This is a genomic window from Deltaproteobacteria bacterium (assembly GCA_016183235.1).
Taxonomy (GTDB): Bacteria; UBA10199; UBA10199; order DSSB01; family JACPFA01; genus JACPFA01.
This window is the reverse complement of sequence record JACPFA010000043.1, coordinates 1-57,671: the sequence shown is the minus strand read 5'-3', so window position 1 is coordinate 57,671 and position 57,671 is coordinate 1. Positions and strand designations below refer to the sequence as shown.

The following is a 57,671-nucleotide window of genomic DNA, read 5'->3' as shown; positions in this document are numbered from 1 at the left end:
ACCCCCGATTCATTGCTGCCAGCAAGGATATCACTTTCTGAAAAGACAATCAGAGACTTGATTTCTTTGTTCATGATGGTCGTTCCCAAACGGTCCCATCCGGTGCCATTCCATTTCCAGACAGCCCCTTTATCAGCACCTTCGCTGGATCCAGATTTTCCTTTTGTGCCTACATAAGTCGTTCCGTTATAAAGGGCGACGCTCTTGAGTTCTCGCAGCGGAGTGGTCAAAGGAACACCATCGGCGTCATAGGTTGTTTCCGAGAGATTTCCCAAATCTTGCCAGGTGCTACCATTGAACTGGCGGACGCGATGGTCTTTACCAATGGTCACAAGCTCATTGGGCGAGGTAGCTGCCAATTTTTCAAGTTCGGCTGTATAGTCACCCAGTATTTCCCATGAATATCCTTCAGGAAGAACGATGGTTGTTGTGCCAACACGGTTAAGCATTTGTCCATCGAGCCGGTAGATCCCATCATTGTTGGTGCCGGCATAAAGAACACCATCTAAAGAAGCCAGTGACAGAATTTCTGTTTGAATACTCTCGGTATTTAAGAGGGCCCAGGTAGCATTGTTTAATTGATAGATATCGCTTTCTTTTTGAGCCGAGGTTCCTTTGGTTCCTACATATATTCCCGTTTCGTCAGCGTATAATGCATCGACATCAGATGAAATGTCATTGCCAACTTGAGTGACACTGGAGTCTTCGATTTTTAAAATACGTGCGCCCAGGGGTGGGCCGTCTAACGGAGTTTTAGCGACAAGATAAACGGTGCCATCGGGGAGCACGGCCATGTTTTTTGGGTCAAGGGAGTTTTCGTTGTTTTCGGTTGATCCAAGGTCAATGACCGTCCAGGGGCCATTTTTGTTTGGATCAAACTGGCGCTGAATGACCGTTTCGGCTTGGGCCCACCCCGACACCCACAAGGTGCTGAGGGCAGCAAAAAAAACATGCGATGGTTTCACAGTGTGTCTCCTTCTTGAGTTTGCTTTTTTTTCTTGGTTTGTTGTTTCCACGACAACATGCCAAAGACACCCATCTTTGGCATATCGGAATCTCCGTCGTTGTCGCGGTCCCAACTCATGTTGAAAAGATTATCTACCATGAGATCTGCCGAAAACCCTTTTCCCAGTTCTCGCGACAAGCGAAGCCGGGCAAGGTAGAGGGGAGCCATTGGCGAGTCTGCTTTTTCTGTACCCGAAAGGGCATCGATCCGTTTTCGCGACGAAATAAAACTAAAAGAGAAATCGGCTTTTACATTAAGCTTGGGGATTTTGGTGTTGATCAAGAGATTGGCACTGTGGGTTGGCGTTTCGTTAAGGGGTGCACGGGTGTCCCTGTTGAGAGTCCAGAGATAAGAGTAATTGGCTCTTATTCCTAGGTGTTTGAGAGGTTGAAATTTTACATCTACCTCTGAACCAGCGGTAAAAGCCCTGCCAATATTAATTTTTGTTTCTAAAGGTAGCCCCGTTCCCAGGTAATCATCGATGATGCCGGTGTCGATTTTGTCATAATGTTGGTTAAAAAATCCGGTGATCGAATAACCAAGGATATCCGAAAGACGGTGATCAAAAATCAATTGATACTGTCGGGATCGTTCTGGCTTTAAGTTAGAATTGCCGGCTGTGTACTTAGTGCCGTTGATGTCTAGCTCAGGGACTGACGAACGGGTTCGTTGTTCAAAACTTGGCAGCTTGTAACCAAAACCTACATTGAGCCGTAAATCCATATTGGGAGTGAGGCCAAGTTTAAGCCCGGCAGCAGGTGTGATAGCTGTTGGTCAGTTGATCGTTTTTTCAACTCGAAGGCCGGCGCTTGCACTGAGGTGTTTGAAGGTGATTTCATCTTGAAACCCGCCGGCGAAAAAGAATTCATTTTTATTGTAAATTTTTTCCGGTTTATCAGAGGCAGAATCTGATATTAGAATGTCTTGCTCGTCGAAGCGGCGCACGCGGCCATTATTGTTAGAATTTCTTTTTTGCCATCGAGTTTCCCACCATGTGGTCAGTTTATTTTTTTTACCCAAAGGCCTTTCATAAAGGAGCCGTGTAGAAAGGAGCGTGTCAACGATATCGTCGTTTTGGGTTGATTGTTCACGAAAGATAAAACGGCCAGAATCACGACTGACAAAATTTTTCTCACGTATTTTATTTAATTGAGATGAATAGCCGCGCAAACTAAATTCGCCACGACCTCCCCAAAGGTTAGTTTTTTCTAAAATGGCAGTGCCTTCAATGTCTTGTTTGTTATCGTGGCCCGATTCTGTGCCCTCTTCAACAAACTTGTTAAATTCTCGCCGCACCGACAAATTTCGGTTTAGGTAGCGGAACGAAAAACGGGCCTTAGTTTTATTTTTGATGTCCCAATGAAAATCGGCCCGCATCTCGCCAGTGCGTTGTGGCTTGCGGTCCGACTTCAAACTCTTCTGTCTTAAATCACGGTCGAGATCAAAAATATCGGTAAACCCATCTGAAAAGTCATAGCGTCCGCCGAGCCGCACCCTGAATTTTTTGGAAAGGGGACCTTCAATAAAAGCCCTTGAACGGAAGGTGTTTAATTGCCCATAACCTGCTGAGACCCCCATGCCAAAATGATCTTTGGGGATTTTCAAAATAATATTTACTACTCCTCCAATGGCGTCAGACCCATACAGGAGGGCCTGAGGCCCCCGGATAATTTCAATTTTTTCTATTTCATCGGCATTGATGGTAGAAAGATCAAACTTGCCCTCAGCGGATTGAGATGTCGTGCGTTGGCCATCAATCAGCACAAGAGTATAATCTGGGTTGAACCCGCGAATCTGAATGCTTTCAAAACGATCGCCACTGTCGCCTGGGCCGGTTGGGGTTACGCCAGGGCTTAAGATGATGGCATCCGCAGCTGTCTTGGCCCCCAGCTCTTTGATCTCATCAGCCGTCAGTATAGATTTGGGCATCACGGATTCTGGGTCGAGCGTGTGCACCGATTTTTGTTTTTTGGAAGTTTCTACCATGATTTCAGGAAGCACAAAGGAGGTGCCTTGGTCCTTTTTCTGGGAGTAAGCCGGTTGGGTCTCGATCAATAGTGACATAAAGACAAACGCTATTAAAACAAGAGTTGAGTGGCAAATATTGCAAGTGAAAGTCATTTTCATTTAAAAGCCAGTTGACGGGTACCAACTGCGCTGAGTTCTGTCAAGGGATTATCTATCTACTTGGTACTGATCGGGGGGTAACAAAAATAGCAGATTTGCGACACAGAGTCGTTATTTTATCGACAGTTGGTGTTTCTCAGGGTGTTCTAAAAACTTCTTAATATAGTGAAGAAATTGCTCAATATCTTGGAGGTGGTTTTTTAGAATATCATATAAACGTTCAGGTTTAATATCAGCATAATGATGCACCAAAATATTACGCATGCCAGCCATGGGGATCAAAGCCTGTTTAGAAAATTCTTCCGGAACAATCTTTAATTCCCCCATCTTTGTAGCGATTTCTTTATATTCAGTGGCACGGCCTCCGGGTAGACGTGACAAAATGTGAGAAGAAATATGAAAGATGCCTTCTAAAGCTAATCGCAAATGGTGCTGTGCCAAATCAAAAGAATCTTCTGAAGCAAAGTCGTTAAAAGGTTGTTTGCTAAGGCTTGTTAATTTTTTTATATTTTTTCGAATGCCATCAATCCTGGGTAAAACCGCTTCACGTTCCAAGGGTGGTGGTGTCATAAACTCTCCAAAATTGTTTTATCAAATTCATCTAGCAACGGGCGATAGTCGCAATAAAGCAAGTCTGTCTCAACTTCAAAATTAATTCTGGCCCTAGGATTAACATCATAAATAACTTGGCCATAGCGAATAACGTGAAAGCGCAATTCCAGGCCAACATCTCTTAAATACACAATGTCGATGATGTCATTTTCTAAGGTGCGAGGGGAAATTTCTGCAAGCAGATTATATAATGCAAAATAAACATCATCGCCTTTGCTATGGCCTTTGTTTGGCATGAGGATTGCGTAATCGTAATCAGAAGCAGCGGTGTGGGTTTGAAGCGCCCTAGATCCAAATAAATAGATAGCCTGCACCCCTAGCTTGGAGAGCATTTGCTTATGTTTAGTTGTTAGGATTTCAGGAGATGCTTTCATTATTTTTTAAAATTATCATGGAGTTAACCAAGTTACAAGTAAGTGTTTTGATGGGGGAGCAACAAAAGTAGGGGATTAGCGACATAGGGTTGTCACTTAATCCTGGGGGGATTGTGTCAGGTCCGGTCAGGTATTTACAAGATCCACAATTAGCCCAAGCCTTGCGGTTGCGAGGTAGTGAGCTGTTGCGCTTTGGCGATGAGCAACAGAGGACCATTGGTGCATCGTTATTACAATGGGTCGAAGAGCAAGGGGGGTATGAAGCTGCATTAGCAGCCAGTGAATTATGTAAGGGAGGTGCTGAGAGTAAACGCGGGTGTGGCAGCGTAGAGCGAGTGGTGGGTGGGGCCACCCAGGTGATGCAGAATCTAGATTTGGGTGATGTGGCGTTATTGGCGGGGGTAGGGTTATTGGGACAAATGACCCGGAATAGGGTGATGGGGTGGATGGGGAGACGAGTTGAGAGTTGGTGGAATCGAGGCAAGCCTGCGACACTATTGGCCAAGGGTGCAGGGGTTACGACCGAAGTAATGGGTATCACCGGGATAGGGGTGGCGCAGAAGATAAAAGCAGGCCAGCCGGTTTATGTGGGCGAAGAATTTTTTCATACCGGGATAGGTTGGTTGGGATTACGGTTGGGGATGGAGGGATTGGGTGTTGTGCCCAAGGTACTTCATCAATGGGGAAGGTATGAAGTGCCGAGGCTAGCCGGGGCCATGACGTTCAGCCGGGTGACGAGTGCCTTTGTGGGAGGCACGGTGGGGATGGTCGCAGTAGGACAAGATGTTTATCAAGCGGCCACCACGCAAGCGCAATTTATGGTCGGGATGAGGGGTGTGCGTGAGTTTGTGCCGGCTTATAATTATGTGGCGACACGCTTACATACCCACGGGCGTTTTCTTGCCGCACGTCTTGACTTGAGAAAATATTTTCCACCCAATGATGGTTTTCGTTTATCAAATAATTTTGCTTGGGCAACGGCAACTGTAGGTGAAGTTTCTAACTTTCGATCACGTCCTATTTTGCTTGAAGGGACTCCGCGACCTAATGCAGGTGAACCTGAGCCATCACCTGCTTGGCCTGAAAAGGTTAAAGCCGAATGGTTGAAATGGTTAGGTGCAAGGACAACGGTCGACAGAACAACAGCCCAAGAGACCTTAGTCAGAGAATATCCTTTAAGGATAAAAGGGAAAACAGCCGCCATTGCTGAAATGGTGGCAATGGTCGATACAAAAATAAACACCAACCATCAATTTGCTGTAATTACTATCCGAGGGAGCAGGAAAACTTTTAAAAAGATTTTAACAAAAGCTGCTGTGAAACTTTTATTTAAGCGTCATCAAAATTTGCAAGAAGTATGTTTTGTTTTTGTTGATGGTTCGGCCATTCTTTTTACTAAGATTCGCGACAATATCGCAAAATATCCTATGAAACCTAACGAAGCCGGTGAGGTCATAGCCGATTTTAGTGAGCAAGGTGTTCGTGTTCTAAGAATGACTTTTGAAACAGCCGCTTGGATTCCGCCTGAAAATTTAAAACCGTTTCCGGACTTGTTAACTGAATTGCGTAAAAGGCAAGGGCTTACATTAGGAGAGGTGAGAGAGCGCCTGCGTATAGAGGATGGAATAGAAATTACAGAAGCTAGATTGGAAAAATATGAAGTGTTAACCGATTGGGCGGCTCCTGATTTTAAGGTTTTACAAAGTCTGGCTAAAATTTATAGAGTTGATGTTCGCTATTTGATTGAATCTTCGAATCGCATTAAGCATGGGCAAACAATAAGTGCAAAACAATGGAAAACAGCCTATTTCCCCATTTATTTTGAAGGGGAAAATGATGTTGCACGAGTGCGTTTTTATAAACAACAAGATCCTAAAGCAGAAAGTCTTGGCGCATGGGCCTACCGATATCGAAAAAATCCGGATCATTATTATACTCGATCGGAGTTTGCAAAGGCCTTAAATATAGATGAAAACACACTGAGTGAGCTTGAATTAAATAAGAGGAAGCCTATTCGGTCAACCTTGCTGGCTTTGTCAAAAGTTACCGGCGAGCCCGTGGCCAATTTAATTGATCGGATGAATCATACTTATCATCAGGCTTTGTTGCCAACCCTAGAACTACTTTTCCCTCAACAGAGTGTTTATATTGATAGCGTCGATGAAGAGGCTAAGCTTGCCCAATATGTGAAAAATCCCGGGAGCATGGGCCATGTAGCATTTGCCTATCGCAAAGCAGATTATAATCTACCTCGGGCTACAGATTTAAAACATTTAGTAGGGCGGGGCAGAGATTGCCAATGGAGCTATCTTGAGTCAGGTGAAATAAAAGTACTTATGGAAAATGTAGGTTTTTGGGGGAATGTATTTCAACGAGCCGGGCTCCCTGTTGAGTTGTTAAAATCAATCTATGCAGCAAAGGGTCATGTTGCGAATACGTTCTCTTTTGATTTGGCCTATGCAGTGGGTGATGCCAGCTTTTCAGATGTTGCGAAAAGCTCTGGGATGGGCCGCAATACCATAAGTCATATCGTAGGGGGAGCAGTTACCGATCTAGAAATCCTTGTGAAATTAAGACGAGCCTTGCCTCATCTGCCTATCAACAGGATGGTGCAAGGGCAGCATCCTGAGGCAGGGAAACTTTTTCCTAATTTATTGACATCGGATGGCTATTTAGACGTACCCGAGGGATGGGCTGAGCGTTTGGCGGCATTGAAAGTGGGGGAATTATTCTTTGCCAGACGTATGGCAATGAAAAAGAATGCCAAAGAAGTTGGCCTTGTCTTGGGGATTTCAGGCAATCAAGTCATAAACATTGAGCTAGGAGTTTCAGGCTTTCAAGAAGACTTGTTGTTAGTTAGAGTGGGCCAATGGTTGTGGCCTGATCCGGCTGAGCAACGGCTTATGTTACCGCTCCTGTATTTGGCTTGTCGTCCTGAGTTGCTCAAACTCTACCCTGTTAAAACACTCACGGATCTAAAACCTCATGTTGCACCTTTGGATCCTGTAACATTATGGTCGCCGGTTGAGAGTGTGAAAAAAGAACTAAAGGCAGCTATGCAGAAGGAAAGAATAGCATCGGCTACGGAATTGGCCAAAAGTTTGGGTTATGAAGGCAACGAAGCTCAGTTGGCTACTGTTGGAAAAAGGCTTTTGAAAGTATCTGACCCTTTATACATTGAAGACATTCGGCGTATCCATCAACGCTTCCCTTGGCTTTCTTATCGCCGCATGTATGAAACTTTTTTTAGCTCAAGATTAGCTTATTTTTTAGGTCGAGGTGCAACGGGGCATTTTAATTATTCTCTTCCAGAAGGAAACAATTTTGATCGTTTAAAAATTCAGGTGCTGAATATCATCGATCACGCAGCCGATCTACATTTTGATTCCCATCTAGCGGCCGGCCGTGCAGCAAATATCAAGGTAACAAGACAGGGTGAAAAATTGAGCCAAGCGCTCAAGCGTGAATATGGCGAAGTAGATATTGACCATATGGCGCAAGTTTTGAAATTAGATTTTGAACAAAGAAGGCTTTTATATATTTATTTAAACGAGGCAGCCCTTAAACCTATGTTAGAAGAGGCCAACCCGAGGTGACTTAACCTAAGATTTATTTCAATAGGCAGGCTTTGGCGCTTATTTTTGCGATTTACCGATAAGTAAAATTTCTAGGCCGGGGATATCTTTAAAATCTTTCAAATTGTGCGTGATAAGGCTGATATTATGTTGCACACATTGACTTGCCATCCATAGATCTTGAATTCGAAATTCATGCCCACGCCCGGTCTTTTTTAAGGCGGCGGCCAATGTCCCAAAGATAATGCCCGTGGCTTCATCAATGCGCAAGATAGGTTTGTTCATCAGTCGGTGAACAGCAGCGAGCCTTTTTTGTTTGAGGTCAGGTTGTTGGGTGATTTCTGCCCCAAATTTTAGTTCGGCTAAAGTAATAGGCGATATGAAGACAGGCTCATTTTTAGTATGATCGGCAATATCAGCAGGAGCAAGAGCCCCCCGCTCAACATCTACCCAAATACAGGTGTCGATTAAATATCCCATGGATTGTGCAATGAATTTAGGTTCTGTTTAGGCCTTTTTTCAAGCCACCCGGGGGCCGCTTTTTCAGGGAGCGTGCGATATAGGTCCGATAAAGCTTCTAGGGCTGTCATTCGGGCGGGGCCAGGGATGATACAAGCGATACGTTGTTTGTTTCGAGTCACAACCACTTCTTCACCTTTTGATTCGACCCAATCGAGCACTTGACGCAGCTGTCTACCTAATTTTGTTGAAGTTATTTCACGCATTGGAGGCCCTCTTTCTAGTTAAACAAATTTAATCATATTTTACATATAATATCAGATTATTCAAGTTAATATGTATAGGCAACAAAAAGAGTGAATTTGCGACATAGGGTAGTCATTTAATCCTGGGGGGAAGATGGTAAGTCCGGTCAGGTATTCACAAGATCCACAATTAGTGCAGGCCTTGCGGTTGCGAGGTGCTGAGCTGTTGCGCTTTGGCGATGAGCAACAGAAGGCCATTGGTGCATCGTTATTACAATGGGTCGAAGAGCAAGGGGGGTATGAAGCTGCATTAGCAGCCAGTGAATTATGTAAGGGAGGTGCTGAGAGTAAACGCGGGTGTGGCAGTGTAGAGCGAGTGGTGGGTGGGTCCACGCAGGTGATGCAGAATCTAGATTTGGGTGATGTGGCGTTATTGGCAGGGGTAGGGTTGGTGGGGCAAATGACCCGGAATAGGGTGATGGGGTGGATGGGGAGACGAGTTGAGAGTTGGTGGAATCGAGGCAAGCCTGCTACACTATTGGCCAAGGGTGCAGGGGTTACGACCGAAGTAATGGGTATCACCGGGATAGGGGTGGCGCATAAGGTAAAAGCGGGACAACCGGTTAATGTAGGGGAAGAGTTTTTTCACACTGGGATAGGGTGGTTGGGATTACGATTAGGCATGGGTGCTAGTGGGGTTTTACCAAAAGCGATTCATCAATGGGGAAGGCATGATAGCCTGAGGCTAGCCGGGGCAATGGGGTTTACTCGGGTGACGAGCGCGTTTGTGGGGGGCACGGTGGGGATGGTGGCAGTAGGGCAAGATGTTTATCAAGCGGCCACCACACAAGCGCAATTTATGGTGGGGATGCGGGGTGTGTACGAATTTATTCCCGCCTATGGGAATGTGGCTACACGCTTACATACCCAAGGAAAATTTTTAGCGAGTGTTTTAGATGCAAATCGTTATCGGGAATGGTTAAAAACTTTTCAATTTCCTGATTTTTCTTCCACAGGAATGAAACCATTACTTGTCGAAGCAGGCTCGGGCAGGGGGCTAAGCGAAAAGGGTGGTTTTCGAGCCTATTCAGAAGGTGATATTAGAGTAGGGAAAAAGACCGTTTATCCCCAAAGGGCTTTAGAGTGGGCAGAAAAATACGATGAAGTGTTTCTGGCGCCTTTTCGAGATATGCCGGTTAGCAAAGCAGGAATGCCTGATTTCAGATTGTATTTACAACCGGTATCGGAAAAGTTTGACAAAATTGTTATTGTAAACCCTGCCGATCTAACCAACTCCATGAAACATATTTTAGAGGCGATCGCTAACTTAGATCATCAACAACCTAAATTACATTTAATGGTTCAAGATGCGAGTGGTGCTAGGCAGGCCATTTGTGAATTTAGCTTTTCAAGACTTGCTTCAGGCGAATTTCAATTGGTGAATCATCTCCTTTATGTAGCGCCTGAGGCCAGAGGAAGAGGTTTGGGTTTTTGGATGGAAAAAATGTCGTTAGGGGCAGCACTGGAGTTGGCTGCGCAAAATAATGCAGCCCTGGTTGTGGTTCGAGAGGAAGTAAGAAATCGAAATTTGGCTATACGATTAGCTCGTTCAAATTATGAAGCTGTTTCTTATGATCCAGAAGGGACATCTCATAGTTATGTTATCAAATTATTTCCGACACAGCAGGCCGATGGGGCAGCAAGATTGGCCTATGCAAAAGAAGAAGATTTTAAAGCAGCGATGGAAGAACTGAATAGTTGGAAATTGTTTGCTCCTCCCACAGGGGTTAAACCAACTGTTGATGATTATGGAGCAGGCGAATGGACTAAGTACGCAACCCCCGATGTGATTTTTGAAACAACAAACCCAACAAACTTTTTTAGAGAAGCGTTTCCTTTATTTTTCAGATGGAACCATTTTGGTGCCATGATAGTTAGGATTCAAGAACGAGGTGAGGAGTTGGGTTATGGTTTGTTCAAAGTCTTTCAGCGTCATCCATATCCTAACAGAATCACTCTTTATAATATTTACATTTATAAAAAAGCACGAGGCCAAGGTCGCTTTAATCAAGTTGCTAAACCTCTATTAGCCACAGCCATGGCGGCTTGGAAAGGGCAAGGGCATTTTGAATTGGTGTTTCTGGGTGTAGTTAATTCAGGGCTTCGCAATCGTTTTGTACGAGCTGGTTTAGAGAAAGTTGAGGAGGTTCCCTACACGGATGATGAATTTGATATCCCAAGGCCACGTGAATCGGCTTCTTATAAACTTAAAATTCCCTTAGCCAACTAAGCAATAAATGGAGTGAATTTGTGATGTTTAGTCCAAATTATGATTTATGGCATGCCGCCAAGGCCTCCACAGTTTGGCAAAAAATACATAAGATTGCCGCTTAGCAATTTCTGGCCTATATTATAATGGTCGGGCAAAACTGGACCACAAAACAGGCATTGGATAGACTACAAAATCCCGTGAGAGTCATCTTTTCTTTTTTATTCACCATCCTTTATTGGTTTTTCTCTCTTGTACAACTCGTTGTTCTTTCCCTCCTTTCTCCGAAGAAGATCCGACTTAATGTTTATGTGGCAAAAATGTTAGATGCTGCCATAACCGCAAAGTACGGAAATTCAACAGTTGCAGCTCGTGCGTTGCAAGTTAAGTTTCGTGGTGAAAAAGGCACATTAGGAGAAGCAATGGTAAAAGCGGATTATAGTGATAGAAGAATAGCTTATTTTGCAAAAGATTTAGGGCTTAGCCCGGAACAACGGCGCTTGATGTTCGTTTATTTTTCACGCGAAGAATTGGCGCCCCTTATTTCCCCTTAAAATTGGGTGGGCGTTTTTCTTTGAGGGCCGAGATGCCTTCGAGGAGGTCTTGTGAGGCAAAAGATTTGGCTTGGCCTTCAGATTCGTAATCAAATAATTCTTCTAGCGTGGAATGAGGCGCTCGCAAGAGACCTTGTTTAATGATTTTAATAGCCAGCGGTGAATTTTCGGCAATACTTTGAGCGAGGTTCATGCTTTGAGCCTCTAGGCCGTCGAGTGAACACACGTGATTCACCAGGCCGATGGTATGGGCCTCTTCGGCGGTAATAATTTTGCCGGTAAAAAGTAATTCGGCGGCATGGCCAATGCCTACCAATTGCACCAGGTGATACAAACAACCCATCCCACTGGAGAGCCCAATTTTGGCAAAGTTGACCCCAAGTTTAGCCCCGTGACTTGCAACTCGCAAATCACAAGCCATGGCAATGCATAGCCCTGCACCAATCGCAGCGCCGTTGATAATAGCAATCGTTGGCATGGGGAGGTTTTTGAGGATGAGAAACTTAGAATAAAATTCGATCATCTCTTTTTTGTTAGTGGGGATGTCTTTTTGGGTATGCGAAATAATAAAATCAAGATTACCACCTGAAGAAAAAGCCTTGCCTTTGCCGGTAAACAATACACAACGAAGATCAGAACGCGTTTGTAGTTGGCGGATACGCGCACTCAGTTCATCACCCATCTCAGGAGTCATAGCGTTTAATTGGGATTCGTTGTTAAAGGTAATTTTAGCAATAGGGCCAATTTCTTCGTAAAGAACCAAAGACACAACATCTCCTAATTATTTGAAAAATCTTTTGGAGGGGCAAAGGTGTTTTATGAGAACCCGCGCCCGGTCGGCCTAGTCGGGCCCCTGTCATTGCGAGGAGTCTGCGACGAAGCAATCTCCTCGGTTTAACCGGTGAGATTGCTTCGCCCGTTGGGCTCGCAATGACAGATGCCCTCCGGAGCCTGTCCTGAGGCGCATGCGTTGGATCCGCCCTCCTGCGCTACAGGTTCTCATAAAACACCTTTGCCCCTCCAAAAGATTTTTCAGTTGATGGAACTTTCCATCAATGTCATATCACATGCCATGGAAGTTTTGCCTTCAAGACTTGACCCAAATGGCCCCGAGTTTCAAGCGAATTTTGCTGCCCTCCAAAAACAAGTGCAAGATTTTAAATTGCTTACCCAACAAATTAAAGCAGGTGGTGATCAAGATTCGCAGGCCAAGCACAAGGCTCGTGGCAAAATGTTGGCGCGAGAACGAATTGAAGCATTATTAGATCCTAGCAGCCCTTTTTTAGAATTCTCTACTTTGGCAGCCTATGGGGTTTACGATAACCAAGCCCCGGGCGCAGGCATTGTAACCGGTATCGGTTATGTGCATGGCCGCGAAGTGGTGGTGGTGGCCAACGATGCAACGGTGAAGGGTGGCACTTATTTTCCGCTCACGGTTAAGAAACACCTACGTGCCCAAGAGATCGCCTTAGAAAATCACTTGCCTTGTGTGTATTTGGTTGATTCGGGTGGGGCTTATTTGCCTTTGCAAGCCGAAGTATTTCCCGACAAAGAGCATTTTGGCAGAATTTTTTATAATCAGGCTAACATGAGTGCATTAGGTATTCCGCAGATTGCGGTGGTGATGGGGAGTTGCACCGCCGGTGGTGCCTATGTGCCAGCCATGTCCGATGAAACGGTCATTGTCAAAAACAATGGCACCATTTTTCTGGGTGGGCCGCCACTGGTGAAGGCAGCAACCGGTGAAGTGGTGACCGCCGAAGAATTGGGCGGGGCCTTGGTGCATTGTCAAAAATCAGGCGTTACCGATCACTTTGCTGAAGACGATCATCATGCTTTAAGTATCACCCGTAATATTTTGCAAAATCTTAATCGTGCTCCTAAATCTTTTTTGTCTTGCGATGGGGTAGAAGACCCACTGTATCCCGTTGAAGAAATTTATGGAGTCGTTTCTAAAGATGCCAAGACCCCCTTTGAAGTGCGTGAAGTCATTGCACGCTTAGTCGATGGCAGCCGGTTTCATGAGTTCAAAGCTCGTTATGGGGCAACGTTAGTTTGTGGGTTTGCACGTATCATGGGATATCCGGTGGGGATTTTAGCGAATAATGGTATTTTATTTTCCGAATCGGCCTTGAAGGGTGCGCATTTTATCGAGCTGTGTTGTCAACGCAGAATTCCATTATTATTTTTGCAGAACATCACCGGTTTTATGGTGGGGAAAAATTACGAAAACCAGGGCATTGCCAAAGACGGGGCCAAACTTGTGACTGCCGTTGCAACGGCGCGAGTGCCTAAATTTACGGTGATCATCGGTGGTTCTTATGGGGCTGGCAACTATGGCATGTGTGGCCGGGCCTATGGGCCGCGCCAACTTTGGATGTGGCCCAATGCCAAAATCAGCGTTATGGGGGGTGAGCAGGCGGCTAGCGTATTAGTGACTGTTACAGGCGACAACTCGATCCGAAAACCTATTTTAGAAAAATATGAGCAAGAGGGTAGTGCTTATTATTCGACTGCGAGGGTTTGGGATGATGGGATGATTGACCCTCTTGATACGCGCAAGGTAGTGGCGTTGGGAGTTAGCGCGGCCTTGAATGCGCCAATTTCTGATACACAATTTGGATTGTTCAGGATGTGAAAATATGTTCCACGCCTTTCTGAAATCGGCAGATGCTTTCCGGGGTCATTGCGGGGGGCCAGTAGGTACCTTCTGTCATTGCGAGGCCAGTCGGCTCCTTCGGCAAGCCTCAGGATAAACTCCGCAATCTCACCGGTTGGGCAGAAGAGATTGCTTCACCCCGCTGGGTTCGCAATGACAGAGAGATCATGAAAGGCCCGCAATGACCCCTCCAAGCATCAGCCGATTTCAGGAAGGCTTATCTCCAAATTTAAGGCAATCAAACATATGGTCCAATATATTTTAGTAAATCAGCAAAATTCTGTTGCGCAAGTTACGCTTAATCGTCCTGACGTTCATAATGCCCTCAATGAGGGTATGGTTAAAGAATTGCGGGATACTTTTTTAAAGTTAGGCAGTGATCGTGAAATTCGAGTGGTGGTTTTGCAGGGGGCGGGCAAATCTTTTTGTGCGGGGGCTGATCTGCAATACATGCAACAGGTGCAGGGTTTTTCGATGCAGCAACATGAGGCAAGTGGAAGATTGTTGTTTGAAATGTTGTTGGCCATTTACCAATGCCCGAAGCCGGTGATTGCAAAGGTGCATGGCGCGGCTATGGGAGGGGGCTTAGGTTTGATGGCAGCCAGTGATTATTGTTTGGCAAGCGAAGGGATTGTTTTTGCGTTTAGTGAAGTGAGTCTGGGGTTAATCCCTGCGGTGATTTCACCCTTTGTGCTGCGGAAACTCGGGCTTAAAAATACCAAAAGTTTATTTTTTACTGGTGAGAAATTTGAGGTGCAACATGCTTTGAAAATTGGGTTTGTCGATCAGGTGGTTACTGCTGACCAACTCGACACCGCAATTGACCAAAAGATTGAAGATCTCAAAAAAGCCTCTCCTCAAGCCATCGCACGCTGTAAACATTTATTGCATGAAATCAGTTCTGCATCGCTTACTGAAGCCATGGGGCCTACCATCCGCGCAATTGCCCAGGCTCGGGTGAGTGAAGAGGGGCAAGAAGGCATGAAGGCCTTTTTAGAAAAACGCAAACCCAACTGGGCTAAGGAATGAAAAAAATCTTAATCGCCAATCGGGGAGAGATTGCCCTTCGCATTATTCACGCGGCTAAAGAGTTGGGCCTTAAAACCGTTATGGTTTATGCCGATGGCGATCAAAACTCCTTGCCGGTTAAAATGGCTGATGAAGCTTATGCCCTTGAGGGCGCCGATGCAGCCCAAACCTATTTGAACATTCCTAAACTCATGGCCCTCATTAAAAAGTCTGGTAGCGATGCCGTGCACCCTGGTTATGGATTTTTGTCCGAGAATGCTGATTTTGCCAAGGCGGTTGAAAAAGCCGGTTGCAAATTTATTGGGCCAACTTTTCAGGTCATCGCCAGCATGGGCAATAAATTGCAAGCCCGCCAATTGGCCGAAAAATGTGGAGTGCCCGTGGTGCCAGGTTGGGAAGAAAAACCAACCGGTGCTAAGTTTCAGCAGTGGGTCAAAAAAGTAGGGCTGCCTCTGTTAATTAAGGCGGTTTCAGGGGGTGGTGGCCGTGGGATGCGTAGGGTGCACGATGAAAAAAGCTTAGCCGAAGAATTGGCTTCAGCCAGTCGCGAAGCAGGTGCTGCTTTCGGCGATGCCAGTCTTTATATAGAAAAATTATTATCAACCCCACGGCATATTGAGGTGCAAATTTTAGCCGACGAACATGGCCATATTGTTCATTTGGGTGAGCGCGAATGCTCGTTGCAGCGCCGGCATCAAAAAGTGATTGAAGAATGCCCCTCGCCTTCAATCAGCGATGCTTTACGTCAAAAACTTTTTGCCGCTAGCATAACCTTGGCCAAGGCCGTGAATTATACCAACGCTGGCACCCTAGAATTTATGGTTGATGATCAAGACAATTTTTATTTTTTAGAAATGAACACGCGTTTGCAAGTCGAACACCCGGTTACCGAGGCGGTGACAGGTATTGATTTAGTCAAAGCTCAAATTCTCATCGCCGGTGGGCATCACCTGCCTTTCAAGCAAGCAGATATTCAATTCAGAGGCCATGCCATTGAGGCTCGGGTTTATGCCGAAGATCCCGATCAAGATTTCATGCCATCCATTGGGAAAATTGGTGTATTGCAAGAGCCTAAGGTGCCAGGTCTTCGTATCGATAGTTTTTTGGAAGTAGGGTTTGAATTGCCACCTTATTTTGACCCCATGCTTTCGAAAGTGGTTGCTTATGGGATTAATCGCAAAGAGGCATTGGGTAAACTTAATTATGCCTTATCAAACTATGTGATCTTAGGCGTAAAACAAAACCTCAATTTTTTAATGGATTTGCTTCAATATCAGCCGGTGCGAAAAGGCCATTATCACAACCAAAGCATTCACGAATTTTTACAAGATCGTGCTGGGTCGGCCGTGGTTGTGCCTGAAGCAGTGATGCAATTGATTCAAAAACGATCTACAAAATCGACTGCCTTGCTGAGTAACGTCATGGGTGTTACCGATTCGTGGTTGTCAGCTTTAAAAGATTTTAGGAACGTATGACTCAAAGCGCTTATTATCTCTGGGAAGGAGATCAATTTTTTGATGTGTGGTGGCAGGGGCGCCACTGGCGCGTTCCTAAACCCAGGGCACAAGTGCGCCTCGCTCATGGCCATGCCCCCAGCGCTGGATTAGAAGCCCCGTTACCCGGCAAGGTGCAAAAGATATTTGTCAAAGCAGGTGATAGGGTCAAAGCAGGGGCCGTGTTGTTGGTGATGGAAGCCATGAAGATGGAATATAAAATCACCGCGCCCCAAGCCGGGGTAGTAGAAAAATTGCCTTTTCAAGTTGGAGACCAAGTTGCCATGGGGGAAATGCTAGTAATCCTTGAGTGACTTAAGGATACTTTTTTTTGAGCCTTATGCAACCATGTCTCAAAAAACAGGTATCCCTATCACTCAAGGATTACCAGACAAGGATTACCAGATAGGAAACATTTTATGGTGTCTTTACCTAAAAAAATTGAATTGACCGAAGTGGGGCCGCGAGATGGGTTGCAGAATGAAGCTAGCCTCATTCCTACGGAGTTGAAGATTCAATACATTGAGGCCTTGCTAGCCGCAGGGGTGCGTAAAATGGAGGTTAGCAGTTTTGTCAGCCCACGTGCCATCCCTCAGTTGGCCGATGGTGCAGAAGTTTTTACAAAGATCACTAAACCCAAAGACGCTTGGCTATTTGCACTGGTTCCCAATCTCAAGGGCCTAGAACGCGCGCTAGCCGCAGGGGTGCAAGACATTGCGGTTTTCATGGCAGCCAGTGAAACGTTTAATAAAAAAAATATCAATATGGGAGTTAAAGAATCACTTGAAGTTATTGGGCAGGTGGTTTGCCAAGCCAAGGGCAAGGTGCGCAAAGTTCGTGGTTATATTTCCACTGCCTGGGTTTGCCCTTATGAAGGCAATATTCAGCCCAAAAAAGTGTTGCCCCTGCTTCAAACTTTGCTAGATTTAGGGATTGAAGAGATTGCTTTGGGCGAAACCATTGGTGCTGCCGCACCACTAGAAATACAAAAATTATTAGAACAAGTGCTTAAAGTTACCACGGTCGATCATTTGGCATTACATTTTCACGACACCCGCGGAACCGCGCTGGCCAACGTTTGGGCCGCCTTAGAAATGGGATTTTATAAGTTTGATGCCTCATCCGGCGGGCTAGGGGGCTGCCCTTATGCCCGTGGAGCCGCAGGTAATTTAGCCACCGAAGATTTGCTTTACGCACTGCATCGCATGGGCATGACCACAGGGATTGATTTAGAAAAATTGAGCCAAGCCTCGCTTTTGATAGCACAGGCTTTAGGAAAAACTTTACCTAGCCGGTATTTATTAGCTAGGTGGTGATAAAAAAGTAGCCTTGGCTCGTTTTGTATGATATTTTGGAATTACTACTAAAATAATAGTAAATCCAAAATGAAACGAAACATCATCAACCAATTAGAATCACTACCTTTTTTTTCAAAAAGCAGCATTGCTACCCTTCAAAGTATTCAAACACGAGCCCTCTATCAGAATCTACAAAGATGGGTGAATACAGGTTATCTCGTTCGTTTGAAAAATGGCCTCTATGTAACCAAGACCTTTGTTGATCGGTTTCTTCACGATGCATCATATCTAGAACTGGTGGCGAACAAATTGGTTATGCCATCCTATTTGAGTTTAGAATATGTGCTCCAAAAAAATAATTTATTAACCGAGGCTACCTTTACAATCACTTCAGTTACACTAAAGACAACGCGTCACTATCGAAACAACTTGGGTTCTTTTGTTTATCACCATTTTAATCAAAAATTTTATTTTGGCTTTAAGCAACGGCCTTACGGCCATCATATCATTTATGAAGCAATTTTAGCTAAAGCGCTTTTTGATTTTCTTTATCTGCGACTAGCCGGTTTGGATCCGCAAGATGTTTCGAGCCTTGAGGGATTGCGGATCAATTGGTCACAACTAGATCGGCCATCTTTTGATGAGTTATGTCAAATGATCTTAAGAAGTGGCATTAAAAAAATGATTCGCATGATTCCATCATTAAAGAGGATTTATTGATAATGGGAACGCTGATCAATGACCTTGAGTACGTCATCCAAGAAGGTAAACGTTTAAACCTTCGTTCTGATGTTCTCAAAATTAAGCTCAAAGAGAAATTACAATTATATGTGTTGGATTTCATTTACAACAGTATGAAGTATAATCATTTAGTTTTTTATGGAGGGACCTGTTTAAGAATTTGTTTTGGTATTAACCGAATGTCGGAAGACGTTGATTTTGAAACCACCACTTTGTTTGACAAAAAACAATTTGCAAATCAGATCAAGGAATATTTTGTCAAAAATGTTCAATATCCTTCGATCAGTGCACATACTCCAGGAAGTGGAATTGGCCGTATTGAATTAAGATTTCCCGTGCTTTATCAGCTTGGTTTGTCTGCTCATGAACAGGAAACTTTAATCATTAAGGTAGAAGTGAATCAAATTAAAGAGACCTATCCTACAGAATGGAAAACAGTTGCTCAAGATCGCTTTAGTTTTGTTATTCGACATTATGACTTACCAACCCTCATGTCTGGTAAAATGCTTGCTTGCTTGGAACGCATTTGGGAAAAAAGAGGGGTTAAGGTCAAGGGCCGCGATTATTATGATCTGATGTGGTATATGCAGAAAGGGGTGATTCCCAACATTCTTCGATTAAGGCACGCAAAGCACCCTTATACGATCAAAGATGCTTTTGAACAGCTTGTCCAAAAAGTAGATAAAATTAAAAACCATGATCTACTTGTTGATTTAGAAGCTTTATTTGAAAATATAGAATTTTCTAAAAAATGGGTTGAATCATTTAAAGAACGATTTAAAGATCTGTATCGGCAATATCAGATATCATCTTTTGATGATAATGATACGGTAAAATTTAAAATACGCTCAGGAAAAGATTTTGATTCGGACAATTCCTTTATACGGATTAGTTTTCAAAATACAGGGGGTCGAACCTTAGCGTATAGGTTTTCTTTTTCAGAGGAATGGATGAAGGATGAAGGTGCTAAACTAGGGACGGATTTCGAATTAAAATTAAAGGACATCTGTCATTCAAAAGTTAAAGAATATTACGAAACATATGTCAAACCTAACTATAAGAATATTATTCCAACCGAATATTTGGCAAAAGCACTTTTGACACCGTCACCCAAACATTATGATGAAAAAAAAGAACAGCGGATAACTCTTGAAGGATTCAAGGCCGTGTCTTTAGGGGATTTATTAATTGAACGGCATTTTCTCCTGGAATAGCCCCATCTTTTCAACAACTTATTTGCGTACAGACCGATAAAAGGCTGTTATGAACGATTGCTTAAGGGGTATTGGCGTTCATTCACCGCCCTGTCAAAACTTCAATGGTTTCGGTAAATTAATCGAAACCGCCCGCAACAGTGACCCTGAGATGGCCGGGCGAAAGATCATGGAACTTGTGTATCGGTTCGTGGATGCTGGCCGCGATCAAGATGCCCTGGAGGTTCTTCCCATCCTCATCGACCCTACGGTTTTGCCAGAATTACCAGGGATTTTACGGTACGAGGCCACTCAGGTTTACAATGCTTTAACTCACCAAGGTGATTTTAGTTCTGCTGATGTGCGGATTTTTGCGAGAGATCTTGGCAACACAATCACTTGGCCCAACCTGCTATTATTTTCAGGCATGGGTTTGGCTGGTGCTGGGGCGCGGATTGGGGGCACTCGCGGTTTGCCAGGACTTTACCGTGCCGGTATTTTGCCCCAATTACCGGCGTGGGGCGAGCGATTGCTCATTGCTATCCCCGAAGTTCATGCCGAAGCAGCGGTGCTAACCTTGGCCGGCCCCGACCATGGGCCATTATCGCAAGGGTATTGGAGCAATGTTGGCTATCTTTCTGTTCTGAAAGGGGTCCAAGGTGTATGGGGGCGAGGGGCGGTAACTCTTCATGCCAGCGACGCAATAACGGGCCAGGCCACAAAGCGCGTAGCTTGGCAGCCTTTCACCAAACCGCTTGCTCAATATGGCGGCACCTATTCCGGAGTATTAACTGCTAATCAAGTTTTTGGTGCACTACCACCAGGGGCCAATCCTTACACTTACGCCCTCACCGAAACCGTTAAATTTACCGTTCAAGGTAAAGCCACGCACGAAGCCATGGGAATGGTGCCAGGTCTACAACGTGGGTTAAGCATTAAGCAATATGTTGCCGATTGGAATTTACGTTATTCAAAAAGCCCATGGAAAAATTTCCCTAATTTTCCTGGTTTTCAGCCCGTAGGCCCGCAGTTGGCGTTAGCGGGCGCTTATCCGTCGGGGCAATTTAAACCAACGGCCAAACCTTGGGAAAAGTTTGTGTCTTTTTCCAAGGCCTTGAAGGGGGATTTAGGAGGCGCAGTTGATCCTTGGCAAAAATTAGCAGAAATCCCCATCCCTCCCTTTAAAGCCCCCTCTGAAGAAGCAAGAGAACATCCCGCAAAAGTCGCTCGTTTTCTCGATGCCCACTTGAAATTTCTTTGTTGGAAACTAGGCATACCCATGGAGGCAGGCATGCCCATGGCCAATTTGCTCACGGCCTTAAGTAGGATGCGAAAGAATAACCCCCTCGCTTTTGAAGCATGGCTTTACAATTTTAATCAGCATATCAAAGATGTGCGTGGCGATCGATTGCCCCGTGAATTAAGACAAACTTTAAGTGACATTTTAGCAGCGGGACCCGAAGTGATTGAACCATTCTTAAACCATGTTGCTAGCTCAGGTGATCTACGTGGTTGGCTCACTAATTACCATAACAACCCTAATTCATGGCGCCCAACTTCAATGGCCACTGCCTTAAGCCCCGACTTTGCCCGCTATTCCGATCCCGTTATTCCCCAAGATTTAGGGACCATCAACCCTGCTCATGCCAACCCCTTTACCTTGCGACAACGTTTGATAGACGTGTTTGTTGGCTTAGATCCTTTGGTAAATAATTTAACCACAAGACAATTAAGGAGAGGGGAAGTTGATTTTAAAACCATCGATGCTTACGTTAATCAACTTTTTGAATTATATCCCCACATGGCGCGCTTATACCTGCGCGGTGGTAATCGTGAAGAGATTATTGATGAAGCCTTGAACCGCCGGGCCCAAGTTTTGCGCATTGATTCAAACGCTGAATTTACCATCGGTAAAATTCTTTTTCCGATGACGCAGTATAATCAAGTTGATCCTTCGCATCAATTAGGCAGTGAGGTTTTTGCCTTTAGTCGCGATTATTTTAGGGCCCAATTACGTGCCCGCTTGCTACCCGTGATGCAGACTCGTTTGACCGGCATGGCCACATCCAATCCAAATTATGGGCGTTTGCAAGAGCAAATCGATTTGCTCAATCGAGGGGCCTTAGGGTTGGTAACACCTGATGGTCGAGTGACCTTATTTGTGATGATGGATGTAGGAATGGCAGAGGCGGAGCCTATCATGAGAGAAGTGGTAGATGCCTATCCTCATGCCTTGTCAGGGCATCTTCGCTCCAAAGGTCATGATTTAAGCCAAGGTGAATGGCCCAATTTTCTTCCACCGACACGTTTAGAAACCGTGTCTCAAGCCAGTATTGCAGCATTAGGTGATGCGGCTCCCCATGTATTACATCAAAGGCTAACCGCTAGCGCCGAACATATCGAAAAGTCGGGTATACGAGGGTTACATACCGATCCTATTGCTGATGCTGATATAGCACCCTATTTAGCCAAACAAATTCCCCCCGGGAGAAATTTAACCCCAACGCAAGTGCATAATGATCTTTATAACTTTGATCGTAGGTCGCATAAAGTCGATGTGTTGATACGTGGTTTAGCCGTAGTAGGCGATCCCCATCCTTTAGCCCGAAGCCTTATGGTCATGGGTGGCGACATGCCTACTGTGTTGGAGGTTTATGATCCTTTGATGGGGGCCTTGCCCACTTCAGCCTCGGTTGGTTTGCAAACTTATTTGGGCCTCTTTGGTCGCCCTAATCATGATTTAACCGGCATTATGGGCAACAACTACGCCGCAGCCCTGCCTCGTTTACGTGGATGGTTAGCAGAGGCCAAAACCTTAAAATCACGAGGGCTCAACGAAAATGGTTATACGCCAGAGCAAGTTATTGAGGGAATTCAATTGGCCTTTAAAAATGCCCACCGAATGTCGCGAGTGGCCCGTCGTATTTATGAAAATCCTCGTTTGTCGATGATCGTCGATGATGAATTTGCTCCCATGGCGGTAGAAGACTTTGTGGCCAGGGAAACCAAGCAAGCCTCAGCGAAAGGTCAACCGCCGCGGTTTAACGTTTATATTTTTGATGTTAATGACATGTCGGCCTATCTTAACTCACGGCACAATCAGAGTTTAGTCGATGTGGGTGCTTTTAGAATTAGTGAGGTTTTTTTAGATGGTTTGATGGGGGCGCAATACTTGGCCATCAAAGAAGGTGATAGCCCTGATAAATTTAAGCGTACTGAAATCGCCCAACGTTTTGTGATGATTAAAGAGGGTGACGAATATATTATCATCACTTCAGAATTTAATTTAGAGAACCAAAGAGATCCTTTGATAAAGAATCCCCAAGAATATAGGCCAGGGTCTTCGATCAACGATCGTTTTCTTTATGAACTCTACACTCATTTTGATGCACATTACGAAGCCGAACTTTATCCTGAACAATTCAAATTGCCAGAAGGTCGCCGTTTTGCCCATTTTGTTTCACAACCTGATGGTAGTTTAGCCGCAGAATTTTCACCCTTACCTAAATTGGAAGGCACCTCTCCTCAAACCACCCGCTTATCTTTTGGCACAGCCTATGTGCGAGGGTTAACTGGTGATCAAGTGCTGAGCCACCTAGACCATATCAAACATCTGGGCTTCGAGGCGATTGATGCCCCCAAACAAGAGGTGGTGCAACGGAGAATGGGATTAGTAAGGGCAGGGGAATCTGTATCCTTATATGATCCTAATCTTAATAAATGGGCCATTCCACCCATTGAGTTACGGCCCGAAGAGGTGGTGTCACCCACCCCGTCTGCCGCAACAACAGAAGCAAAATAGGACACTCAGAGTAAAAATGCTACTCATGTCATTGCGAGCGAGCCCCAAAGGCGAGCGTGGCAATCTTCCATCTTATTCTTCAATTCATCTGCAGATCGAGTCACGTCTTGCCGAATCGGGCAGAGGCTCTCTCAACCTTAAGCATTGGGGTTTCGAGTAGCCTCTTCCCGCTTCTGCAAGACTTCGCACAAATATTTTCATTTTATGATTTCTCCTGGCACCTTCTTTGCAAAAGACCTCCTCAAAACACTTTTACTTTTAGGAGGTCTTTTTTATGGCACCCAAAATAATCCCTGTTACAACAAACAATAATATCATTCCCCCGGCCGAAATTCCCCCACCACCATTAGAGGTAAGCAATGCCAATGTTTTTATCAAACCCTCTAAGCGAACCTTAAAGACATTAGAAGCAGGTAAAAATCCTCCGGTTGTGACGAAAAAACCAAAACCAACAGAAAACTTAAGCGCCATCGTTAAAAGAACTAAGGTCAAACCTAAAAGTGGGAGAATGGTCGCTTTGGCTACTAATTCTATTTATGAGATTTCAAAGGCCTTTAATCAAGATCGCACCCAAGGTACCATCACCGCGACTCCGCGGGCTTTATTTACAGAATTACTCGGTTGGAGTGGGGCCTTTGTGGGTTCAGCATTTTCGCTGGTGGCAACGCGCAACCCGCAAATAGCAGAATTATCAGCCCTATCAGGCTATGCCATGGGTTCCAATTTAGGTTCGACTTTTTTTGAAGACCAAGCGGCTTTTCATGAATCAGCTTTCAACAATATCCAGCCGGGCTGGGAGTTTTTTGGTGAACAAATGAAACGCGCCGCCATTGTAGGTGTATTAGGCCCCTTTATGGGCGCCATCGCTGGCCCCGGCGTTTATCAACGGTTGAATAAATAATTTTTTTGTATTACGGGAAGGAATGTTTAAAAGCGTTAGCCGTGAAATTAAGGTTATCTTCGAACGTGACCCTGCGGCTCGATCGATATGGGAAGTTTTTTTATGCTACCCTGGCTTTCACGCCATTATGGCCCATCGTTTGACTCACCGTTTGTGGAATTGGGGTTTACGGTTGCTGGCTCGTTGGTTATCACATGTAGTTCGTTTTTTTACCGGCATTGAAATTCATCCGGGTGCTAAAATTGGCACAGGGTTTTTTATTGATCATGGCATGGGTGTGATTATTGGTGAGACGAGTGAAATTGGCAACAATGTCACCCTTTATCAAGGGGTCACCTTAGGCGGGGTGAGTTGGAAAAAAGAAAAACGCCATCCAACTTTAGAAGATAATGTGGTGGTAGGGGCGGGGGCAGTATTATTAGGGCCGGTGCGGATTGGGCATGATTCTAGGGTCGGGGCCTGCTCGGTGGTGGTGCACGATGTGCCGCCTCATTCAACGGTAGTGGGGGTTCCCGGGCGAGTGGTTTATAATCCTGAGAATGTAGTAGGTGAACATTATGACCTGGCGCATGATCAATTGCCCGATATTGAAATGAAGGCCATTGAAGAGTTAAAAGCGGAACTCAAGGCTATTGAAGAAAAACTTATTAAATTGAAAAATCTTTAAAGAGAATGGGGCGACTTTGGAGGTGACTTAGCTTTGCCGACCCGGCGCTCCATCGGCGACCCTAATGGAGCCAGCCGTTGCGGAATCCTTCCGCGTTCCCCCGCCAAAGGCGGGGGCCGCGGCTTTCCACAACGGCTAGCTCTCATTGGGGGCCCCGCCGCTTCCGCGATGGGTCGGCAAAGCTAAGTCACCTCCAAAGTCGCCCCATTCTCTTTAAAGATTTTTATAATTATGAAAATTTATCTCGACAATAATGCTACGACGCCCGTTGATCCTATCTTAAAACAACGCTTACCCCAATGGCTAGACGACTTTGGCAATGCGAGTAGTGTGCATTGGGCGGGGCGTATTTCCAAAAATATTTTAGAAGAATGTCGTGAAGGGGTGGCGCAAGGCTTAAAGGTTTTGCCGGAAGAAATTGTCTTTAACAGTGGTGCTACCGAGGGCATTAATACCATCTTTCGGGGTTTGTTTTTGCATCCCGAGCAAAAGCGCAATCATCTGGTGGTTTCTCCCCTCGAGCATGCTGCGGTGTTGGCCAATGCCAAACATTTAGAAGAAGCCGGTTTTCCGGTTAGTTATTTACCAGTCGATACTTTAGGTAGAATCGATGCAGCTGCTTTAACCGAGTTGGTGAATGAGCGCACTCAACTCGTTGCCATCATGCATGCCAATAATGAGATTGGGAATATTAATGACATTCAAGTTTTAAGTGCCATTGCCAAAAATAAGGGGGCGTATTTTTTTTCTGATACTGCACAAAGCATAGGAAAAATTCCCCTCCAGCTTGATGGCTCGGTAGATTTTATCGTGGCGAGTTCTCATAAACTTCACGGCCTGAAAGGTGTAGGCTTTCTCTATGTAAGGAAGGGTAACCGCTTGCCTAGTTTGTTGCTAGGTGGGAGGCAAGAAGCTGATCATAGGGCTGGCACTGTAAATACATTAGGAATTAAGTGCTTATACGAATCTTTTAAAGTATCACTTGAAAATATTAAAAAACACCACACTCATGCCTTAAAATTAAAACAAACCTTAATTTCAGGGCTTAAAACTATAAAAGGCGTGCGTTTTTTTGGAGATCTTGAAAAGAGTCTGCCTCATACCTTAAATTTTGGTCTGCCTCCCTTAGAAGGTCCAACCTTCGTGATGAATCTTGATTTGGAAGGAATAGCTGCTAGTTCAGGGGCTGCTTGTGAATCCGGCTCCATGGAACCTTCTCATGTTTTATTAGCCATGGGTTATCCTATGGAAATAGCCAAGAGTTCGGTGCGCCTGAGTTGGAGCCGGTTTAATACCATAGAAGAAATGGAATATACGGTGCAAAAAATTAAAAGCATTGTGGATCGTTTATGAAAAAAGTTGTGGTTGGCATGAGTGGTGGGGTGGATAGCTCGGTGGCGGCCTTATTGTTGCAACAGCAAGGTTACGAAGTCATTGGCGCCATGATGAAATTATCAGACCCTTTACCCAGCGAAACAGTTAAACGAGCGACCTGCTGCTCTTTAGAAGATGCCTCCGATGCCAGAAGGGTTTGTGCGCAGCTCAATATTCCCTTTTATGTTTTCAATACCAAAGCAGAATTTCAAAAAGAGGTGATTGCCAGCTTTGTCGAAGAATATTTAAACGGCAAGACTCCCAACCCTTGCGTGCGTTGCAACGACAAGATTAAATTTGAATATTTTTATAAGAAGGCACGCGAATTAGGGGCTGATTTTATTGCCACCGGTCATTATGTGCGAAAAATCTGGGATGAAACCCAAAAGGGTTGGAAATTATTAAAGGCGCTCGACTTACAAAAAGACCAATCCTATTTTTTATTTACGATCACGCAAGAAGAATTGGCCCACACTCTCTTTCCCATTGGTCATTTAACTAAGGCTGAGGTGAGAGCCATTGCCGAGCAGCATGGTTTGAAAACTAGCAACAAAGCAGAAAGCCAAGAAATTTGTTTTGTTCCCAATCAAGAACATGGCTCCTTTATTGATCGTTATCAAGGTGAGCATAAAAGTACGAAAGGCTTTTTTGTCGACGAATCGGGCAAACCATTGGGCGAGCATCAAGGCATTCATTATTATACGGTAGGGCAGCGCCGAGGCACCCATGTTGCAGCAGGCGAAAAACTTTATGTAAAATTGATTGATGTGTCTTCAAAAAATATTATACTAGCTAAAGACGAAAGTTTGTATACAAACTATTTAACCGCAACCGATGTGCGATGGCTCAAGGCTTGCGCTTCAGGTAGTACTGTAACGGCAAAGATTCGTTATGGGCACGAAGGAAGTAGAGCTCAATTAGAGTTTCAATCGCCAGAACAGTTGCGGGTTGTTTTTGATAAGCCACAACGAGCCATCACCGCTGGACAGGTGGTGGTTTTTTATCAAGGGGAAGAATTAGTGGGTGGGGGATGGATAATTTAAAGGAGCAATCTTTGGGTAAAGTAACCCGAGAAGAAAAAAAGACGTTAAAACAATTTGAAAAAAAATTGGGTTATCGTTTTAAAAATAAAGAATTATTAAAAAAAGCCCTCACGCATAAATCGTTTGCCAACGAAAATAAGTGGCCATCGACCGAGCACAATGAGCGCTTTGAATTTTTGGGAGATGCGGTTTTAGAGTTAGTCATCTCCCATTTACTCATGGAACGATTCCCCGATAGTTCTGAGGGTAAATTAAGTAAAATTAGGGCCTCCATTGTGAACGAAAAGACCTTAGCCACGGTGGCCCAAGATTTGGCGATTGGGCAATACCTTTATTTTGGTAAAGGTGAAGAGGTGGGCGGCGGGCGTACCAAGAGCAGCATTTTGTCCGATGGAGTGGAGGCGGTATTTGGGGCTATTTATTTAGACCGTGGGTTTAAAAAAGCCTTCAAGGCATTATCAAAAATTGCCGAAAATATTTTTTCTCAAATGGATGGGGAAGATTTTTATAAAGATTATAAAACCCATTTACAAGAAACCGCTCAACTTTGTTATAAGGCCATCCCCCGTTATAAATTGGTAGGCGAAGTAGGGCCCGACCACGACAAAGAATTTGAGATCAATATTTTGCTGAACAACGAAATCTTTGGGGTTGGTAAAGGGAAGAGCAAAAAAGAAGCCGAGCAAAATGCGGCTAAACAAGCCCTAGAGAAGATCGCTGAATCGAGCACAGGCAACCAACCTTGAAGCCTTACATCATTCCTATCTTTATTCCTTTTCAAGGGTGCCCCTTTCATTGTGTATATTGTCAACAAGAAGATATTACAGCAACGCCAGCGCAGTTGCCTTCGGTCGATCAAATTTCTGAAAAAATTCAAACTTATTTAGCCACTCGGCATCCTGGCAAATATTCTCATGTTGAGGTGGCTTTTTATGGAGGCACGTTTACTGGCCTGCCTTCTCAAGATATTGAAAACATGTTATCAGCCGTACATCCTTATATAGAAAGGGGTCAGGTCAATCGTATCCGCGCCTCTACCAAGCCCGATTATATCTCGCCTGAAGTTTTAGATTTTATTTCACCCTATGGGCTCAATACTATCGAATTAGGCGTGCAATCATTCGATGATGGCGTGCTAAAACAAGTAGGTCGTGGTTATACCGCAGCGCAAGTGACCACCGCGGTGCAAATTTTAAGAAACAGAGGGTTTAAAATTGGTTTGCAATTAATGCCCGGTTTGCCCGGTGCCGATGCGGACGAGGCTTTATTATCCGTGGAAAAGGCGATTCAATTGCAACCTGATTTTGTGCGCATTTATCCCACCTTAGTTTTAAAAAATACCGCGTTAGCCAGACTTTATCAAAAGGGGCTTTATCAACCTTGGTCTTTGGAGCAAGCCATTCAAACTTGTCGAAAGATCCAAACCAAATTTGCGGCGGCCAATATTCCCATTATCAAAATGGGCCTAGAATTTTCCTCCAACGAACGCGAGGGCATCCTAGCCGGCCCCTATCATCCCAATTTTCGCCAATGGATTATGGAGAATAAACTGTTAACCCAGGGACCTTTTTAAAATGATCATCATAGGTTACCAGGCGTGCGCCAACTTCAAAAGCAGAAGCAGCAATCCAAACATCATTCGTTGGTATTGGGGTTCCTTGTTTTCGAAGGGTTTGCACAATATGACCATAATGTTCAGCAATGGAAGGGTCAATGGGTAGGTTATAGATTCCTGGCAAAGTTAAAAATTGGGCTAATTCTTCATAATTTTGTTGAGTTTTATTTCCCATCAGAAATCCAGCGTAGAGCTCACCCAACACGATGGAAGATAAGTAAATCTCGTCGGCTTGTTCTAAAAATTTAGTAAGAGAGGTATGGTTTCTTTTGAAAGCAACATAGGCATTGGTATCAAGACAAACTTTCATTTCCAGATTTCCTCGTCGATTGCCTCAAAGGATTGGGTGTTTTTAAGGAATTGATTGGCTTCTTTATGATTCCAGGTTCCCGCAAGTGCAGACAGGTCCCTTTTTTTGCTAGACCCGGCTTCAGTCCCTAGTGCTTTTTCTAACAGGCCGATTACTGTTTTATTGAGACTTTTCCCAGTATGTTTGGTCAAGATTTTAAGATTAGTTTGAACAGCCTTTGGAATTTGTCTTAAAGTTAGCTGATTCATTATATGACTCCAATAATGTCACTTTATGAATCTAAATTAATAGATTTTAAAACATAAGTCAATACAGATTACTCACGAGAGTGTAATGCTTCAGTGACGGGTGGAAAAAGTGTTGTGTCATTCCCGCGAAGGCGGGAATCCAGTCTTTTTTCAAGTATTTCTGGATCCCCGCCTTCGCGAGGATGACAGCGAACCACCCGTCACTGAGGCATTACACGAGAGTAGGACATCCTTGTCAATGCTGTCTTGGTTGTGTAATAACCAGTGAATGTTTAAATCAGGTTTTATTGCTATTGTCGGTCGGCCCAATGTGGGTAAATCGACCTTACTAAACGCTATGGTTCAAGAGCCGGTGTCGATCGTGACGCATAAACCTCAAACGACGCGGCATAAAATTATGGGGGTGCGGCATCTTAAAGACGCACAATTGGTGTTTTTAGATACGCCGGGGATTCATACGAGTCAAAAAGCCATGAATGTCACCATGGTGAAAACCGCTTATAGTGGTATTGAAGATGCTGATGTGGTGTTGCATCTCATCGAACCTCGTTTGCCCATCTCGGAGGAAGATCAAAAAATTGTAAGCTCGGTTGAAAAACATCAAAAGATTCACCTGGTGTGTATCAATAAAATTGATCGGGTTAAAAAAGATGAGTTATTGCCGCTGATCGAACAAGTGCATCAGGTTTGGCACCCTAAAGAGGTTTTTCCTTTGTCGGCCTTGCGTCGTGATGGAGTTGAAACCTTGCTTGAATTAATTGTTAGGGATCTACCTGAAGGGCCGGCTTATTTTCCCGCGGAACAAATCACTGATCGTGATCTGCAATTTCGCATTGGTGAAATTGTTCGTGAAAAGGCCTTTTTATATTTACACCAAGAGATCCCTTATTCTTTAACTGTTGAAATTGAGCGAGTCGAGCCGGGGCCAAAGTCGTTGCATATCCACGGGTTGATTGTTGTAGAAAAAGAAAGCCAAAAGGCTATGGTGATTGGTAAAAATGGGCTTAGCCTCAAACGCATCGGTACTTTGGCAAGAAAAGATTTAGAAAAATTACTGGGTCGTAAAATTTATTTAGAGTTGTATGTTAAGGTCGTTAAAAACTGGGCGAGCGATCCGCATAGAATCAAGGAATATGGAATAAGCTGATTATGGCCATTGGTATTGAAAGCCTAACTCCCATGATGAAACAGTATTGGGAGATTAAACAAGCCAACCAAGATGCCCTCTTGTTTTTTCGCTTAGGGGATTTTTACGAGATGTTCTTTGAAGATGCCGTGGTGGCAAGTAAGATCCTCAACATTGCATTGACCAGCCGAAATAAAAATTCAGAGGAAAGTGTGCCACTGTGTGGGGTGCCTTTTCATAGCGCTAATAATTACATTGCCAAATTAGTCAAGCATGGTTGCCGGGTGGCTATTTGTGAACAAGTTGAAGACCCCAAATTAGCCAAAGGTATTGTTAAGCGCGAAGTGGTTCGGGTGGTGAGCCCGGGGCTTTTTGATGATCTTGAAAACTTAAAAACTCAAGAACCTAATTATTTAGTTGCCATTGGAAAAAAAGATAACACCTACGCCCTAGCTGCGGTTGATATTCTTTCGGGCGAGTTAATCTTTGGAAATTTTGAAAGCCATGACGACTTGACCACTGAGTTAGTCAAACTAGCCCCGCGCGAACTAATCACCGTGGGCCTCGAAGAAAAAGAACAGAGGTCCATTTTATTATTTTTCCCCACTTGCCGTTTAGAAGCAAGATCTAGTGGTTATGAAGCCAACTTTGATTTAAGCATAGGGTTAGCCTACGAGTTGTTGCAACAAATTGGCGATGAAGCATGGCTTTTCAAAATCTTGCTCGAATATGCTTCACAGGTAGGGGTGGATGAACTCCAGCATTTAGGGCCTGCGCATCGTTTAACCAGCCATGAATTTATGGCTATCGATGAGCGAACTGTTCAACATTTAGAGTTGCTGCAATCTCAAACCGGAAAAGAAACCAGCACCTTGTTTTGGGTGCTCAATCTTACCGCCACTCCCATGGGCGCGCGCCTGTTGCGTAAATGGATTTTATTTCCTTTGTTAGATTTAAAATCAATTGAGTTGCGCCAACAGGGCATTGCTGAATGTCTAGAAGATTGGGAGCAGACGCAAAACTTTATTGCAACCGCGAGTTTGTTGGGGGATCTAGAGCGCATCACCGGTCGTATTGCCTTAGGCAATGCCCATCCCCGCGACCTTGCTCAATTGCGTGATAGCCTACATCAAGTCGAAGCGCTGCGAGTTCAATTAGACAAACCCTATAAAAGTGAATTGTTGCAAAAAATTACTGCACAACTCCCCCAATTTTCAGCCTTACTCCCTAAACTCGAACAAGCCTTAGTTGATTCGCCCCCTATTAGTTTTAAAACTGGGGGTGTTTTCCAAAAAAATTATTCGGCCAAGCTCGATGAATTGCATGCTTTGAGTTCTGATAGCAAACAGATCTTAGCCCACATCGAACAACAAGAACGGCAACGTACGGGAATCAACACTTTGAAAATAAAATACAATCAGGTGTTTGGTTATTACCTTGAGGTAACACACACTCATCAACATAAAGTGCCAGCCGATTATATTCGCAAGCAAACTTTGGCCAACGCTGAGCGCTACATCACTGAAGAACTCAAAACCCTCGAAGATAAAATTTTAGGTGCTGAAGAAAAAATGCAGCGTTTAGAAGAAGCCCTTTTTATTGCCTTAAGAGAAGAGGTTCGCCAATATGTGCCTTCTTTTAAATTAGCTGCCCAAAGTTTAGCCCACCTTGATGTTATGGTTAGTTTAGCGAGGGCAGCTAAACTTTATCATTATGTTTGCCCGCAATTAACGCATGATTTATCCATTATCTTAAAAGACAGCCGCCACCCAGTATTAGAAAGGGTGCTACCTGCTGAAAAATTTATCCCCAACGATTTTGAATTAAATGGTGAAAGTGAGCGGATGTTTTTAATCACCGGCCCTAATATGGCCGGCAAATCAACCCTCATGCGACAGTTAGCCCTTTGTGTGTTGATGGCGCAGATGGGTTCTTTTATTCCGGCCACTTATGCCAAAATTGGTATTACCGATCGCATCATGAGCCGGCTTGGGGCGAGTGATGATTTGGCCGGGGGCATGTCGACATTTATGGTTGAAATGGTAGAAACAGCCCATATTTTAAAGCAAACTTCTAAACAGAGCCTTGTCTTATTAGATGAAATTGGTCGTGGCACTTCGACCTATGACGGCTTGGCGATTGCTTGGGCCGTCGCAGAGTATTTGGCCACTCAAACCCAATGTCGCACCTTATTTGCCACTCATTATCACGAACTCACTGAATTAGAATCGCTGGTGGTTGGGATTGTCAATTATCAAGTGGCGGTTAAAGAATGGAATGGGGAGATTTTATTTTTAAGAAAATTACTGCGTGGTTCTTGCAGCCGTAGTTACGGATTAGAAGTGGCGAGGTTGGCAGGCATCCCTGAGGCCGTGTTGCTCAAAGCCAGAGCCAAGTTGCAGGCTTTAGAGATTATTCGAGAACAAGAACTCCCGCCTAAATCTCAATTTGAACTTTTTAACAATTCCCGTCATCCCGGACTTGCCTGCCCCGGACACCGATCCGGGGACCCGGGATCCACGATGGCAACCAATCTTCAATTTATTGCAGAAATAAAAAAATTAGATTTAAATGAACTTACTCCTATGCAGGCCTTGACGTATTTATATGAACTGAAGAATAAATTATGATGATCTGTCATATATGGATCCCGCATCAAGTGCGGGATGACGGCATTATGTCATCCCGCACTTGATGCGGGATCCAGTATTGATATGAGTTTTGTAAATGCTCGATTGCTGCTGGCAATTGATAATATGAACTACCAAATACCTCTCTTATACCAAGAATACATCAAGCCCTTTAAAATCGGGGGTGAACCCTTAGTTGCGGTCAAAGATTATTTGCAAATGAGTCGCCAAACTCTGTTTGACTTGATGGAACAAGATTGGCCTGCGCTTAAGCAAGTTCAATTTTATAGCTATTGTATCGATCAAATCATTCGGGGGCTTTATGCGCGGGCTTGTCAAAAATTATTTCATAACGAAAAGTTAAAAATTAGTTTGTTGGCGCAGGGGGGTTATGGCCGTTTAGAAATGAATCTCTATTCTGATGTTGATATTCTTTTTTTCTATGGTGAAAAAAGTGAGGCCAAGGTTAAACTCTTAAGCAGCGAACTGTTGTACCCCTTGTGGGATGCAGGTCTTACGGTGGGTCATGCCACTCGCAACCTCAAAGATTGTCGCGACATCATTCGCCAAGATCAACAAGCTTTTAGTAGCATGCTTGATGCTCGTTATTTAGATGGCGATATGGTTTTGGCCGAAAAGTTTCTTTCTTTTATGGGTAATATTTTTAGTTCACGAAAAATTTTGCGCGATTTTCTTGATCATAAGGTTGAAGAGAAAAAAGATCGCATTAATAAGTTTGGCAACTCTGTTTATTTAAGCGAGCCTAATGTGAAAGAAAGTGAAGGGGGCTTGAGAGATTGGCATCTTATTCGTTACACGCTGATTGCTTATCTTAAATCAGGCCAAATCGATGATTGGGTATTTGCAGGTTTGCTCACGAATGAAGAAGCCGACATTATTGCCCGGGCCTTAGAATTTTTATGGCATACCCGGAATGTATTGCATTGGGTGTCCGGGCGTTGCACCGACAAGTTGCTATTTCAGTATCAAGAGGCGGTGGCGCAAAAAATGGGGTTCGTGGGTTCTGAAGCTAGGCATGCGGTCGAACAGTTCATGCAAACCTATTATCAGCATGCGGCCAATCTGAATAAAATTTCTGCGGAGGTATTACGCCGGGTAGGCAAAGGTAAACGCCGGATTGTGCAAAAGTTGCGCGCCAAATTTCGCCCCCGCATCGACGAAAACTTTTTAGAAGAAGAGCATAAAATTGTTGTTCAAAATTATGCTGCCTTAGAAAAAACCCCTATCCTTATTTTAAAAGCCTTTTACCATTTTCAAAATTTACAAACCCCTTTAGATGGTGGTTTGTTATATTGGATTCGCACCCATCTGCATTTAATCAATGATACTTATCGCCAAGATATTGAAGTTAATACCCTATTGCGTAAGATCTTTTTTAATCTGAGTTTTTTGGGTGAAACTTTAAAGGTTATGCACGAATGTGGTTTTTTTGGGGCCTTGCTGCCTGAATTTGGGGAAATTTCATTTCAGGCTCAACACGATGTGTATCACTTTTTTACTGTCGATACGCATCTGATTTTGGCTGTCGATGAATTGTCAAAACTGTGGGGCGATGGCTACGATGAAGAATTTCCTCAATACAAAGAAATATTACAAAAAGTGGACCGTCCTGATTTGCTTGTCCTTGGCGTCTTGTTTCACGATATTGGCAAAGGGAAGGGGGGTAATCATTCGAACCGAGGGGCTGATATTGCGGTAAAAGCGATGACTCGTATGGGCTATCCCCCTGAAGATCAACAGGTCGTCGATTTCTTAGTTCGTTCCCACTTAATCATGTCTCATCTTTCGCAACGCCGTGACCTTGAAGATACCGGCATGGTTGAAAATTTTGCCAGCACCTTAGGTAGTAGCACCAATCTTGATTTGCTATTGCTATTGACCTGGGCAGATATTCGGGCGGTGGGGCCAGAAGTTTGGACGGCGTGGAAAGGTTCACTTTTAGAAAATCTTTATTTCAAAACCAAAGCTGCCCTTAAAGAGGGCGAACGTAACAAACGGCACTTTCGCGCTGTGGCAGAGGCTCGCAAACAAGAAATTTTGGAAGTTTGCCAAGGCGAAAATTCACAAGCTGAATATTCTTTTTTTAACTCCCTACCCAGGCGTTATTACATGGTGCACAAACCCACCACCATTCAACAGCATTTAGAACTTATTCGTAGTTTGGGGGAACAACTTTTTACCTTGCGGGTGCAACAAGATGAAAAACAGGGGGTGACACGATTATTTTTGTTCACTTACCAAAATTTTCAAGTCATGTCTCGTGTGACCGGGGTGCTGGCCTCGTGTGGAATTAATATTTTATCTTTAGTTAGCTACTCGGGTTCTTCGGGAGGGGTATTATTACTCTTAAGGGTGACTGACCCTAAGGGGCTGGCCTTAAGATCCGAAAAAATATGGGAACGTTTTCAAGAGCGCCTTCAATCGGTATTGTTGGGCAAGGTGAGAGTTGCTGAATTGTTCGCTGCCACCAAGGTTTCTCCACTGATGCAAAAAGTGGTGCGGCAATTGCCTCCTAAAATTAATATCGACAATGATCTTTCAGCTTATTACACCGTTATTGAAATCTTTGCGAACGATCGAGTAGGGTTGCTTTACGAAATCATTTCTTCTTTAGAAAAGTTAGGCGTTTATATCGATATCTCAAAAATTTCCACCGAGGTTGATCAAGCAGCTGACATTTTTTATGTAAAAGATATTTTTGGTGGAAAGATTACGGAGGCCAGCAAAATCAAATCAATTCGCCATAGCCTGCAAGCCGTCTTAGAACCAGAAAAAATCCCCCAAAGTAGTCATGCCTGAACCATGTCATCCCCGCACACCTAAAAATTTTTACTGAAGTCGGCAGAGGCTTCCAGGGGTCCGTGTCGTCCGGCGGTTACGGCCGCCGGACGCACTCAAAGTCTCAGCTTTCACGGCTATATAGCCATAGTGGTGAAAGCTTCCGACAAACCCCTTCCAGCCTCAGCCAACTTCAGTAAAAATTTTCATATTTCTGCAAATATTTGAAGAGATATAAAAAGAGAACAAAGTGACTTTGAAGGTGAGGTAGTTTCGCCGACCCATCGCGGAATCGGCGGGGCCCCCACGCGGGCTAGCCGGCATGGAAAGCCGAGGCCCCCGCCTCTGGCGGGGGAACGCGGAAGGCTTCCGTGCTGGCTAGCCCCGTGAGGGTCGCCGATGGAGCGCCGGGTCGGCGAAACTACCTCACCTTCAAAGTCACTTTGTTCTCTTTTTAGGTACGGCAATGTGTAAATGAATTGAAGATTAGCTTCTCCCTACCTCGAAAAGACGTGGCTAAAAATTGTATAGCATCCTTGTGTAGATTTGCATTTATCGGTAGAGTGATTACATGTCTTATTCCGAAATTGTTACCTATGGATTTTTAATCTTGCTTCCGGTGGGGTTTATTATTTTTTTGATGGTCCGAGATAGGCGCTATTTGAAAAAGTCTACTCGCCAGTCGATGCGTAAAGAATTGATGAGCGAGATTAACGCGGAGCGTCAAAATGCCTATGAACGTAAGAAAAAGTTTGAGCAAGAATTGCGTAAATACCAATAGACCTCTTGCATAACCTATTACGGGGTCAAGCAAGCTCTCACCTCTAACCGAGGAGATTGCCGCGCCCGTTGGGCTCGCAATGACACCATGTATTATAAATATTGGTAGACGAAAGGCTTAATTTTTGCCAAGAAAAACTATAGATGTCGCCCAAAATTAAAATCTGCAAAGAAGAAGGCTGTTCTAATCAACAAACCACCCGCGGTTATTGTCGCCTCCACTACTTGAAAAATTGGAGAAAGATCCGCGAGGCTAAGCAAAAGAAATCCGCTAAAGACTTGAATCGTTTCATCGATAGCGTTATGCGCAAAAATCCCGATAAGGGGATTGTGGGTCTTAAAGAAGAATTAAAAGATGAGGCGCAGCTGGAACAAACGGTCGAAAATTATCTTTACGAAGATGACCTTAATAGCGCCTTAGAAGGTTTAGGCTATAAAAATGATATCGACTTCATTATCGATAACATCAAGATCGATGAAAACTTCTAGCCTTGTCTGTCATTGCGAGGCAAGCCCGCCGAAGCAATCTCACCGGTTAGACAGAGTAGATTGCTTCGCCCTGCTAGGCTCGCAATGACACAATCTCCCTATGCATCCCAATTCCAAATATTATTATATCAAAAGTTATGGTTGCCAAATGAGCGACTTAGACAGCTTGCAAATGGCAAGGCTTTTGCAGGGGGAGGGCTATCAATCCACCACTGATCCCGAATGTGCCCAAGTGATTTTGATTAATACCTGTAGTGTGCGAGAAAAACCCGTGCAAAAACTTTATAGCGACATCGGGCGAATGCGCAGCCTGAAATTACAAAATCCCGAAATGATCTTGGGCGTCACCGGTTGTCAGGCCCAGGCCGATGGGAAAAAACTTCTGAGTCATTTTGGTTATCTTGATCTAGTGCTGGGCCCTGATCAACTGAAAAAATTACCTGAATTACTGCGTGAACTTCTGCTTAAGCGTCGGCAGGCCCTCGAAGTTAAATTTGAATCGAAAGAAGATTATCAATTTTTACATCTAGTTCCACAAGAAGGCGAATCAGAAACAAAGGCCTTTGTTTCAATCATGAAGGGTTGTGATAATTTTTGTTCGTTTTGTATTGTTCCCTATGTTCGGGGGCGTGAAGTCTCGCGAGACTCTTATGATATTATTCAAGAGACCAAGCATCTGGTTCAATTAGGGGTTCAAGAAGTAACGTTGCTCGGCCAAAATGTTAATTCATATGGAAATAAGCGAGGTGATTCTGTTAATTTTTCAAAGCTCTTAAGTATGATTGCCGATCAAACCCAACTCAAACGTTTGCGCTTTACCACTTCTCATCCCAAAGATTTATCCGATGCCTTGATTGAGCAATTTAAGGTCAATCCCATTTTGGCTCCGCATTTGCATCTTCCCTTGCAATCGGCTTCCGATGCGGTTTTGGCCAGAATGTATCGCGGCTATACTTTAAAAGAATACCTTGATAAATTAAACCGGTTACGCGATGCCAACCCTGATGTGGCAGTAACCACCGATATCATTGTAGGTTTTCCCGGGGAGACAGCGGCAGATTTTGAGTTGACAATGCAGCTCATCACTGAGGTAGAATACGACTCGATTTATGGTTTTGTCTATTCGCCGCGTCCTAAGACAACCGCCGCTCAATATTTTGCCGATGATGTGACTCAAGAAATAAAGGCGGCACGTCTACAACAGGTGTTAGATTTACAACAAAGCATCACGGCCCGCAAAAATTTAGCCCGGGTGGGAAAGATCGAAGAAGTTTTGGTTGAAGGGCCTTCAAAATTAGGCGAAACCGTTCAAGGCCGAAGCCCTCATAACCGCATTGTCCATTTTCAAGGGGGGCCTGAATGGGTCGGCAAATTTGTTTCGGTTAAAATTACCGGGGCACAAAACAACTCTTTAAGGGGTGAGCCTATAACTTATGGAAGATAACAATCTTATTCTTGTTGAAATGAAAGTCACGGGGCTAACGATTGATCCTTTTACCAATATGCCCATTATTATTCTCAAGGATCTCGAAGAAAAAACGGCGTTGCCCATTTGGATTGGTTTAATCGAAGCGAGTTCGATTGCCACCGAGCTTGAAAATATTCAATTGGCTAGGCCCATGACTCATGATTTAATGAAATCCATCCTTCAAGCCTTGGGGGTAATGGTGACTAAGGTCGAAATTAATGAATTGGCCGACAATACTTTTTACTCTAGGATTTTTCTCGTGTCGGGCATTAAAGAATTTATCATGGATAGCCGCCCCAGCGATGCCATTGCCTTAGCCCTCCGCACCAAAGCGCCTATTTATGTAGATAAGCGAGTGATCGATAAATCTAGGCGCATCGATCTTTCCAAGGCCGATGGTGAAAAAACTCAAAATCAAAAATGGACAGAAATTTTAGAAAACTTGTCTTTAGAAGATTTTGGGAAATACAAAATGTAGGTGGACCTGTCATTGCGAGAGATTGCTTCGGCCGGCTGGCCTCGCAATGACATCTGTTCTGTCATTGCGAGGAGTTTTGCGACGAAGCAATCTAATCTGCTAAAATTTCTTCCCGCCCTAGCTTACGCCATACTTCTGTTTTATTTGTCTTCAGGGGTTCGAACCACCCCAGCTCAAATTAACGACAAAATTTTGCACATTATGGCCTATGGTGGGTTGGGGTTTTTAGTCGCCTATGGAATCCAAGGCACTAGCAATTTTAAAGCCCTCGCTATCATTTTCATTGCGGGCCTCTTGAGTACATTGTATGGCGTGGGCGACGAGATTCATCAGTACTTTGTGCCGGGCCGGTTTTATTCTTATGGCGATATGATCGCCGATGCGATTGGGTCTTTTTTAGGGGCCATGGCTTTTTTAATTTTGCTGCAATGGGTGAAAAAATTTAATGGGCGTCATGCCATTTCAAAATAAAGTCCCACAAATTTCATCGGAGGTATTTATTGCTAATAATGCCACGGTGCTTGGCGACGTTAGCCTGGGGTGTGGCAGCAGTGTGTGGTTTGGTGCGGTGATTCGAGGCGATGTGCATTCGATTCAGGTTGGTGAATTAACTAATATCCAAGATCACTGTGTGTGTCACGTCACTCACGGTCAGTGGCCGGTTGTTATTGAATCGGGAGTTACCGTTGGGCATAGTTGCATAATCCACGGTTGTCATATCAAAAAGGGCGCCTTGATTGGGATGGGATCGGTGTTGCTCGATGGTTGTGTGATTGGTGAAAGTGCCATGATTGGGGCCCGTTCCTTGGTGACTGAAGGAACGGTTATTCCTCCTCGGGTATTAGCCTTGGGGTCGCCTTGCAAGGTCGTTCGAGATTTAACCGAATTAGAAATTCAATTTTTAGAGGCTTCGGCCCATCATTATTATGAATTAGCGCAGAGTTATTTGAAATCGGTAAGTAGGAACCTGTGAGACTTACGAGGTCGGCAGCTGTAGTGGAGCCATCGCGGAAGCGGCAGCGGGGCCCCTCTGTCATTGCGAACCCAACGGGGTGAGGCAATCCCTTCTGTCTAACCGGTGAGATTGCCACGCCCGTTGGGCTCGCAATGACAGAAAGTCCATGTTAGCAACTTTAAATGATTTAGTACGATCAGGGACTGTGGAGTTGAGGGGGATAAAGTTAATTAAAATCAACATGTTATAAGTAATTGTCCCATGGTTTCACCTGCTCCGCGTTTCAACTTTAAGTTTGATAATGAAAAGGCCTACCAGCCCGCTTATTATCCCTCAGCGAATTCGCAACCTTTAGCCGCCTCTGTGGTTGCATCCTCTGAGCCCAAACTCAGTATCGACCAACGCTTTGCGGCCTTCACTCAAGCCATCGCTCAACGCCTTGCTACTTCGCCGTCAGATCCTTCCGTAGTGCAAGGCCTTTGCACTCAATGGAAAACATTAGCGAGTGAAGTAGGCGACACCACGCAATGGTCGCTTGCCGAAGGGATTTCTGCTTTAGCCAGTGGAAAATTTGAAGCAGCTAAAGCAGAGCTAGCCAAAATACGAAGATCGCATCCGTTGGCTGATCAACTTTTGACGGGTATTAATGAATACGAAGCCACCGCTCGACGTTCCGATGCCGTCAAATTATTTTTAGCCGTTTATCAATCTCGCCATTCTGAATCCGATAACAAAAATCCACCGGCGGTTTTTCATCGTTTGACGGATGCGCTGGCAGAAGGGCGTAGTTTAAAGGCGGCTTGGGAAAATTTACCGGCAGAACTTCAAAATGAATTAGATGAAGGCTTAGGTGGCAGTGGAGTTCGACAATATATTTTGGCATTGCCCTGGGAAACCGGGTTGAATTTAAGACAAGAGCTTTTTGCTTTGGCCAATAACTTGTCGTTAGACGATCGCATTAACGAAGCCGTGGTGATTTATGGTGTGGTGGCTGATGGTGAAAATTTAGGGGCCTACAATTTAGACAAAAATTCTCACTTGCAACACCAAGCCCAATGTCAAGTTGGGGCGATTACGGGTGAGGGGCCTTGTGTGCGTGGGGTCGATGCTTTTGTGTTTCAAGGCACGCGGTTTTTTTCCAGTGCCACCAGTTTAGAATCTATTTTGAGTTTTGGCGGTGCCTTTGTGGTGGGGCGGATGATCAAGAGTGTCGCCATGGCCCGTTACTTAAGCCAAGCCCCCAAGTTGGTTTTATCAAGTTTACCCATTTATTCTAACCGTGGTTCTTGGGCCTTAACTAAAGTAGGGGCCGGGGTAATATTGGGTGAAACCGCCGTGATGACAGGGCTGGGCACTTATTTTCAACACCATCGTGGGCTACCCATTACCTTAGAGGGTGTGGGCAAGATGGCGGGGGCTAATTTGCTAACCTTTGGGCTTTTGCATGGGAGTGGCATGTCTGCAAGCTATGCTCATTCCAGATTACATAACGTAACGGGTCTGGGTGTGGCGCAAAGGTTCATTTCAGCCAGTACCTATTCACAACAAGCGTTACGGCCAGCTTTAGGTGTAGCTGCCTTTACGGTTGCACCTCAATTGGAATATGTTGTGCATTTGCGCGACAAACCTTTGCCTTGGCAAGCCGCCATTCCCCAAGGGTTTTTTGGCTATGCTACGCCCATGGTCGCAAGCAAGGGCTTAAATATTGTGTGGGGTCGGTCAGGCCAACAGGCCTTTGCCAAAATGGAGACACAGGCTCACATTGCTGGCAGAATCATTCGCAATCCGTCGCTAGCTAGGCTCTGGGATCATACCGGCAGAAATTGGCAAAATTTTTTCCCCAATTTAAGCTGGGATCAACAGGTCGGTCTCATGGGCCCACGGCTTGCCTTTGCCGCAAACGTAGACCCCGCCGTGCTTGGCCCGAGAGGCCGGGCAGGTGACTATGGTGAAAGGCGCCCTTGGTGGAACTCGCTACTTTTTAAAATAGCCATCCCTGGGTTGGGAGAAAAAGACGGCACCTATGTGTCTGAGCGGCAGTACCCTGATGTTCGTCGTAGAAAAGATGAAACAAAAACCATGGTATTACCCAGACCCTTAGACAAGAAAAAAATTTCTTATGCTCTTACAGATTCACTGACTGAAGCCTTGCGAACTGTCAGTGGCATCCAAGATGAATTAGACGTACGAGACATACCCTTAGATCATTTTGGGGCATCACTAGGCCGTGTCTTTACAGAGAATCAAAATGATATACTAAGCTACCAACGCGGGGGTGTGACACCCAAAAATGCGTCTGCTGAACAAGTCGATCGTATTAAACTCGTTGCCGAGATTATCGGTTTTGTAGAATACTTTCGTTGGTCAGCTCAAAGCCCGTTGATTGACGGGTTTTTTGGTGAAAGCGGTGCGGAAAAAGGCAGTTATGAATCAGTCAAAGAATATGTAGCCAACTTCTTTCGACCCAATTTAGAGCAATCCCCCTCAGAGGTTCGTCAAACCGATGTGGTTCCTTATACGCAAGGCGCTTTGTCGATTGGAAATGGAGCTATGTTGGGTTTGTTGGCGGCGTTACGTTATAAAATCAAACCAGGGCCAGCCAATCTGCCCTTTTGGTATGGGCTTTTTACCATTGGTCGTGACGCTCGAGAAGTTGCGGCGATTAATCAACAGGGTAAGAAGCTTGCAGACAAAGGTGGGATGTTGGTCAACGCCTCTCACGAAGCCCCCGTAGTTGCTTTTCAAGCGGAGAGTCAACAAGCCGAAGTCTTGCGTCGCACCATGCAATTGCAATGGCTCAACATTCCTTCTTCGGCACTTCCATCGGTGGTGACCCATGACTACATCCGAAATTTACCCCAACATGCCATTCTGGGATGCCCTATTAAAGGTGTCGTGGGTCTTACCCGAGACAGGGGTACCGGTCAGTTACGGCCTCTGACTCGAGCAGAATTAGAAGACCCTAATGTTGAAATCGTAGCAACCTATCGCCCTGACCAATATATTGAAAAAGTTATTCGTGAAGTTAATGTGCAGCGTGTGGGTGAGATGGAAGGCGAGCTTGTAGCGGCTAAAAACCTTTTACGATCGTTCTTCGAGACACTTAACTTAAGTGAATATCAAGATGTAACTGCCGTAGGTTCTAGCGTTGATCCAGTTGAACGATTTCTTCAAATCCCTCGTTCTGAACGTAATTTTTTAATTGGTCGGTATAGAAAAAGAGCAAGCGACACTGCTTCAGTTGATGCGGTTCGGCGTATTCATGAGTTAGATCACATTGATATCGTACCTGTAGAGGGTTTTTATCCCCAAGATCTTTTGTTTAATGGCGGTGGGGTTACTTTGACATTTTACGGCCCTAAGGAGGCTGATCAGGCTGCCCGGAACTTGCTTAAACTTTATAAGAGCGACTACGTTCAAGTGGCCACTTCTGACCGGATGGAATCTGGAGTTTGGGGCGGTATTTACAAAAATGTTGCTACTCTCGATATGGGTTATCAGGCTGGAAGATTAGCTTTTGCTAATTTGGCTCCTACCGTAGGTTCACCCGTCGATCTTGGGTATGAAATCAGTAAGATTTACAGTGATCGTTTGAAGGATATGGGGCAAATGGTTGTGGTTAACGAAGGTGCAAGGGCAGCGGCGCAGGGGGTTGTTTTTGATCAACCGGTCGAAGCCGATATGAGATACTGCAGTTCGTTTAATGTTAAGACGTTAGCAGAAATTGCACAAGCTGCTAATGCATTTGGTGCAAACAGTTTAACTCCGGATCAAGCTAGAAATTTTTTAACAACTAGGGTTTTAAAATCCGATGTGGCTAGCACTCGAAACCCAAAACGTGGGTTAATGCAGGCCATTATTGAACATTGGAACCAAAAACGCGCTCTTACTGAAGCTGGTAGTGGGGCTGCTGATATTTTACCGCAAGAAATGCGAACCATTGAAGGTGAAATTACTTTACCTGTATTGGTAGCCAGGGCCCATGCCCAAGCCCATGCCGATCAGCGTCGTTTGCCTAACTTTGTGTATGACTCACTTAAGGTCTTTTATCCAGCCCGATACGCAAGAATAGCACCTAATTTACCAGCCGAGGTAAAACTGGCTTTGAGGGAAGCGCTTTATACCGATACGGTGGTCAATGGTAATCGCATTGATTCAAGAGATTTGCGTCGTGCCATCGATCGGGCTGACAATACAACCATTGAAATATTGAATAATCTCTTTGAGGGCCTTGCGGGTTTATACACAGGTGTCGATCGTACTCCTACCACTGAACGCCCTTATGTTTTACAAATCGAGCAAATCAATGGAATGATTAAGATGGTCAATCAGGGGCGCCTGCCGGGGGCCCCCATTATGATGGTTGATTTGGATGCCATGCCTTTTCTTAATGCCTACACTATTCCGTTCTATGATGCAGGCCGCGTGCGGATTATCGGTGCTTATACTTATGTAAAAATGACCCCCGAAAAGGCACCCCAAGGTCTCTTACGCTTGGGCAATTTATTCCGGCATTATAATACGTATCAACGTTCTGAAGTGGTGGTTGATTTAGAAATTTCGGAGCCAATTTCTATAGGAACTGCAAATGATTATAGTAATGCCATTGAGAAAACGGTTCAGAGTTTTAGCGAGCTTTATGGCAATCACTATACCATTAATTTTAAAACGCGTGTGACAGAACCTCCTACCGAAGAACAACCAACTCCAGAAATTAATCATTATGAAAGAAATCTTGAAAAACTAGCGTACACTAGAGAGTCTTCTGGAGGTTTCTCAATGGGTTTTATGAGCGAAGTTCGGCAAAATTTTGGGCTTACCCCTGCCTCCGTCAACGGCCGAGCAGCAAGCACTGGGCGATTATTAGCTCCTTTATTTCGTGATCCCAATGTTCAGCGCTTATGGACGCGGCTATTGATTCACCAACCTAAAATCACGGTGTTTACAGCGATACAAGCTGCCATGAGTCGGCCAGAAAATGGTTTGTTATTAGGGGACTATGATGCCTCGGGTCAACTGGTAAATGCCTATGTACTTTATGATCATAGGGGTCAAGCCTATGTTAGTAATCCCTTTATCGATCCGTCAAATGCTCCAAATCTATATAATCTCAGTCGTGGTACATCCTTTAAAAGTTTTTTGGCAGATCAAAAGATTTACCGTAAAGACCATACCCTTAGAATTTTAGACATTAAACAATTGCCCATCATCGATGCCTTAATGGGAAAATATGAGCGGGTCAATCCCGTTGCCTTATTAAGATTTCTGCAAGGTGATGCAACTCGCGTGGGCGAATTAAATCGCGATTTACAACCGTTTTACCTTGAAGACACGCCTGGTTCTAAAGCTAGGGCCCAAGCCCTTATCAAGGGTTACCTCGAAAGCCCCCCATCTCCGTAGGCTCATTCCAAATCCAAAGCCATCTTAAGGGCGTGATTCAAGGCCTTTAATTTTGAAACTCCAACACCTCAAGGGCCTCTTTATTAAGTGAATCACTATTTTTATTAAGAATAGATAGATCATTCTGATTTCGAACTTCTTTTTTGATTTTTTCTAAAAATAGAACAATAGCCTCCTCAATGAGCTTGGAGCGATTTGTGTATTTCGTTTCTAAAGAGCTCAATTGTTCCAGAATAGAAGCCGACAATGTAATAGAGGTTTTAACTTTCATACTACATGAATACCCTAAAACGAGGTGTATTTTAAGGTATATTGTCATGAGCACTTAAAAAACATATAGTTTGTTATAAAAGCTGTCATTGCGAGGAGTCTGCGACGAAGCAACCTCCACCATAGCATGTTGGAGATCGCCACGCCCTTCGGGCTCGCGATGACAAAGTCACTTCTAAACAAACTAATGTTTTTTAAGTGCGAATACGAGGAGTGAAGCGCGGGTTGAGGAAAGCTAAACCCCTGAAACTGAGACATTACCTTACGTGATATTTATCTTACGATTTGCTAACTAATGCGCTTCGTCCCAATTAGGCCCAATGCCAATACTAACCTTAAGGGCAACCTTCATCGGATGAACTCCCTCCATGGCCTCTCGAATCATTTCTTTAACTTGAAAACTTTCAGCTTGCGGGGATTCAACCACCAATTCATCGTGCACTTGTAAAAGCAGCCTGGCGTGGCTTTGAGTTGAAGTTAATTTTTGATCGAGGCGAATCATCGCGAGTTTTATAATGTCAGCGGCGGTGCCTTGGAGAACCGTGTTGAAGGCAAAACGTTCCGCCATTTGGCGTAAGGCCTGATTGCGATGCTCAATGTCTGGCACCTGACGGCGGCGACCCAGCAGGGTGCGTACTTCCTTGGTTTGGCGGGCGGTCATTAATATCTGGTCACGATAGGTTTTGACCTTTTGATATTTTTGAAAATATTGATCGATATAAAGTTTGGCCTCGCTTTGGGAAATTTTGAGTTGGGCCGATAACCCATAGGGGGTTTGGCCATAGATCACGCCAAAATTAACCGTCTTGGCAATAGCGCGCTGTTCGTTTGTTACGGCTTGGGGATCGATATTAAAAATTTTTGCGGCCGTGAGGCGATGCACATCGAGGTTTTGTTGAAAGGCCGATAAAAGCTCGGGGTCTTCACTTAAGTGGGCCAAAATGCGCAACTCAATCTGCGAATAATCAGCACTCAATAAAACCCAATCAGATTCGGTGATAAAGGCACGGCGGATCTTGCGCCCTTCTTCCGTACGGATGGGGATATTTTGCAGGTTGGGGTCGGTCGAAGAAAGTCGCCCGGTTTCAGCAATGGTTTGATTGTAGGTGGTATGAACCCGACCCGTTTTAGGATTAACCTGTTGAGGCAAGGCATCAATGTAAGTTGAGATGAGTTTAGCCAGGCTGCGATAGTCTAAGATTTTTTGGGGTAGGGGGTGAGTCTTGGCTAATGCTTCTAACACGCTCACATCGGTCGAAAATCCTGTTTTGTTTTTCTTTTGAGTAGGGAGCTGAAGTGTTTCAAAAAGTATTTTGCCCAGTTGTTTAGGGGATTGAATATTAAAGCTAGTCCCCGCTAATTGAAAAATCTCGGTTTCGATTTGGCTTAATTTTTGTTGATATTCTTGTTTGAGCCCATGCAAAAAATCAACATCGATTTTAATGCCCGCCCGTTCCATCTTTAAAAGCACATAAGTGGTGGGAAGTTCGATATTGCACAACACAGAAGTTAATTGGTCTTGAGATAATTTTTCTGCAAAGAGACGGGACAAGCGAAGGGTCACGTCAGCATCTTCACAAGAATAATCTTTGGCGGCTTGCAGATCAACATCGGCAAAGGTTTTTGTTTTTGGGACCACCTGACTAAACGGGATATTGCGATGATTGAGAAAATGTTGAGCCAGAAAATCGAGTGAATGAGAACTTGCCGGGGAGAGCAAATAAGAGGCGATCATGGTGTCCATGCTTAACCCCAGCACCTCAAGCCCATAATTCATGAGCACATGCGCATCGTATTTAAAATTTTGAGCAACTTTGGTTAAATCAGGATTCGCAAATAAGGGCTTTAATTGTTCAAGGGTTTCTTTAATTTTTAAAGGCTGGCTCGTGTGATGCCCCACGGGCACATAATAGGCCTCACCCGGGGCCACAGCAAAAGAGAGCCCAACCAGATTGGCTTGCAGAGCTACTAATGAGTCTGTTTCGGTATCAAAAGAAAAGGTTTTTGCACGAGTTAACTGTTCAATTAATTTCGCAAGGGCTGGTTCACTATCCACTAAATGATAATTTGTCTTAGGTAGTTGTTCAAAAGAACCTGATAAAGGGTTAGGCGGCTCATTTTGCAAAAGCCGAGTAAATTCAAATTCTCGATAAAGGGCTTGCAGCTCATCTTCGTGAGGCGGTTTTCTTTCAAGCGCATCGAGCGCACAGGCAAGGGGAACCTCAGTGTGAAGCGTGGCGAGTTTTTTAGAAAGAAAGGCCTTGTCTTTGTCTTGTTCTAAACGTTCTTTTTGTTTGCCTTTGATTTTGTCGAGGTTGGCGTAGACAGCTTCAATGCTACCATAGGTTTGAATAAGGTTAGCGGCAGTTTTAGGCCCAATCCCCTGCACCCCGGGAATATTGTCAGAGGTGTCGCCAGCTAAGCCTAAAACCTCGATCACCTGCCCAGGTGATACTCCAAATTTTTCTAAAACTTCTTTTTCTCCAATATTTTTATCTTTCATTGGGTCATAAAGGCTCACCCGCTGGTTGACCAATTGCATGAGGTCTTTATCGCCGGTTACTACGACCATAGGAATGTCGGTAAAACGTTTGGCCAGGGTACCGATAATATCATCGGCTTCAAAACCAGGCAGTTCCAAACAAGTGAGGTTCCAGGCCTCAACTAACTTTTTAATATAAGGAATTTGCCGAGCCAATTCCCCCGGCATTTCTTCCCGTTGGGCCTTGTAGGCGGCAAAGGCTTCTTTACGAAAGGTAGGCTCGGGCCGATCAAAAACAACGCCTAAGTAATGAGGATTTTTTTCGCGAATCAGCTTCTGCAACATATTATTAAAGCCATAAATAGCGCTAGTGGGGAAGCCTTTCGAATTAGTGAGGTTGGGCAAGGCAAAATAGGCACGAAAAATAAACGAAGAACCATCAATGAGATAAAGTGTGTGCAGCGTCATTGTGGAAGCTATGGGTCTATTTTTTGAAAAAGTCAAAAAAAAATGATCTTGACGATCATTGCAGCGTATTGTATCATACAATACAATGAAATGGCAAGAGAGGACAGGAAAAGCTCAAGGGTTTCAATGGGATTCTGGTAATGCTCAAAAGAGTCAGCATAAGCACCAAGTGAGCTGTGAGGAGGCCGAACAAATATTCTTTAATCAACCCTTGCTGTTATTGGAGGATCCTATTCATTCTAGAAGTGAACCAAGAATGACAGCTTTTGGAAGAAACAATGCCGGACGATGTTTGACTATTAGTTTTACTCTAAGGGGGGAATTCATACGAATCATTTCTGCCAGGCCGATGAACCGAAAGGAAAGAAAAATTTATGAAGAACAAAATAAAAGATAAATTTGTTCCGTTGGAACCTTCGAATAGTACAAAACATCTCGATCTCACCAAAATGCAAAAGGCCCCCGACATGCCTGAATTAAAGGCTTCTACGGTAACGGTCAATTTGAGAATGCCATTGTCTCTCCTCAATGAGTTGAAGATACAGGCAAACAAAAGAGACGTCCCTTATCAGAGCTACATGAAAATGCTGTTAGCACAATCTCTGGGAATGCACAGCCAGGGGAGATGATGAGCTAATAATTGGCATGAGGTTACGAAGGTGAGGGCTATCAAGTTATTACAGTGTTTTAACTTTTAAATAGGCTGTCATCCCCGCGAAGGCGGGGATCCAGTGCTTAACCCCGCTTACAGAACTGGATCCCCGCCTTCGCGAGGATGACAGAAAACGTACTATCAAAAAGTTAAAATACTATAGTTGGCAAACCGTAATTTCTTAAAGCGATAATCTTTATAGTTAAAAGTAAGTAGTAGGCAATCTTCTTTTAAGGCTGTGGCAGCGATTAAGCAGTCAGCAAGGCCAATTTGTTTATATTGATTGCGTAATTCCCCTGCATGGCGCGCAATAGCTTCGTTGATCTCGATAAGATTAAATCCAGAAATAAAGGCCTCAGTTTTTTCTTTTTCATGAGGTTTCATGCCAGCAAGAATTTCTGCTAGGTTGATAACAGAAATATAAAGCTCCCCCGCAGTGCTTGCCTTTTCTAATAGAATTTTAGCCTTTTCTTTTTTTCGTAAGAAATCGATAAGCACATCGGTATCAACAAGAATTTTTTGAAGTGCCATATAATAACCTGGATTTGGAGGAACCTCTAAAAAGGGCCCAGATGCAAGGCGCCCGCGAAGACGCGACCGGAGCGTATATGGAAATACGTGAGGATCGTGGCTTTGCGGGCAACGCCGCAGATGGGTCGTTTTTAGAGGTTCCCTGAACGTTCTTTTCTAAGTTTTCGTATATAGGAACGGGTGGATCCTAAATCTTTGCGAGATTTCCATGCCCCAAAACTACCTTGGATGGCCTTTTTTAATTTTCTCCTTTTAAGCTCGTGAAGCAAGGCATCTGAAACAACGCGGCTTTGTTCCCCACGTGGCACAAGGGTGCGCAATTCTTTCAAAACAGTTTCGGGGATTAAAAAATTAGCTTGTTTAAGCGATTCCATAGGTTCTTTCCTATGATATAGTATAGGAATTTACCTAGGTTATCAATAGGAAAAAGTCAGGCCTAAAATATTTGAGGAATAGAAAAAGGACGGAACTCCCTTGACGGGGCCATTCGGAGGCAAACTTTCCTTTGAAGCCTGTGATCATGTTTGCCGAGAACCGAGGCAGCCCCCTGGCGTCTGAAGGGGGCTGGCGTGCCCCGTCAAGGGAGTGCCGTCCTTTTTAGGTGCGGCAATATGTAGATGAATTGAAGAATGAAAAAGAAGATTGCCACGCTCGCAAACGGTGCTTGCTCGCAATGACAGGTGGATTCTTTCCCGTTAGTTAATCACCGGGTCAAGGTAGAACTTCAGCATCCCGGTGTCGAGGTCAGGGCTAATAATTATATTTTGCAGTTCAAGCGAAGTAATGCCCGTGTTCTCAAGCAAGTCACCCAATGTATCAGCATTGCCATTTAAGATCGTACTTTGATTTTTGTCAAACAACAGCGGGCTGAAGGGAATTTCCAAAGGTGAAAAGCCGCCTTCAAATTCTTGAGTTTCTTCTTCATAGCGTTTTTCTTTCAAAGCCGCCCGAATGAGATTTTCTAGTTTGTCAGCGACTTCATGGTCACTGCGATTCGAAAACGTGTTGGTGCCGGGTACCACCGCCACATCAACTCGGCTCGCAATATTGTCAAAGGTAATCATGAAGGTCAGGGGCTGTTTGCTTGCATCCACCAAACCTAATTTTCCCGAAGGAGAATCGGCCGTATTCATTAACTGCACCCCACCATAAATGAGTGCATGGAGGCGCATTTTTACCAATGGTATGCAGTCACTATCACTGGGGCTATTATTAGGTTCACAACTGCCACCGGGTTGAGAAATGAGATGGCCCGTAGGGTCGGCTTCAAACATAGGCAAGTTTAATTCGCCCACGCCAATTTCTAAAATAGCATCTAAGCCCTCGATAGTTTTCAATTTAGCATCGGCAGGTAAATCATTAGCTGAAACCAGCCGAACCGTGATGGGTAGGGCATAAGTAGGTGTAATATCTGTAAACACCGTCGTATCATCGACAATCAAAGTATGATTAGAGCGGCGAAAATCCGAACCCAACAGAGACCCCGCATTGGGTTGTAATATCGGAGGTAATTCAAGCCCATTTTCTTCAATCAATTTTGGCCCAAAGGGAATGTCTAATAAGCCGCTCGTAATAATGCCAAATAAAATTTGGTTGATACCATTCTCACTAAGACCCGTGGCCAAAATGGGGCTCTTTCCGCTCAACAATTGCCCAAAAGTGGGGTTGGTACTATGGCTTAACACAAAGGGGCCCATGGTGTTGGCATTAAAGGGTGTGCCGTTCGGATCCAAAAATTGGATAGCAGGATCTTGATTGGCCTTGGCACGATTTTCAGCGTCTTTAATAAAATTGTTGAGGTAGCTGGCCGTGCCCGAACTAGCTAGGGCCAACGACAAGCCAATACGGCCTTTATCGTTACTACCCTTAAAAAGAGCGAGCCGGGTATTGGCTAAATCAACCCCTACGCGAATCGTATTTTCTTGGCCTAAGATTTTAACTTTTTGTTCAACAAAGATGGGTTTTTTCAAAAAGGAATTGATTTGAAAAGGGGTGTCTTTGGTGAGCATGTCAACAATGCTTTTTAAAAATTCTTCGCGGATATCGATGAGCTGAGTGAAGGGATCATCAAAAATAGGCCCGCCATTATAATCTGGGTCGGCTTTAATAAAACTATCTTTGGGTGTTGCCACGATATTGTCGGCAACAGATGCCCTAGTAATTTCAACTTGGATTTTGGGTTGAGCATCACTCAATTTAAATTTGATGGTAAGAGGAATCACCAAATGATTAAAATTTAAAATCAGGTGAGTTTTTTGTTTGTCGATGAGCTTGAGAAAACACTGTTTGTTAACCTCGGCTTTGTTAGCCCCGCTGAGTTTGTAGTCGCAGTGGTTCCCTGCAAAATCAGGGTCCCAGTTGAGTTCGCAAATATTATCTTGGTCTCTTTTGTTGGGGTCGCCTGGTAAATACATCGGCGTGCCCGCTTTGCTCAAAGGGATAGGATGCCCACACTCGTCTAAATCGGGCCAATCCGAGTCTTCATACATTTTGACATAAAAAGTGGTTAAGGCCATTTTGCCTTTGAGTTTGTTAATATCGAGCGTGGCTTTAAAAGTTTTTTTATCAACATCAAACTCGGTAGAAACATCGATGGTGCCAAGATCAAGGGTTTCCGGGTCAATGTCAATTGAAGTGTTGCCCTTGGAATAAGGGTAAATACCAATGGAGGGGAGATCTTTTCCTAAAAGTTTGTGAAAGTTTTTTCGAAAATCTTGGGAATTGACGTAGTTTCCTAACACCTCGGTGATATCTTTGGTGATGAATTGGGTCGTTAAACTAAGTTGCAGTGCATCGTTAGTAAAGGCCATGGTATTATTTTCTAAGGCTGCCTTGATGGGCTTTGTTTCTTGAATGAGAGCGCAGGCCTTGGTGTATTCACTTTCGTTACCGGCTGAATCTTTAATTTTAAAAGCCACAATGTTCATGCCGGGCTTTTTCAAAGGCACATCGCATTGCACGTGTGTGTTATTGTTAACCCAACGACAAATAGAATTGGGTTTTTCTGTGCCATTGACTGCAGCAACAATTTGATAAGTATCGGGCGCATCATCGGTAACTTTTAATTGAAAATCTACCTCGATAGGTTCTGAATTTTCATTCATATAATAATGATTGAAGCAGCCCTTTAAGGGGGTGAGAGTTGGCCCCTTTAAATCATTGTAGACAGAAATCTTTTTCTCGATTTTTCCGCCTTTATTTTTAAGCACAATTTTAATATTACTCATGCCATGGGGCAAAAACACCTGGCCGTTCATTAACCCTTGGCCGTTAGGCACTCCTAAAGATCCATCTTGTAATTGATTATTCACATAAATTTCAGATTGAGGCAGCCCCATAGTTTTTGGATAGGTGACCTTAACTTGAATGGGCACAGGGATTTGAGAGTGAAGTTTTGCCCCGTCTTCTGGGCTTAAGATCGTAAATTCAGGCGGGGTAACTCGGTGCACAAATAGGGTATTGATGACGGTCTTGGGTTCAGGATCGGCGATGACATCTTCGGCGAATTGAGTGGCGGTTACCGTAATGGCATAGGTACCTGCTTCAGCCAAACTAAACTGGGCTGAAAAATTTCCTGAACTAGGGGAGTAGGTTACTTCATCAAAATTTTTCACAAAAATTTGTGAATCAATTAATAAATTTTGCACCCGAACTTGCAGGTCTGAAAGAACCTCGCCGTGAATTTTACCTTCTACTTTTAGGTTGGTAATATTTTCGGCATACTCTTGTTCAGGTAGTGGGCTGCTGATGCAAACTCCAAAATCAGCTAGCTCAGGATGAGTTTCGTAGCCATTAGGAAAGTGACTGCAATCCCCCGCATGGTTTGATTTAAGAATTTCTTGATTAGGGGCCGGGATCAACTCAGCATAAAAATTATAAAAGAAACCTTTTTTAGGAACAAAGCGCTCCATGTGAGGACGAATTTGGGGAATTTTTAAATTCATCGGTGGCTTGGGTGCCTTGGGTTTCTCGGTAGAAGTTGGAGTGGGAGTAGGGGTTGTCGATGGTGGTGTTGGTGATACGGGAACTTGAGGACTTGTAGTAGGTTCAGCAGTAACCGTGTCTTCAATCGTGGTTGCAGGGCTGATTTGATTTTGCTTATTGTCTTGAACCGTAAAATCAATAGCGTCATTTTCTGCCTGTCCGCAGGCCACCAGCGTCAAAACAAAAAAACTAAAAATAAAATAACGGCTAAAAGGTTTCATCAGAACCTCCCTCCTGCCACCAATCCTGGCGCCCCATTTTCATGAATAGTAGGAGCTACAACTAAGGGTATATCTCCATCCGTGAAAGCGGTTAGTGAACCAATAATGATCGTGTTACCTACTGAAATTCCACACATGGCCCAATCTTCTTCACTACAAGCAATGGCCATTGAAATAAGAGGGCCAGCGGGGGCTGCATAACGTATACCATCATATCGTAATAAGAAATAAGGCAACACATTGGCATCCATTAGGGCCATGGTACGGAATGACCTGCTTCTTTCTGCGGCTGGCAAGCTGTCGCTTTCATCCGACAAATTTCCCAAGGCCACCCCAAGATTTGCTACTTCTAATGCCAGTACGGCTGAAGGGAATAACCAATTATCTTCTAACAATCGATCATCCAAACGATAGGCCAATCCAGCCAAAGGTCCGGTTAACATGGGTAAACCTGCTGCACCATAACGATCATCTGCCAGTAAGATGCCCGCATCAACTATTCCCACACCCACAGCGCCGTACCCAACAACATCATTACGAGAAGTGGCTGCTACAACACCCAAAATTAAACCACCTGTTTCTGCTGCCACAACTCCAACTGCACTATTGGCATGGGCACTAGTTTGAATCGCCTCGGCCTGATTTCGTGGCACTTCCCCTGACTTGGCACCAATATTTTGAGCAATCCCTGCCGCAAGCCGTTCCCTCGCTGCTGGTGCCGCAAAAACACTAACTACCCCTAACGAGAGCAAATCTCCAATTACACTTAAGTCTTTATCGATTCTGAAAGGAGCAAGCTTAATGGTATCTCCAAAATGATATTTAGCCGTAACTGCAAACCCAAAATCAGTGGTCATTTGTTCTTCGGCTCGCCATGAGGACCCAAGCTTGGTTAAGTCAAGGTCGGCATAAAGGCTTAGGGAAAAATCAAGGCTTCCCTCAATAGCCTTCCAATAAGGAAGCCACCAGCCGATGGGGGTTAAAGAAAGAGTAACCGGAAAACTGACTTCGGTTTCTCCTGAAATTCCAAAGTCTTCTGTTTCAGGGGTGGGCTGGTTTTCGCAATCTTCAACGGCAGAGTGATTAAATTTGGCATATTTTTTACAAATCTCTTCTTGCTGTTTAGGGTCTTCTTGAGCATCGTTTTTCAAACGTGGAATCGACCAACGCACATTAAACCCAAGCCCATCTGCGGTATAAAGGGAATGGCCATTTTTTTCAAAGATCCTGTGAAAGTTATTCAGCCCAGCTGTAAAAACCAGAAACTGTTGTTCTAAAGTGGTGTTGCTGCCCAGATCTTTGGGGAGAATCGTTGTACCATAACGGAGCAATAAATCGAGAGTAGTGGTTGTTAAACCAGGAGGAATAATACAAATCGCATCTGTTCCCACCTTTCCACTAAGCCCCACTTGTTGATCGGCAATATTGGCGTAAATGCCTGCCTGCGCCGAACAAAAGAAACTAAATGCTGTGTAGTCATTACCCATAAGTTTTCAATCACCAACTCCCCGTAGAATTTCTCGGTAAATTCACGAAATTGTTGCGAGAATCGGCAATTCTCTTTGACGCGACTGGCCAATGGGTATTGCTGTCATTGCGAACCCGGGGCCCTCTGTCATTGCGAGCCCAACGGGCGTGGCAATCCCCTCGCTTAAACAGGGGAGATTGCGGAATTTATCCTGAGGCTTGCCGAAGGACCTCTGGGTTCGCAATGACAGAGGTGCCCAGGTTCGCAATGACAGATCGACGCCGTTGCTAAGGGTCCTGCTTGCCTCGCAATGACAAAGAAGGTACAATGCGTCATGTTTTTTTGGCGCAAAAACCAAAAGATAGATTTTCAAGAATTATTAACTCCTTTTGTTCAACAATTAGCTTCTATTAAAAATTTAAAACCCTTACTTAAAAATTTACTGCGCTCTTTGACGCAAACCGCAGGGGCTTCGGCAGCCAATATCTTGCTCTACGAATCCGAACTCAATCAATTTGTGATCCAAGAAAGCGCGGGTGGTGATCCCCTAGTTTGTCAAATTAAGGCTCAAGACTCGGTCATTGTTTTTTTGCGCCAACAAAAGGGGTATTTATTAAAAAGCGCCCTGGCTAACGATCCCAGGTTTATCGATATTCGCACGGCGGGCTTGCGTTTGATGACTGGGGTTGGGGCCGAAGTTGTATTCCCCATGTGGGCCGAGGCAAAATTGATAGGCCTTATGAATGTGGGCCCGAAAGAAAATAGGCAAGCTTATTCAGAGCCCTTACTTGAGCTACTTTCTACCATGGCCTCTATGGCCAGCCTTTCGGTGAATAATGCGTTACTTTATCAAGAACTCACCCGTCAAAATGCCCAATTGGCAGAAATCACCAAATTGAAACAGCAATTTACTTCTAATATTACCCACGAATTACGCACCCCCTTGCATGGTATTTTAGGGCTAACCGGTATTTTGTTAGAGCAATCTTTAGGCGAGCTTAATGGTGACCAAAAACGTTATTTAGAAATGATTCAAGCCAGTGGCCAAAACTTATTAGAAGTGGTCGACAAAATTCTTGACCTCACCAAGTTTCAAGCCGGCACTCAAAAACTCATCGTTAAACCCATTGATGTGCAAAAAGTAATTAGCGATATTCATCAAAACCTTAAACCAACCCTTAAAGAAGAGAAGGTTAATTTTGAAATAAAATTAGGCGAGGTTAATAAGGTTTATGGTGATGAAGAACAAGTATCTTTAGTATTTTTTAATTTATTGGAAAATGCAGCTAAATTTACGCTGCAAGGTAAGATTACAATTATTGCTTCACGAATTGGAGATATGGCGCAATTTTGTATCTCGGATTCTGGGATTGGTATGGATGAACACGAGCAACAATTTATTTTTGAATCTTTTCGTCAAGCCAATGGGGAACTGAATCGCGCCTACGAAGGCACCGGGTTAGGCCTAACCATTGCTAAAAAAATTGTCGAGCTGCACGGGGGGCGCATTTGGGTCGAATCCAAAAAGGGCCATGGGTCCAATTTTTATTTTACCCTCCCCCAAAACCCCTCCCTCGTCCAAATGTGACATTATATAAAACACTGTCATTCTGAACCCAGCAGGGCTCCCTGTCATTGCGAGCGAGCCCCGTTGGCGAGCGTGGCAATCTTCCATTTTATTCTTCAATTAATCTGCAAATTGCTGCACCTAAAAATAGAGTGAGGCGACTTTGCAGTTGAGTTAGCTTTTTCGACCCGGCGCTCCATCGCCGACCCTCATATGGATGACCTCTTGGTCAAGGCTAAAGCGATCGTCCAGAGGGATTGAGATTTGGACTGAAGGAGCCTCGAGAACTTTTCAACCTCATATTCGCGT

46 protein-coding genes (1 of these 46 running past the window's edge) are annotated in these 57,671 nt (G+C 44.4%); 30 read left to right on the top strand and 16 right to left on the bottom strand.

Annotated elements, in window-relative coordinates; genetic code table 11:
• The 5 genes from HYU97_11315 to HYU97_11295 all read right to left on the bottom strand — a co-directional run.
• Positions 1-965, bottom strand: partial view of a hypothetical protein gene (locus HYU97_11315; GenBank protein MBI2337337.1) — the 5' end (the start) only. Its footprint begins 1,282 nt before the window's first position; only the first 965 of its 2,247 coding nucleotides appear in the window; its start codon is at positions 963-965; the stop codon falls past the left edge of the window.
• The gene (locus HYU97_11310) at positions 962-1,729 is read right to left on the bottom strand and encodes a TonB-dependent receptor (GenBank protein MBI2337336.1); all 768 of its coding nucleotides are present in this window, start codon (positions 1,727-1,729) and stop codon (positions 962-964) included. The genes HYU97_11315 and HYU97_11310 overlap by 4 nt, the downstream gene beginning before the upstream one ends.
• 51 nt (positions 1,730-1,780) lie before the next feature.
• On the bottom strand, positions 1,781-3,070 hold the full coding sequence (locus tag HYU97_11305) for a TonB-dependent receptor plug domain-containing protein (GenBank protein MBI2337335.1): 1,290 nt from the start codon (positions 3,068-3,070) through the stop codon (positions 1,781-1,783).
• Positions 3,071-3,244: 174 nt separating this feature from the next.
• Complete coding sequence (locus HYU97_11300; protein MBI2337334.1) at positions 3,245-3,703, bottom strand: DUF86 domain-containing protein; 459 nt, start codon at positions 3,701-3,703, stop codon at positions 3,245-3,247.
• Positions 3,700-4,119, bottom strand: a complete 420-nt coding sequence (locus HYU97_11295; GenBank protein ID MBI2337333.1) for a nucleotidyltransferase domain-containing protein — start codon at positions 4,117-4,119, stop codon at positions 3,700-3,702. The genes HYU97_11300 and HYU97_11295 overlap by 4 nt, the downstream gene beginning before the upstream one ends.
• 113 nt (positions 4,120-4,232) lie before the next feature.
• Between HYU97_11295 and HYU97_11290 the strand changes: the two genes are divergently transcribed.
• Positions 4,233-7,715, top strand: a complete 3,483-nt coding sequence (locus HYU97_11290; protein ID MBI2337332.1) for a transcriptional regulator — start codon at positions 4,233-4,235, stop codon at positions 7,713-7,715.
• A 39-nt stretch (positions 7,716-7,754) separates the two neighbouring features.
• On the opposite strand, the gene HYU97_11285 is transcribed toward HYU97_11290, so the two are convergent.
• Positions 7,755-8,174, bottom strand: coding sequence for a type II toxin-antitoxin system VapC family toxin (locus HYU97_11285; GenBank protein MBI2337331.1), 420 nt, complete (start codon positions 8,172-8,174; stop codon positions 7,755-7,757).
• The gene (locus HYU97_11280; protein ID MBI2337330.1) at positions 8,162-8,419 is read right to left on the bottom strand and encodes a type II toxin-antitoxin system Phd/YefM family antitoxin; all 258 of its coding nucleotides are present in this window, start codon (positions 8,417-8,419) and stop codon (positions 8,162-8,164) included. The genes HYU97_11285 and HYU97_11280 overlap by 13 nt, the downstream gene beginning before the upstream one ends.
• Positions 8,420-8,552: 133 nt before the next feature.
• Between HYU97_11280 and HYU97_11275 the strand changes: the two genes are divergently transcribed.
• Together HYU97_11275 and HYU97_11270 are read left to right on the top strand one after the other, a co-directional pair.
• Positions 8,553-10,688 (top strand): hypothetical protein, encoded by a 2,136-nt coding sequence (locus HYU97_11275; protein ID MBI2337329.1) that lies wholly within the window; start codon positions 8,553-8,555, stop codon positions 10,686-10,688.
• A gap of 125 nt (positions 10,689-10,813) precedes the next feature.
• Positions 10,814-11,221 (top strand): hypothetical protein, encoded by a 408-nt coding sequence (locus HYU97_11270; protein ID MBI2337328.1) that lies wholly within the window; start codon positions 10,814-10,816, stop codon positions 11,219-11,221.
• Here HYU97_11270 and HYU97_11265 read toward each other — a convergent pair.
• The gene (locus HYU97_11265) at positions 11,208-11,990 is read right to left on the bottom strand and encodes an enoyl-CoA hydratase/isomerase family protein (protein MBI2337327.1); all 783 of its coding nucleotides are present in this window, start codon (positions 11,988-11,990) and stop codon (positions 11,208-11,210) included. The two genes, HYU97_11270 and HYU97_11265, sit on opposite strands and share 14 nt — an antisense overlap.
• 303 nt (positions 11,991-12,293) lie before the next feature.
• Between HYU97_11265 and HYU97_11260 the strand changes: the two genes are divergently transcribed.
• From HYU97_11260 to HYU97_11195, 14 genes are all read left to right on the top strand, one after another.
• The gene (locus tag HYU97_11260; protein MBI2337326.1) at positions 12,294-13,859 is read left to right on the top strand and encodes a methylcrotonoyl-CoA carboxylase; all 1,566 of its coding nucleotides are present in this window, start codon (positions 12,294-12,296) and stop codon (positions 13,857-13,859) included.
• Between the two features lie 267 nt (positions 13,860-14,126).
• Complete coding sequence (locus HYU97_11255) at positions 14,127-14,909, top strand: enoyl-CoA hydratase/isomerase family protein (GenBank protein MBI2337325.1); 783 nt, start codon at positions 14,127-14,129, stop codon at positions 14,907-14,909.
• Positions 14,906-16,384 carry an ATP-grasp domain-containing protein gene (locus tag HYU97_11250; GenBank protein ID MBI2337324.1) on the top strand — a complete coding sequence of 493 codons (1,479 nt, stop codon included), beginning with the start codon at positions 14,906-14,908 and terminating at the stop codon, positions 16,382-16,384. Before HYU97_11255 ends, HYU97_11250 begins: the two co-directional genes overlap by 4 nt.
• Positions 16,381-16,716, top strand: a complete 336-nt coding sequence (locus HYU97_11245; protein ID MBI2337323.1) for an acetyl-CoA carboxylase biotin carboxyl carrier protein subunit — start codon at positions 16,381-16,383, stop codon at positions 16,714-16,716. Before HYU97_11250 ends, HYU97_11245 begins: the two co-directional genes overlap by 4 nt.
• 105 nt (positions 16,717-16,821) lie before the next feature.
• Entirely contained in the window at positions 16,822-17,718 is an 897-nt protein-coding gene (locus tag HYU97_11240; protein ID MBI2337322.1) for a hydroxymethylglutaryl-CoA lyase, read from the top strand.
• Between the two features lie 69 nt (positions 17,719-17,787).
• Positions 17,788-18,420 (top strand): hypothetical protein, encoded by a 633-nt coding sequence (locus tag HYU97_11235; GenBank protein MBI2337321.1) that lies wholly within the window; start codon positions 17,788-17,790, stop codon positions 18,418-18,420.
• A 2-nt stretch (positions 18,421-18,422) separates the two neighbouring features.
• The gene (locus HYU97_11230; GenBank protein MBI2337320.1) at positions 18,423-19,655 is read left to right on the top strand and encodes a nucleotidyl transferase AbiEii/AbiGii toxin family protein; all 1,233 of its coding nucleotides are present in this window, start codon (positions 18,423-18,425) and stop codon (positions 19,653-19,655) included.
• 49 nt (positions 19,656-19,704) lie between these two features.
• On the top strand, positions 19,705-23,436 hold the full coding sequence (locus tag HYU97_11225) for a hypothetical protein (GenBank protein ID MBI2337319.1): 3,732 nt from the start codon (positions 19,705-19,707) through the stop codon (positions 23,434-23,436).
• A 274-nt stretch (positions 23,437-23,710) separates the two neighbouring features.
• Positions 23,711-24,337 (top strand): hypothetical protein, encoded by a 627-nt coding sequence (locus HYU97_11220; protein MBI2337318.1) that lies wholly within the window; start codon positions 23,711-23,713, stop codon positions 24,335-24,337.
• A 22-nt stretch (positions 24,338-24,359) separates the two neighbouring features.
• Positions 24,360-25,004, top strand: coding sequence for a serine O-acetyltransferase (cysE, locus tag HYU97_11215; GenBank protein MBI2337317.1), 645 nt, complete (start codon positions 24,360-24,362; stop codon positions 25,002-25,004).
• 231 nt (positions 25,005-25,235) lie between these two features.
• On the top strand, positions 25,236-26,357 hold the full coding sequence (locus HYU97_11210; GenBank protein ID MBI2337316.1) for a cysteine desulfurase: 1,122 nt from the start codon (positions 25,236-25,238) through the stop codon (positions 26,355-26,357).
• Positions 26,354-27,421, top strand: coding sequence for a tRNA 2-thiouridine(34) synthase MnmA (gene mnmA, locus HYU97_11205; GenBank protein MBI2337315.1), 1,068 nt, complete (start codon positions 26,354-26,356; stop codon positions 27,419-27,421). Before HYU97_11210 ends, mnmA begins: the two co-directional genes overlap by 4 nt.
• The gene (gene rnc, locus HYU97_11200; protein ID MBI2337314.1) at positions 27,409-28,167 is read left to right on the top strand and encodes a ribonuclease III; all 759 of its coding nucleotides are present in this window, start codon (positions 27,409-27,411) and stop codon (positions 28,165-28,167) included. The genes mnmA and rnc overlap by 13 nt, the downstream gene beginning before the upstream one ends.
• Positions 28,164-28,994 carry a radical SAM protein gene (locus tag HYU97_11195; GenBank protein ID MBI2337313.1) on the top strand — a complete coding sequence of 277 codons (831 nt, stop codon included), beginning with the start codon at positions 28,164-28,166 and terminating at the stop codon, positions 28,992-28,994. Before rnc ends, HYU97_11195 begins: the two co-directional genes overlap by 4 nt.
• On the opposite strand, the gene HYU97_11190 is transcribed toward HYU97_11195, so the two are convergent.
• Together HYU97_11190 and HYU97_11185 are read right to left on the bottom strand one after the other, a co-directional pair.
• Positions 28,957-29,346 carry a type II toxin-antitoxin system VapC family toxin gene (locus HYU97_11190; GenBank protein ID MBI2337312.1) on the bottom strand — a complete coding sequence of 130 codons (390 nt, stop codon included), beginning with the start codon at positions 29,344-29,346 and terminating at the stop codon, positions 28,957-28,959. The genes HYU97_11195 and HYU97_11190 overlap by 38 nt on opposite strands.
• Positions 29,343-29,594, bottom strand: coding sequence for a hypothetical protein (locus tag HYU97_11185; protein ID MBI2337311.1), 252 nt, complete (start codon positions 29,592-29,594; stop codon positions 29,343-29,345). The genes HYU97_11190 and HYU97_11185 overlap by 4 nt, the downstream gene beginning before the upstream one ends.
• Positions 29,595-29,862: 268 nt before the next feature.
• On the opposite strand from HYU97_11185, the gene era reads away from it, so the two are divergent.
• The 10 genes from era (at position 29,863) to HYU97_11135 (ending at position 45,719) form a co-directional block, all read left to right on the top strand.
• Positions 29,863-30,741, top strand: a complete 879-nt coding sequence (gene era / locus HYU97_11180; protein MBI2337310.1) for a GTPase Era — start codon at positions 29,863-29,865, stop codon at positions 30,739-30,741.
• A gap of 2 nt (positions 30,742-30,743) precedes the next feature.
• On the top strand, positions 30,744-33,350 hold the full coding sequence (mutS, locus tag HYU97_11175) for a DNA mismatch repair protein MutS (GenBank protein MBI2337309.1): 2,607 nt from the start codon (positions 30,744-30,746) through the stop codon (positions 33,348-33,350).
• A gap of 84 nt (positions 33,351-33,434) precedes the next feature.
• Complete coding sequence (gene glnD, locus HYU97_11170; GenBank protein MBI2337308.1) at positions 33,435-36,170, top strand: [protein-PII] uridylyltransferase; 2,736 nt, start codon at positions 33,435-33,437, stop codon at positions 36,168-36,170.
• A 550-nt stretch (positions 36,171-36,720) separates the two neighbouring features.
• Positions 36,721-36,930: a hypothetical protein gene (locus tag HYU97_11165; protein MBI2337307.1), complete on the top strand. Its 210-nt coding sequence runs from the start codon at positions 36,721-36,723 to the stop codon at positions 36,928-36,930.
• Positions 36,931-37,073: 143 nt separating this feature from the next.
• The gene (locus HYU97_11160; protein MBI2337306.1) at positions 37,074-37,418 is read left to right on the top strand and encodes a hypothetical protein; all 345 of its coding nucleotides are present in this window, start codon (positions 37,074-37,076) and stop codon (positions 37,416-37,418) included.
• A 100-nt stretch (positions 37,419-37,518) separates the two neighbouring features.
• The gene (gene miaB / locus HYU97_11155; protein MBI2337305.1) at positions 37,519-38,862 is read left to right on the top strand and encodes a tRNA (N6-isopentenyl adenosine(37)-C2)-methylthiotransferase MiaB; all 1,344 of its coding nucleotides are present in this window, start codon (positions 37,519-37,521) and stop codon (positions 38,860-38,862) included.
• A 7-nt stretch (positions 38,863-38,869) separates the two neighbouring features.
• On the top strand, positions 38,870-39,364 hold the full coding sequence (locus HYU97_11150; GenBank protein MBI2337304.1) for a bifunctional nuclease family protein: 495 nt from the start codon (positions 38,870-38,872) through the stop codon (positions 39,362-39,364).
• A complete protein-coding gene (vanZ, locus tag HYU97_11145) occupies positions 39,365-39,835 on the top strand; it encodes a VanZ family protein (protein MBI2337303.1) in 471 nt (156 codons plus the stop codon).
• Complete coding sequence (locus HYU97_11140) at positions 39,819-40,337, top strand: gamma carbonic anhydrase family protein (GenBank protein MBI2337302.1); 519 nt, start codon at positions 39,819-39,821, stop codon at positions 40,335-40,337. Before vanZ ends, HYU97_11140 begins: the two co-directional genes overlap by 17 nt.
• Before the next feature lie 243 nt (positions 40,338-40,580).
• A complete protein-coding gene (locus tag HYU97_11135; protein MBI2337301.1) occupies positions 40,581-45,719 on the top strand; it encodes a hypothetical protein in 5,139 nt (1,712 codons plus the stop codon).
• Positions 45,720-45,765: 46 nt separating this feature from the next.
• Here HYU97_11135 and HYU97_11130 read toward each other — a convergent pair whose 3' ends face one another.
• Entirely contained in the window at positions 45,766-45,990 is a 225-nt protein-coding gene (locus HYU97_11130; GenBank protein MBI2337300.1) for a hypothetical protein, read from the bottom strand.
• A gap of 291 nt (positions 45,991-46,281) precedes the next feature.
• Complete coding sequence (gene polA, locus HYU97_11125; protein MBI2337299.1) at positions 46,282-48,939, bottom strand: DNA polymerase I; 2,658 nt, start codon at positions 48,937-48,939, stop codon at positions 46,282-46,284.
• 85 nt (positions 48,940-49,024) lie between these two features.
• On the opposite strand from polA, the gene HYU97_11120 reads away from it, so the two are divergent.
• Together HYU97_11120 and HYU97_11115 are read left to right on the top strand one after the other, a co-directional pair.
• Entirely contained in the window at positions 49,025-49,336 is a 312-nt protein-coding gene (locus tag HYU97_11120; GenBank protein ID MBI2337298.1) for a BrnT family toxin, read from the top strand.
• On the top strand, positions 49,314-49,568 hold the full coding sequence (locus HYU97_11115) for a hypothetical protein (protein ID MBI2337297.1): 255 nt from the start codon (positions 49,314-49,316) through the stop codon (positions 49,566-49,568). The genes HYU97_11120 and HYU97_11115 overlap by 23 nt, the downstream gene beginning before the upstream one ends.
• Positions 49,569-49,732: 164 nt before the next feature.
• Here HYU97_11115 and HYU97_11110 read toward each other — a convergent pair whose 3' ends face one another.
• From HYU97_11110 to HYU97_11095, 4 genes are all read right to left on the bottom strand, one after another.
• Positions 49,733-50,122 (bottom strand): type II toxin-antitoxin system VapC family toxin, encoded by a 390-nt coding sequence (locus HYU97_11110; GenBank protein ID MBI2337296.1) that lies wholly within the window; start codon positions 50,120-50,122, stop codon positions 49,733-49,735.
• Positions 50,123-50,253: 131 nt separating this feature from the next.
• On the bottom strand, positions 50,254-50,496 hold the full coding sequence (locus HYU97_11105) for a hypothetical protein (GenBank protein ID MBI2337295.1): 243 nt from the start codon (positions 50,494-50,496) through the stop codon (positions 50,254-50,256).
• 321 nt (positions 50,497-50,817) lie between these two features.
• The gene (locus HYU97_11100; protein MBI2337294.1) at positions 50,818-54,327 is read right to left on the bottom strand and encodes a hypothetical protein; all 3,510 of its coding nucleotides are present in this window, start codon (positions 54,325-54,327) and stop codon (positions 50,818-50,820) included.
• Positions 54,327-55,814: a hypothetical protein gene (locus HYU97_11095; GenBank protein ID MBI2337293.1), complete on the bottom strand. Its 1,488-nt coding sequence runs from the start codon at positions 55,812-55,814 to the stop codon at positions 54,327-54,329. The genes HYU97_11100 and HYU97_11095 overlap by 1 nt, the downstream gene beginning before the upstream one ends.
• A gap of 315 nt (positions 55,815-56,129) precedes the next feature.
• Between HYU97_11095 and HYU97_11090 the strand changes: the two genes are divergently transcribed.
• Complete coding sequence (locus HYU97_11090) at positions 56,130-57,383, top strand: HAMP domain-containing histidine kinase (protein MBI2337292.1); 1,254 nt, start codon at positions 56,130-56,132, stop codon at positions 57,381-57,383.
• The last annotated feature ends 288 nt before the right edge of the window (positions 57,384-57,671 follow it).

What these genes read in the sequence shown, in the direction of transcription:
- HYU97_11135 (MBI2337301.1), top strand. Translation starts at nt 40,581, where the DNA reads ATGGTTTCACCTGCTCCGCGTTTCAACTTTAAGTTTGATAATGAAAAG.
- HYU97_11090 (MBI2337292.1), top strand. Translation starts at nt 56,130, where the DNA reads ATGTTTTTTTGGCGCAAAAACCAAAAGATAGATTTTCAAGAATTATTA.
- HYU97_11185 (MBI2337311.1), bottom strand. Translation starts at nt 29,594, where the DNA reads ATGAATCAGCTAACTTTAAGACAAATTCCAAAGGCTGTTCAAACTAAT.
- HYU97_11230 (MBI2337320.1), top strand. Translation starts at nt 18,423, where the DNA reads ATGGGAACGCTGATCAATGACCTTGAGTACGTCATCCAAGAAGGTAAA.
- HYU97_11270 (MBI2337328.1), top strand. Translation starts at nt 10,814, where the DNA reads ATGGTCGGGCAAAACTGGACCACAAAACAGGCATTGGATAGACTACAA.
- HYU97_11160 (MBI2337306.1), top strand. Translation starts at nt 37,074, where the DNA reads ATGTCGCCCAAAATTAAAATCTGCAAAGAAGAAGGCTGTTCTAATCAA.
- mutS (MBI2337309.1), top strand. Translation starts at nt 30,744, where the DNA reads ATGGCCATTGGTATTGAAAGCCTAACTCCCATGATGAAACAGTATTGG.
- cysE (MBI2337317.1), top strand. Translation starts at nt 24,360, where the DNA reads ATGTTTAAAAGCGTTAGCCGTGAAATTAAGGTTATCTTCGAACGTGAC.
- mnmA (MBI2337315.1), top strand. Translation starts at nt 26,354, where the DNA reads ATGAAAAAAGTTGTGGTTGGCATGAGTGGTGGGGTGGATAGCTCGGTG.
- HYU97_11240 (MBI2337322.1), top strand. Translation starts at nt 16,822, where the DNA reads ATGGTGTCTTTACCTAAAAAAATTGAATTGACCGAAGTGGGGCCGCGA.
- HYU97_11110 (MBI2337296.1), bottom strand. Translation starts at nt 50,122, where the DNA reads ATGGCACTTCAAAAAATTCTTGTTGATACCGATGTGCTTATCGATTTC.
- HYU97_11245 (MBI2337323.1), top strand. Translation starts at nt 16,381, where the DNA reads ATGACTCAAAGCGCTTATTATCTCTGGGAAGGAGATCAATTTTTTGAT.
- HYU97_11120 (MBI2337298.1), top strand. Translation starts at nt 49,025, where the DNA reads ATGAAATGGCAAGAGAGGACAGGAAAAGCTCAAGGGTTTCAATGGGAT.
- rnc (MBI2337314.1), top strand. Translation starts at nt 27,409, where the DNA reads ATGGATAATTTAAAGGAGCAATCTTTGGGTAAAGTAACCCGAGAAGAA.
- HYU97_11255 (MBI2337325.1), top strand. Translation starts at nt 14,127, where the DNA reads ATGGTCCAATATATTTTAGTAAATCAGCAAAATTCTGTTGCGCAAGTT.
- HYU97_11130 (MBI2337300.1), bottom strand. Translation starts at nt 45,990, where the DNA reads ATGAAAGTTAAAACCTCTATTACATTGTCGGCTTCTATTCTGGAACAA.
- HYU97_11220 (MBI2337318.1), top strand. Translation starts at nt 23,711, where the DNA reads ATGGCACCCAAAATAATCCCTGTTACAACAAACAATAATATCATTCCC.
- HYU97_11210 (MBI2337316.1), top strand. Translation starts at nt 25,236, where the DNA reads ATGAAAATTTATCTCGACAATAATGCTACGACGCCCGTTGATCCTATC.
- HYU97_11295 (MBI2337333.1), bottom strand. Translation starts at nt 4,119, where the DNA reads ATGAAAGCATCTCCTGAAATCCTAACAACTAAACATAAGCAAATGCTC.
- HYU97_11310 (MBI2337336.1), bottom strand. Translation starts at nt 1,729, where the DNA reads ATGGATTTACGGCTCAATGTAGGTTTTGGTTACAAGCTGCCAAGTTTT.
- HYU97_11275 (MBI2337329.1), top strand. Translation starts at nt 8,553, where the DNA reads ATGGTAAGTCCGGTCAGGTATTCACAAGATCCACAATTAGTGCAGGCC.
- HYU97_11115 (MBI2337297.1), top strand. Translation starts at nt 49,314, where the DNA reads ATGAAGAACAAAATAAAAGATAAATTTGTTCCGTTGGAACCTTCGAAT.
- HYU97_11095 (MBI2337293.1), bottom strand. Translation starts at nt 55,814, where the DNA reads ATGGGTAATGACTACACAGCATTTAGTTTCTTTTGTTCGGCGCAGGCA.
- HYU97_11280 (MBI2337330.1), bottom strand. Translation starts at nt 8,419, where the DNA reads ATGCGTGAAATAACTTCAACAAAATTAGGTAGACAGCTGCGTCAAGTG.
- HYU97_11300 (MBI2337334.1), bottom strand. Translation starts at nt 3,703, where the DNA reads ATGACACCACCACCCTTGGAACGTGAAGCGGTTTTACCCAGGATTGAT.
- HYU97_11165 (MBI2337307.1), top strand. Translation starts at nt 36,721, where the DNA reads ATGTCTTATTCCGAAATTGTTACCTATGGATTTTTAATCTTGCTTCCG.
- era (MBI2337310.1), top strand. Translation starts at nt 29,863, where the DNA reads ATGTTTAAATCAGGTTTTATTGCTATTGTCGGTCGGCCCAATGTGGGT.
- HYU97_11100 (MBI2337294.1), bottom strand. Translation starts at nt 54,327, where the DNA reads ATGAAACCTTTTAGCCGTTATTTTATTTTTAGTTTTTTTGTTTTGACG.
- HYU97_11105 (MBI2337295.1), bottom strand. Translation starts at nt 50,496, where the DNA reads ATGGAATCGCTTAAACAAGCTAATTTTTTAATCCCCGAAACTGTTTTG.
- HYU97_11305 (MBI2337335.1), bottom strand. Translation starts at nt 3,070, where the DNA reads ATGTCACTATTGATCGAGACCCAACCGGCTTACTCCCAGAAAAAGGAC.
- HYU97_11285 (MBI2337331.1), bottom strand. Translation starts at nt 8,174, where the DNA reads ATGGGATATTTAATCGACACCTGTATTTGGGTAGATGTTGAGCGGGGG.
- HYU97_11235 (MBI2337321.1), top strand. Translation starts at nt 17,788, where the DNA reads ATGAAACGAAACATCATCAACCAATTAGAATCACTACCTTTTTTTTCA.
- HYU97_11190 (MBI2337312.1), bottom strand. Translation starts at nt 29,346, where the DNA reads ATGAAAGTTTGTCTTGATACCAATGCCTATGTTGCTTTCAAAAGAAAC.
- HYU97_11260 (MBI2337326.1), top strand. Translation starts at nt 12,294, where the DNA reads ATGGAAGTTTTGCCTTCAAGACTTGACCCAAATGGCCCCGAGTTTCAA.
- miaB (MBI2337305.1), top strand. Translation starts at nt 37,519, where the DNA reads ATGCATCCCAATTCCAAATATTATTATATCAAAAGTTATGGTTGCCAA.
- HYU97_11250 (MBI2337324.1), top strand. Translation starts at nt 14,906, where the DNA reads ATGAAAAAAATCTTAATCGCCAATCGGGGAGAGATTGCCCTTCGCATT.
- HYU97_11225 (MBI2337319.1), top strand. Translation starts at nt 19,705, where the DNA reads ATGAACGATTGCTTAAGGGGTATTGGCGTTCATTCACCGCCCTGTCAA.
- HYU97_11140 (MBI2337302.1), top strand. Translation starts at nt 39,819, where the DNA reads ATGCCATTTCAAAATAAAGTCCCACAAATTTCATCGGAGGTATTTATT.
- polA (MBI2337299.1), bottom strand. Translation starts at nt 48,939, where the DNA reads ATGACGCTGCACACACTTTATCTCATTGATGGTTCTTCGTTTATTTTT.
- glnD (MBI2337308.1), top strand. Translation starts at nt 33,435, where the DNA reads ATGAGTTTTGTAAATGCTCGATTGCTGCTGGCAATTGATAATATGAAC.